Genomic DNA, 57671 nt, shown 5'->3' with positions numbered 1-57671 from the left:
CCTTCGACGATGGCGCGGATCGCCATGCGGTACAGGTTGCGATCGGCCTGGCAACGGGTGGCACGCACGGCCGGGCCCTTGGAGGCGTTCAACGTGCGCCACTGGATGCCGGCGTGGTCGGCGGCATGCGCCATCGCACCGCCCAGGGCGTCGATCTCCTTGACCAGGTGGCCCTTGCCGATGCCGCCGATGGCCGGGTTGCAGCTCATCGCGCCCACCGTTTCGATGTTGTGGGTCAGCAGCAGGGTGCGCACGCCGGTGCGGGCCGCGGCCAGCGCGGCTTCGGTGCCAGCGTGGCCACCGCCGATGACGATGACGTCGTAACGATGGAAGGACGGATTCATGGGGGCTGTTCAGCTGGGGGCGGGCGCGGCCGGGGGCGGCGCCGGGGTGGCGATTTTAGCGCCATTCGGGGCCGGGACGTCGGTACCGGCCGGCCGGCGCCGAAATCAGCCCTAAAGTTGGCAGGATTTTTGCAGATAACCCAATAGCACCCACCGTGGCTGGCGCCGTAGGCGCCCGTGACCGGAATTGGAACAGGGGCCGGTACAGGCGCACGGTGGGGGAGCAGAGGGCCGGCAGTCGGGGGACTGTCCGGCCCTGTTTTTTTGGGGTGCCGGGAAAGGCCCCGTCCACGCATGGCGTGGATCTACTGACGCTGGGGCTCTCGCCGGTTGGCGGCCCGGCAAAACAAACGGCCCCGCATTGCGGGGCCGTCTGCCTTCAGAGGTGCCGACATCCGACAGGGCCGGAACAGGGGGGATCCAGATGTTCCTGTCGGATATCGACGTAGAGCTTTTTGCGGCGGCTCGTGTCGTTTTTGTCACTTTGTGACGCGGGCCGTCACTGTTCGCGTAGATTGCGGCTTAGACCGTGTGAAATGCAAGACGGTTCAGCGCTCAACTGTGCGCTGCGTCGCACGATCCATGTTGCGCCAGGGGGAACCGTTCATTCTCGGCGCACTCGGTGCCGGGGCCGGGCGGGCCTGCGGTGCGGGCGCCGGCGGCTGCATGTTCGACTGCGGCGGGCGACGCATCGAATCCATGTTCCGCCACGGGGAACCGCCGTTGTACGACGGCCTCGGCGGCGGCGGACGGTTCTCGCCACCGTTGCCGGGCGGGCGCGGCGGCGGGCGGTGGTTGTGCGGCGGGCGGTAGATCGGGCGCGAGTAGTACGGGTTGCCATAGCCGCCGTAATAGCCGCCATAGCCACCGTAGTACGGGTAGCCGTAGTTGTAGGGATAGCCGGCCGGGTAGCGGTACTCCACCGACGGCGCGCCGTGGTAGTAGCCGCCACCGCGGCCACCGCCTACATAGTCGTAGGTGGTGCAGCCAGTCAGGCCCAACAACAGGCCACCGGCAAGCAACAGGCGCATTTTCATGGTGGGTCCCCCCAGAGGACGGATGTGCAGCCAGCTTCGTGCGCGGGCATTGAATCGGCCCTTAATTCGGCTGGCCAGGATGAATGGAGGCGTAGGCCTGCATGCTGGCATGACCTGTGCCCCGGTCGCCAGCGCGGGGGCATACGTTAATCTTGCGTCATGAGCGATTCACTGTTGCCCCGCGCCGATGATGTCCTGCTTGCTGCTGCGAGGATTGCCCCGCATGCCAGCGTGACCCCGGTGCTGCGCTCGCGCACGCTCGATGCGATGACCGGCGCACAGCTGGCGTTCAAGGCCGAGCACCTGCAGCGCGGTGGCGCATTCAAGTTCCGTGGTGCCTGCAATGCGGTGTGGTCGCTCGATGCCGATCGTGCCAGTACCGGCGTGGTGACCCATTCCTCCGGCAACCACGGTGCCGCGCTGGCCCTGGCCGCACGCACCCGGGGCATCCCCTGCCATGTGGTGGTGCCGGAAGGGGCGGTGGCCGCCAAGCTGGCCAACATCGCCCGCCACGGCGCCACCCTCTGGCGCTGCCCGCCGACCATCGCCGACCGCGAGGCCACCTGCGCCAAGGTGCAGGCCGATACCGGCGCAACCCTGGTGCATCCCTATACGAACCTGGCGGTGATGGCCGGGCAGGGCACCGCGGCCCTGGAACTGCTGCACAGCGACGGCCCGTTCGACGCGCTGGTGGTGCCGGTGGGCGGCGGTGGCCTGGCCAGCGGTACCGCGCTGGCCCTGCAGCACGCCAGTCCGCAGACCCGGCTGATCCTGGCCGAGCCGGCCGGCGCCGATGACACCGCGCGCTCGCTGGCCATCGGCGAGCGCCAGGGCGCGTTCACCCCGGACACCATCTGCGATGGCCTGCGTACCCTGATCGGCGCACCCAATTTCGAGTTGCTGCGCGCCGCCGGTGCCGAGGTGATCGTGATCGATGACGCCGCGACGCTGGCGGCGATGCGCCTGCTGTGGGACGTGCTCAAGCAGGTGGTGGAACCCTCTTCGGCCACCGTGCTGGCTGCGGTGCTGGCGCAGCCGCAGCGCTTCGCCGGCCTGCGCGTGGGCCTGGTGTTGTCCGGCGGCAACGTCGACCTGCCAGCGCTGCGCTGGGGGGCGGCGTGAGCCGCGGGCGGCACCGCGAACGCACCGGCCTGCTGGGCTGGTTGTGGCGGCTGTTCGTGCTGCTGGTGATCTGGCTGCTGGGCGTGACCGCCTGGATCGTCTGGGTGGGTGAACGCGACCAGGCCGCCAAGGCCGACGCCATCATCGTGCTGGGTGCGGCCGCCTATGACGCCAAGCCGTCACCGGTGTTCGAAGAACGCATCCGCCACGGGCTGGATCTGTATGAAGCACGCTATGCGCCGCTGCTGATCTTCACCGGTGGCTATGGCGGCACCGGTGCGCGCTTCTCCGAGTCGCAGGTGGCGCGGCGCTACGCGCTGAAGCATGGCGTGCCGGACGATGCGATCCTGATCGAAACCGCTTCGCGCAATACCGTGCAGAACCTGGTTGAAGCCAAGCGGCTGATGGACCAGCGCGGCCTGCACCGGGTGATCGTCGTCAGCGATCCGCTGCACATGGCGCGCGCGCTGCGCCTGAGCAAGGCGCTCGGCATCGATGCGCTGGCCTCGTCCACGCCCAGCACGCGCTTCCGCAGCTTCCACACCAGTTGGCGCTTCCTGGTGCAGGAAATCTATTTCTTCCACCGCGACCTGGTGCGCCCGCCGTTGAGTTCGCCGGCCAATACCTGAGGGCGGAAGCCTGCGTTGGGCGCGGCGTCGCATTGGGTAGTGCCGGCCGCTGGCCGGCAGATGCCCCCCATGGAATCGTGAGGTTGCCGGCCAGCGGCCGGCACTACCAGACGATCAGGCCTGTTTGCGGCGGATCGGAATCGCCGACACCGCCCGGAATTGGCAGGTGCCGACCCTGGTTGGCACCATCTGTCAGATCGCGATGCTGCCGGCACTGTGCCGACCAAGGTCGGCACCTACCAGAGCGATTCGCGTATGGCGTGGTATGCGGTAGTGCCGGCCGCTGGCCGGCAGATGCCCACCATGGAATCGTGAGGTTGCCGGCCAGCGGCCGGCACTACCAGACGATCAGGTCTGTTTGCGGTGGATCGGAATCGCCGACACCGCCCGGAATTGGTAGGTGCCAACCTTGGTTGGGACCATCTGTCAGATCGCGATGCTGCCTGCACTGTGCCGACCAAGGTCGGCACCTACCAGAGTGACGGCCGGCGCCTACCGGAGCGATTCGCGTATGGCGTCGCATTGGGTAGTGCCGGCCGCTGGCCGGCAGATGCCCACCATTGAATCGTGAGGTTGCCGGCCAGCGGCCGGCACTACCAGACGATCAGGTCTGCTTGCGCCGGATCGGAATCGCCGACAACGCTCGGAATTGGCAGGTGCCAACCTTGGTTGGCACCATCTGTCAGATCGCAATGCTGCCGGCACTGTGCCGACCAAGGTCGGCACCCACCAGAGCGATTCGCGTATGGCGTCGCATTGGGTAGTGCCGGCCGCTGGCCGGCAGATGCCCACCACGGAATCGTGAGGTTGCCGGCCAGCGGCCGGCACTACCAGACGATCAGGTCTGCTTGCGGCGGATTGGAATCGCCGACACCGCTCGGAATTGGCAGGTGCCAACCTTGGTTGGGACCATCTGTCAGATCGCGATGCTGCCGGCACTGTGCCGACCAAGGTCGGCACCCACCAGAGCGATTCGCGTATGGCGTCGCATTCGGTAGTGCCGGCCGCTGGCCGGCAGATGCCCACCAGGGAATCGTGAGGTTGCCGGCCAGCGGCCGGCACTACCAGATGATCAGGTCTGTTTGCGGCGGATCGGAATCGCCGACACCGGCACCGAGGCGACGTCATGCCCGCCTTCGCGGATCGGCGCGCCCGGGTCCGGTGCCCAGGCGTGGGCGTAGATCACTTCCCAGCTGCTGGGCAGCTTGCCGTCGGCACGGCGCATCGGCTCGTATGCAGCGGCGGCAGCGGCGAAACGACCACGCCCGGTCAGCGTATGGCGGCGGTCCACCCGCGCGTTGGTCGCACCCATCGCGCGCAGCTCGCGCATCAGCGAGGGCAGGTCGTCGTAGGTCAGGGTGAACAGATCGCGGTCCAGCACCGGGTCGCGGAAGCCGGCCATCATCAGCGCGTCGCCGAACTGGGCGATCTGCGCGAAGCGGCTCACGTGCGGACGATCATCGGCGGCGGCGAACGCTTCGTTGAGTTCCACCAGGGTTTCCGGGCCGAAGGTCGAGCACAGCAGCAGGCCCCCGGGCTTGAGCACGCGACGGAATCCGGCGAACACCGCCGGCAGGTCGTCCACCCACTGCAGGCACAGGTTGCTGAAGATCACATCCACGCTGTTGTCGGCCAGCGGCAGCGCGGCGGCATCGCCGCACAGGCGCTGGAACGGCTTCCACCACCCGGCTTGGCGCTTGGCCTGGTCCAGCATCGGCAGCGCCACATCCAGCGCGATCACCTGCGCCTTCGGCCAGCGCTTCTTCATCAACGCGCTGGCATGGCCGGTACCCGCGCCGATGTCCAGCACCACCTCGGGCTTGCGTGCCTCCAGGTAGTCCAGCGATTCGATCAGCCGCGACTGCACCTCGCGCTGCAGGGCGGCGGCGGCATCGTAGCTGCTGGCGGCACGCGCGAACGCGCGGCGGACGTGGCGGGCATCGAAGTGGGACGGCATTGCGAAAGTCTCTTAGAACGTACCGGGGTAGGCGCCGCCGTCGATCAGCAGGTTCTGCCCGGTGAGGTAACCGGCCTGCGCACTGCACAGGAAGGCGCAGGCGGCGCCGAACTCGTCCGGCGTGCCGAAGCGGCCGGCGGGAATCTGCTGGCGGCGGCGCTCGGCCACTTCGCCAGCATCGCCGTCCTTGCCCGCACTGTGGGCGAAGTTGGCGCGCAGGCGGTCGGTGTCGAACTGGCCGGGCAGCAGGTTGTTGATGGTGACGTTGTGGGCCACGGTGCGGCGCGACAGGCCGGCGACGAAACCGGTCAGGCCGCTGCGCGCGCCGTTGGACAGCGCCAGGATGTCGATCGGGGCCTTCACCGCCGACGAGGTGATGTTGACGATGCGGCCGAAGCCACGCTCGATCATCGCGTCGACGGTGGCGCGGATCAGCGCGATCGGCGCCAGCATGTTGGCGTCCAGCGCGGCGATCCAGTCGTCGCGCTCGAAACTGCGGAAATCACCGGGCGGCGGGCCGCCGGCGTTGTTGACCAGGATGTCCACCTGCGGGCATGCGGCCAGTGCCGCAGCACGGCCGGCCTCGGTGGTGACATCGGCGGCAACCGCGCGCACCTCGGCAGCGCCGGGCACGGCACGCAGTTCTTCAGCGGCGGCCTGCAGCGCAGCGTCACCACGGGCCACGATCACCACGTTGACGCCCTCGCGCACCAGCGCACGCGCGCAACCCAGGCCCAATCCCTTGCTGGCGCCGCAGACCAGTGCCCAGCGGCCGTTGATGCCCAGATCCATGCGTCAGTCCTGCGGAATTCGGAAGGTGCTCATTGTCCGCCATCAGCCGGCGACAGGGCGGCAACGAAGTGTTGCAGGGCGGCAGCCACTTCGTCGGCATGGCCAAGGAACGGCGCGTGGCCGCCGTGGGCGATGGTCAGCGCCTGCGCACCCGGGGCCAGTGCTGCGGCGGCCTGCATCGCCACCGGAGACACCAGCCGGTCACGCTGGCCGGCGATCCACAGGCTGGGCTTGCCCAGCGTTGGCAGTGCTCCGCGCAGGTCAGTGCTCTCCAGCAGGCGCAGGCCTTCCAGCAGGGCGCGTTCGGTGGGCGCACCGCGCTCGACCAGGCGCTGGCGCAGGGTGCGCAGCTCATCGCGGGCGTGTGCCGAGCCCATTACGTCCAGCGCGAGGAAGCGTTCCAGCGTGCCGCCGAAGTCGGTCGCCAGCTCGCGGCCGAACTGCTCGAACACCGCCGGCTCCACCGCGTGCGGCCAGTCTTCGCCTCGCACGAAGCGCGGCGTGGCGGCGATCATCGCCAGCCCGCGCACCTTTGGCAGCGTGGCCGCCGCGTGCAATGCGAACAGGCCGCCCAGTGACCAGCCGCACCACACCGCCGGCGGCGTAGCCGCGGCAATGGCACCGACCACGAACGGCAGGCGCAGCGGCGTGGTGTCCTCGCGGCTGTGCCCATGGCCGGGCAGGTCGACCAGGTGCAGGGTGAACTGGTCCGCAAGCCGCTGCACCAGCGGCGCGAACACGCCGCCCTGCAGGGCCCAACCGTGGATCAGCACCAGGTCCGGCCCACGGCCGGTGACGTCAATATGCATGGGCAACGACACGGAACTCAGGCAAAGACAGGCAGCGGCGGTGGCGCGGCTTCACGCACGGCCAGGGCCACGCGTTCACGCGCGCTGGCGATGGCCTCGACCAGGCCACGCACCTGTTCCGGGGTGTGCAGCGCGGACAGCGTCACCCGCAGGCGCGCCTTGCCTTCCGGCACGGTCGGCGGGCGGATCGCACCGACCAGCCAGCCGGCCTGTTCCAGCGCCGTGGACATGGCCACGGCGGTGTGGTCATCGCCGCACAGCAGCGGCTGGATCGGCGTGTCCGAAGCCATCAGGTCCAGCCCATGGCGGCGTGCTTCGCTGCGGAACAACGCGATCAGATCTGCCAGTTTGGAACGGCGCCAGTTGTCCCTGCGCGCCAGGCGCACCGCTTCAAGCGCAGCGGCGGCCATCGCTGGTGGCACGGCGGTGGTGTAGATGTACGGGCGTGCGGTCTCGGCCAGATGCTCGATCAGGTCGTCGCGGCCCAGCACCAGTGCACCGGAACCGCCCAGTGCCTTGCCCAGTGTGACCAGCTGCAGCGGCACATCGTCCACGCCCAGTCCGGCGGCGGCCACGGCACCACGGCCATCACCGACCACGCCTACACCGTGCGCATCATCCACATAGAACAGCGCCTGCTGCAGGCGTGCCACAAGCGACAATGCACGCAGCGGTGCGATGTCGCCATCCATGCTGAAAACACCATCGGTGGCCAGCATTGCCGCGCCATCGGGCGCATGCTTGAGCTGACGCATTGCGCCTTCCGCATCCAGGTGCGGATAACGGCGCAGGCGTGCACCGGCCAACCGGGTGGCATCGAGCAGGCTGGCGTGGTTGAGCTTGTCCTGTACGCAGACATCGTTCTCTTCGCTCAGCAGCGCCTGCTGCACCGCCAGGTTGGCGGCGAAGCCACTGCCGAACAGCAGCGCACGCGGATAGCCAAGCCATTCGGCCACTTCGCGTTCCAGCGCCTCATGCAGGGCATGATGGCCGCAGACCAGGTGCGAGGCACCGGCGCCAGCGCCTTCGCGTGCGGCGGCGTCCTGCAGCGCGTTGACCACGCTGAACTGCTGGGCCAGGCCGAGGTAGTCGTTGCTGCAGAAGCCGGTCAGCCACTGGCCGTCCACTTCCAGGCGCACGCCATCGCGACGGGTGACCGTGCGTCGCGGGCGGCGACGGCCTTGGGCATCGCGCAGGGCGCGCTGGGCGTGGAGGCGGGCGGTCAGGTCGGGGCGGGCCATGGTGGCTGAATGCGTCGACGGGGCGGCTAGGGTAGCGCGTTGCCGCGGCGCCTGCTTGCGGCCCGTCTCAGGCCGCGTGAGCGCAGCCACAGCCGGGCGTATCGGCACTGATATCGGCGTGCACGGTGCCGCCGTGGTCGTGGCCCTCGGCATCCACCTGCACCGCCATCGGCTGCAGGCCCAGCCGGGCAAACAAAGCCAGGTCGCGCTCGCTCTCCGGGTTGCCGGTGGTCAGCAGCTTGTCGCCATAGAAGATCGAATTGGCACCGGCAAGGAAACACAGCGCCTGCAGTTCGTCGCTCATGGCTTCGCGCCCGGCCGACAGCCGCACCATCGAGCGCGGCATGGCGATGCGTGCCACCGCGATCATGCGCACGAACTCGAACGGGTCCAGCTCGGCACTGCCATGCAGCGGCGTGCCCGCCACCTGCACCAGCTTGTTGATCGGCACCGAATCGGGATGTGCCGGCAGCGAGGCCAGCGCCAGCAGCAGGCGGACGCGCTGCGCGCGCGTCTCGCCCATGCCGACGATGCCACCGCAGCAGGTCTTCAGGCCGGCATCGCGCACGTGCTCCAGCGTATCCAGACGGTCCTGGTACTGGCGCGTGTGGATGATCGAATCGTAGTAGTCAGGCGCGGTGTCGAGGTTGTGGTTGTAGTAGTCCAGGCCCGCATCCTTCAGCGCACGCGCCTGCTCGCCGCTGAGCATGCCCAGCGTGGCGCAGGTCTCCAGCCCCAGTGCCTTCACCCCGGCGATCATCGCCGCCACCTTCGGGATGTCGCGGTCCTTCGGCGATCGCCACGCGGCGCCCATGCAGAAGCGCGATGCACCGGCGGCCTTGGCCTGGCGCGCCTTGGCCAGCACCGCGTCGGTCTCCATCAGCTTCTGCGCGTTCACCCCGGTGCTGTAGCGCTGCGCCTGCGGGCAGTACGCGCAGTCTTCCGGGCAGCCTCCGGTCTTCACCGACAACAGCGTGGACACCTGCACCTGCGCCGGATCGAAGTGCTCGCGATGCACCGCGGCGGCGCGGAACAGCAGCTCGGGAAACGGCAGATCGAACAGCGCCTGCAGTTCGTCGTGTTGCCAGTCGTGGCGGATGGCAGCAGCCATGGCGGGACCTTGGATACGAGTGGAGCGAGGGCGGCAGTGTGGGTGGGCGCGGGGAGGCTGTCAACCATTTGAATTTTAATTTGGTTTACGGGTCGTCGGCGCAATAGAGCATCGAGCGAAGCGCCGCATTTCACCGCATGCTGCAAGGTGTCCAGCCACAGTGCCTGCTGCACAACGTAAGTGCTGGCGCGCAGACTCTTTCCCATGTTTGATCTTTACCGCCTTCGTGGGCGCATCACCGCGCTGGTCCTCAGCGAGGCCTGGCGCCGCCGCGCCGCGCTGTGGGGCGGCGCGGTGGCCGTGGCACTGGTGGCGATCCTGTTTGCCAAGGCCAGCGATGCGGCCTTCCATCTGTTCCAGCGCATCACCTCGCACTCGCCGTGGTGGGCCCTGCTGCTCACGCCGGGCATCTTCGCGCTGCTGGCCTGGCTCACTTCCGGCGTGCTGAAGCCCACGCGGGGCAGCGGCATTCCGCAGGTCATCGCTGCGCTGGACAAGGCCGATGAGCCGTTCCGGAAAACCAACCTTTCCCCAGCGGTTTCGGCCGGCAAGCTGCTGCTGACCTCGCTGTCGCTGCTGGGGGGCGCATCGGTCGGGCGCGAGGGGCCCACCGTGCACGTAGGCGCCAGCCTGATGTACCTGTTCGGCCGCTGGTTCGGCTTCAAGGATCCCCGCGAGCTCTCGCACTTCCTGTTGGCCGGGGGCGCTGCTGGTATTGCGGCGGCGTTCAACACGCCGCTGGCCGGCATCGTCTTCGCCATCGAGGAGCTCAGCGGCCGTTTCGAACATCGCTTCTCCGGCACCCTGTTGACCGCGGTGATCGTCGGCGGCGTGGTATCGCTCGGCCTGTTGGGCAACTACACCTATTTCGGCCATGTGAGCGCGCGTCTGCCGCTCGGCCAGGGCTGGCTGGCGATCCTGCTGTGCGGCGTGGTGGCGGGCTTGCTGGGAGGCCTGTTCGCACGCGCGGTATTGGCCAGTGCGGCGGGCCGCCCGCGTTGGCTGGGCCAGCTGCGGCAGCGGCATCCGGTATTGCTGGCCGCGGGCTGCGGCCTGGTGGTGGTCGTGCTGGCCCTGGTGTCCGGCGAAGGCGCGTTCGGCACCGGTTACGAACAAGCGCGCAGCCTGGTGCAGGGCCAGGCGCTGGTCGGCCACGAGTTCGGGTTGATGAAGCTGCTGGCCAACCTGGCCTCGTACGTGGCGGGCATTCCCGGTGGCCTGTTCTCACCTGCGTTGGCGGTCGGCGCGGGACTCGGCCACAACCTGTCAGTGCTGATGCCGGGCGTGGACCCGCGCGCGTTCGTCTTGCTGGGCATGTGCGCCTACCTGACCGGTGTGACCCAGGCGCCACTGACCTCGGCGGTGATCTCGCTGGAGCTGACCGACAGCGGCGATCTGCTGCTGCCGATCCTGGCCACGGTGCTGATCGCGCGTGGTGTGTCCGGGCTGGTGTGCCGCGTGCCGATCTACCGCGGGTTGGCGGAGTTGTTGATGGTGCCGAAAACGGCTGAAGATGTGGCTGTCGAGGCGCCTGCTGTGCGAACCTCCCGCACCCGCGAAAATGGAGATGACTAGGAGCAATGCAGCCTGGAGCAGCAATTCTCCTCCCAGAGGAGGTGTTGGCGACGTTACGGTGCTACTTCGTGACCGATGATGGCTCGCTTCCGGAAGTGGAGCTCGCGTACCGTGAGGCCGCCGGAACGGCCGATGCGTTCGCCTATCTGTTTGCCTGCGGTGCCCGCGTCGCGGGTTCTGGAAGCGTGCAGCTCTGGCACCGTGCGGAAGATCTTGGTCAGCCGTTCATGGGACCGGGCGACGCGCGACGCGTTCTCCAGGACGAAGTGGAACCCTTCCATGTCGGCCTTGCAGACATTGCCTGCGGCGGCGTTCTTCTGCCAGAACTGGGTGTGCTCGTCATGCGCCATGGGTTGACGCTCGATTACCGCATGGGAGCGTCATGGGGCCAGCGGGAGGTCCAGGCCTTCCTGCTCCTTCTGCACCAGTTGCAGCGGCGGGGTGGCGTGATGACCGTTCCCTGGTGGGGTGAAGAGGGTCAGCACAGGTTCGAAACCGCGTTGGCAGCCGTTGAGATTTCTTGAGCGGGTTTGCCGCAAGGCAGGCACGCAACGGATAGACAACGATCATTGCTTCAATCAACGCGATCAATCAGCCTTCCATCTTCACTCCAGCAGTGAAGCTGATTCCGCGTTGCACCGTCTACCCGATGCCACGCGCGACGCAGAAGATGCGTCCACGCCGGGGCTGCACCCGGACCTGCATCGAGAGCGCGACCATGATCAACTGCCGTATCCGCAGCCTGGCGGCTGCCGTCCTGGCCCTGGCCAGTTCCCCCGCGCTGGCGATGTCCGGCGCGCCCCTGCTGCCCAGCGAGCGCAGCATCGGTACCCTTGAACCGGTGGCGCGTTTCGAAGGTGCCATGCCTACCAGCGTGGCGGTATCTGAAACCGGGCGGATCTTCGTCAATTTCCCGCGCTGGGGCGATGAGGTGGCCTACAGCGTGGCCGAATGGCGCGACGGCCGCGCCGTTCCCTATCCGGATGCGCGCATCAACCGCAAGGACGGCCCCGATCCGGCGGCCCATTTCATCAGCGTGCAGAGCGTGGTGGCCGATGGTCAGGGCCGGTTGTGGGTGCTGGATACCGCCGCGCCCGGGTTCTCTGCGCCACAGGCCGGCGGTGCCAAACTGGTGGCGATCGACCTGGCCACCAACACCGTGGCCAAGACGCTGGTGTTCCCGGCCAACGTCATCGACGCGCGCACCTATGTCAACGATGTGCGCTTCGATTTCCGTGTTGGCCGCGAGGGCGTGGCCTACGTCACCGACTCGTCGCTGAGCGGTATCGGCGGCATCATCGTGATCGACCTCGCCACTGGCGCCGCGTCCAAGCGCCTGGTCGGCCACGTGTCCACCTCGGCCGATGCCGCCTTCGTGCCGATCGTGGAAGGGCGGCAGATGCGGCTGCGTAACGCCGATGGTTCGTCGGCGCCGTTCACCGTGGCCGCCGATGGCATCGCCCTGTCGCCCGATGGTGGCACCCTGTTCTACACGCCCTTGTCCAGCCGTCATCTGTACAGCGTGCCGACCGCGCTGCTGCGCGACCCGAAGCTGAGTGACGCGGAACTGGCGGCGGCGGTGGTCGACCTGGGCGACAAGGGCGCCTCCGATGGCATGGAGATGGACGCCAACGGGCGGTTGTATGCCAGCGACTACGAGCACAACGCCATCCATGCCCGTGACGCGCAGGGGCGATGGGCGACGGTGGTGCACGACCCGCGCATCCTGTGGCCGGATACGCTGTCGATGGGGCCGGACGGCTATCTGTATTTCACCGCCAACCAGCTGCATCGACAGGCCGCATTCAATGGCGGCGTGGATCGCCGGCAGACGCCGTACATGGTGTATCGCACCCGGGTGGATGCGAAGCCTGCGCCAACGCGGTGAAGTGCTCCGTAAACGGGTAAAGATGCCTACAGGTCAAGGAGCGTGCGTCTGATGGCCTCGGGGCAGCGGCGCGGTCACGCTGTAGCGCATGCCGGCCCTGTTCAAGTCCACTCGCCTCCTGCAGGCGGCACTTCGCGTGCTGCTGCCACTGCGCTGCCTGGTCTGTGGTGATCCTGGCCACGATGAACTTGACCTGTGCCGCGCCTGCTTTGCCGAACTGCCCTGGGCTGGTCGTGCCTGCCTGCGCTGCGCACTCCCGCTACCCGGGAACGCCCTGATCGTCTGCGGGATCTGTCGCGAGGACGTGCCGCCGCAGGCCGCCACACATGCCAGCCTGCTGTACCTTCCACCCGTGGATCAGCTGCTGGTGCGCTACAAGTTCCATCAGGATCTGGCGGCAGGTCGACTGCTTGCGCAGCTGATGCAGCGCGCACCACCCCCCTGGTCGTGCGCGCCGCTGGTGCCGGTGCCGCTGCATGGGCGGCGCCTGCGCCAGCGCGGCTACAACCAGGCCGCCGAACTGTGCCGGTTGCTGCCGATGCCGGTCTGGCAGGGCCTCTACCGGCGCCGCCACACCGCGCCGCAGTCCGAGCGCAGCGCAGAACAGCGCAGGGACAACCTCTTTGACGCATTCGGTACGCGCTTGTCGCCGCCGACACGGCTGACCGTGGTGGACGATGTGATGACCACCGGCAGCACAGTGATGGAAATCGCCGAGACGTTGCGGCTGGCCGGTGCCAGGGACGTGCGGGTATGGGTGTGCGCACGGGTGCCGTAACGGCCGCAGCGATTGACGACGTATGACGGCTGCTGAAGGATGCCCATCCTTCAGCGTGTGATGCTCGACTGCGTCGTCGCAATGGGTACACGGATGCAAAGACCCTAAAGTTCCGCGCACTCCCGCCGATAGCGGTTGGCGGTCGAGTCGGTGCTGGCCGCATGTTCTCTCTGCACGATGTCTGTTCACAGCCCCAGGTCTGTACCAATGCTGGACAAGGAAGTCGTTGATGGGTAACAGAAAAGCAGGATGCGGCGTGCGTGCCGTTCTGGGCACCGCGGGACTGTTGTGGGTCGGCGTCGTGCATGCACAGTCGGCCAGTCCCTCGTTCGCCGAGCAGCAGGAACTGCGCGAACGCGCCGAGCGCGAGGCGCGCGAGCGTGAGCAGCGGCAGGCATTGCCGGATGTATCACGCGAACAGCCGGCCGCTGCTATCGATCTGCATTCGCTGGAACTGCCGGACGAAGAGCCGTGCTTCACCCTGCAGCAGCTGCAGCTTGACGGCGCGCATCTGGGGCCGTTCGCGTTCCTGCAGCGCTATCTCGACCGCTACCGTGGCCGCTGCGTGGGCCAGCAGGGCATCGCGCTGATCGTGCGGCGTGCCTCGGATCTGGCGCTGGCCAAGGGCTACGTGACCACCCGCATCGGCCTGCCCGAGCAGAGCCTGGGCAGCGGAACCCTGCGCCTGCAGCTGGTACCGGGCGTGATCCGGCAGATCCGCTTCAACGCTGAAGATGTGCCCGATTCGATGTGGAAGAGTGCGTTTCCCGCGCGGCCGGGGGACGTACTCAATCTGCGCGCGTTGGAACAGGGCCTGGAGCAGCTCAAGCGCGTTCCGTCGCAGGACGTGAACATGGAGCTGGTGCCGGGTGAGGCGCCCGGCGAGTCGGACGTGGTCATCAGCATCCGCCACGGCAAGCGATGGCGTGCCTCGGTGTCGCTGGATGATGCCGGCAGCCGTGCGACCGGAAAGCAGCAGGTCGGCGCGACCGCGTGGGTAGACAACCTGGCTCGCGTCAACGACCTGCTCAGCATTGGCGTCAGCAGCGACGGCAGTGCCGACAAGGGCCGGGGTACCCACGGCTTCAATGCATCGTGGTCGGTTCCGCTGGGCAACTGGCGTTTCAGCACCAGCACCTACAGCTCGCGCTACAAACAGACCATCGCCAGCAACGCCGACACGTTCGCCAGCACCGGCACCTCCAGCAACGTCGACCTGGCCGTGGAACGGCTGCTGGTGCGTGGCCAGAGCTATCGCAGCGGCATCGAGCTGCGCGTGGCGCAACGGTCGTCGCACAGCTACGTGGAAGGCGTGGAGATCGAAGGCCAGCGCCGGCGTACCACCTCGGTCGAGCTGGCGCTGCTGCACCGCCAGTACCTGGGGCGGGTCCAGGCCGATATCCGCCTGGCGCACCGCCGCGGCGTGCCGTGGCTGGGAGGCGATGATGACGCCGTGGGCCGTGATGACCTGGCGCCGACGTTCCGCTATGGGCTGACCACGCTGGATATCGGCGCCGGTGGCGCCCTGACATCCGGGCCGCGTCCGCTGGCATGGAACACCGCGCTCCGCTACCAGTGGAGCAAGGACACGCTGTACGGCTCGGAGTTCATCAGCGTCGGTGGCCGCTATACCGTCAACGGCTTCGACGGCGAGGTGCCACTTGGCGGCAGCCGTGGTGGCTACTGGCGCAACAGCATCAGCTGGATGGCACATCGCGCCATCGCGCCCTATGCGGGCATCGATATCGGCCACATCGAGCGCGACGACCGCCAGGGTATCGGCGGCGGAACCCTCAGCGGCGCCCACCTGGGTGCACGTGGCGAGCTGGGCGGACTGGCGTGGGATGGCTTCGTCGGCGTACCGATGAGCCGCCCGGCGTGGCTCAAGCATGAGGCACGCGGTCACGTGATCGGATTCCGCGCGTCCTGGCAGTTCTGATTCGACTGGAAGCACCGTCGCCGCGTGGCGACGTGATCGGGTTGTTGTGTGTGCAGTTCCCCCCTGGGTTGATGGAAGCACCTGGCATGAAGAACGTATTCCGCAGTCTGTCCCTGTCCGCTTCGGGCGCCGGTTGGGCCACGCGCCTGCGCACCGCGATGGCGAGCGCCACCCTGGCATTGGCGTTCCTGGCGCCGGGCAGCTCGTTTGCCCAGGTGCAGGTACAGGCCGGCGAGCAGGCGCGGGCCGACCAGGCGGCGAACGGCGTGCCGGTCATCCAGATCAACCGGCCCAACGCGGGCGGCGTATCGCACAACCGCTTCCAGGACTACAACGTCGGGCGCGAGGGGCAGATCCTCAACAACAGCGCGAGCACCGTGCAGACCCAACTGGGTGGCTACATCCAGGGCAACGGCAACCTGCAGCCGGGCCAGTCGGCACGATTGATCCTCAATGAGGTGACATCCACCAACGCGTCGCGCCTGCAGGGCCACATCGAGGTGGCGGGGCGCTCGGCGGCGGTGATCGTCGCCAACCCCAATGGCATCACCTGCGATGGCTGCGGCTTCATCAATACCACCCGTGGCACGCTGACCACCGGCACCCCGGTGTTCGGCAACGATGGCAGCCTGTCTGCGTTCCGGGTGTCGCGCGGAACGATCCGCCTGGAAGGCAACGGCCTGGATGCCGGCAACCTGGAAGGCGTCGACCTGCTGGCCCGCGCGGTGCAGCTCAACGCGGGCCTTTGGGCGCGCCAGGTGAACGTGGTCACCGGCGCCAACCAGATCGATGCCCAGACCCTGGCGACGCAGGCGATCACCGGAGAAGGCGAACGCCCGCAGTTCGGCCTGGATGTTGCCGCCCTCGGGGGCATGTATGCAGGCAAGATCCGGTTGGTCGGTACCGAGGCCGGCGTGGGCGTGCGCAGCACGGGCCAGATGGTGGCCGACGCAGGCGACTTCATCCTGACCCAGGCCGGCGATGTCCGTCTGAGCGGACGCACGGCGGCCGCAGGCCGCCTGCAGATCGAAACCGACGGTGACCTGAAGGCTGACGGTACCCAGTACGCGCAGGGGGATCTTCAGATCCGTGCCCGGCAGGCGTCGCTTGCTGGTTCGACGTCGGCGGGCGCTGCGATGGCCGTACGCGCCATCCAGAATCTGGACCTGGCCGGCAGCGCGCAGGCCGCACAGAAGCAGCTGGACGCCGGTGGCACGCTGACCCTGGCTGACACGGTGAAGAGCGCGGGCAGCATCGCGCTGGCTGCCGCACAGGTGCAGAACCATGCACAGGTGACCGCAGGCGCCGGGCTTGCCGTGCGCGCCGACACGCTGGCACAGGACAAGGGCGCGCGCCTGGGCGCGCAGGCGCTGGACGTGCAGGCCCGCCAGGTGGACAACGCCGGCCTGCTGCTGGGCAACCAGGGCGTACGGATGCAGGCCGCGCAGCTGCACAACGCCGGCCAGCTGTACAGCGACGCCGACGTCGAACTCGATGCGGCCAGCATCGACAACGAGGGCATCATCGGTGCCGGCGCCAACCTGCGTGCAGCGGCCGACCGCATCACCCAGCTGAAGGGTGCCGAGCTGTCTGCGGGCGGGCTGCTGAAGATCCAGGCGCGCCAGCAGCTGGACAACGCCGGACGCATCCTCTCCGAGCAGGCGCTGGAACTGTCTGCCGGCGGCGTGGACAACCAAGGCACCCTTGAGGCCCGCCAGGCCACGCTGACGGTCGACCGTCTGCGCAACAGCGGCACGCTGCAGGCGGTGGACCTGCTGGCATTGAAGTCCAAAGCACGCATCGACAATGACACCACCGGCAGCATCCAGGGGGGCAAGGGCCTGCAGGTCGACGCCGATGTGCTGGACAACGCCGGCATCATCGGCAGCGCAGCCGATGCCCGTCTGTCCGTTGCCACGCTCGACAACCGCAACCGGCTTGAAGCCGGCGGCACCCTGACCCTGCAGGGCGGCGTCCTGCACCAGCAGGCGGCCGCCACGGCGCTGGCACGCGTGCTGGCCGTGGACGTGCAGAAGGTCATCAACGACGGTCGCCTGCATGGCCAGCAGGCAATGGACCTGCGCGCCACTGAGCTGAGCAACAGTGGCGTGATCTACGGTCGTGACCGCTCACAGCTGCGCACCACCACATTGGACAATGCCGGCGTGATCGCCAGCGATGGCGCGCTTGACGTGCGCACCGACGCGCTGCACAACCGCGCCGGCGGCAACCTGTCCAGTGCGCAGTCGCTGCAGCTGGATGCGGTGACGCTGGACAACGCCGGCAACGTGTTCGCCAAGGGAGCACTGACGGCCAAGGCCGATGTGACCGACAACCGTGGCGACCTCTATGGCGCCGGCGATGTCGATGTCACCGTGCGCGATTCGCTGGACAACCAGGGCAGCCTGGTGGCCGGCCAGACGTTGCAGGTGCGGGGCCGGACCCTGCGCAGCGAGGGTGAACTGGGCAGCGAGCGCGGCAACGTGCAGCTCAGCAGTGACCAGGCCCTGGTGCTGGGCGGGCGCACGTTGGCGGCCGGCACACTGACCGCGCACGCGGGCGGCAGCCTGGAGCAGTCGGGCAAGGTCTTTGCGCAGCAGGGCGTCGTGCTGTCCGCCGATGCCGGCGTGACGCTGAAGGGAACGATCGACAGCGCCGCTGATCTGCAGGTGCGCAGCGATGGCGACCTGGACAACCAGGCGGCGTTGTTCGCCAGCGGCGCGCTGTCGCTGCAGGCCGCGCAGGCACTGCGCACTGCGGCCGACGTTCAGGCGCGCACGGTCACGCTGCAGGCCGCCCAGGCCAGCAATCGCGGGCGCGTGCTGGCCTCGGGTGACATCGAATTGCGGGCGGGGCAGATCGACAACAGCGGCGTGATCGTGGCGGGCCTGCTGGCCGACGGCAAGGTCGGCAGCACCGGCAGCGTCACCCTTGATGCGCGCCAGCAGCTGCGCAACGCCGGCCAGATCAACGCCGGCCAGCAGGTTCACCTGCTGGGCGACAGTCTGCTGCTGGAGGGTGGCCAGGTCTGGTCCGGTGGCACCCTGCTGGCGCAGGCGCGCAGCGGTGAGTGGCGCAATATCGGCGGCAGCCTGACCGCCATCGGTCTGCTCGACCTGCGTGCCACCGACCTGCTGCGCAATGCGGGCAGCCTGCAGGGCACGCGCATCGACCTGTTGGCGGCCGCGCTGGACAACAGCGCCGGCGAACTGCTGCAGACCGGCACCGATCCCTTTGAACTTAGCCTGACAGGTGCCCTGCGCAACACCGGCGGGCGCATCGCCGCCAATGCTGGCAGTGTCCACCTGAAGGCTGCGCAGCTGCTGAACCAGGGTGGCCGCATCGAGCATGCGGGCACGGGTGTGCTGAAGATCGAGACCGGCACGCTGGACAACAGCAATGCAGGCCTGATCGTCGGCAACGGCGAGGCGGACGTGGCCGTTGCCGGTCGCCTCGACAACAGCGGCGGTACGCTGACCGCGGGCACCGGTGCCCGCGTGGCTGGTACGGAGATCGTCAACACCGGTGGCCGGCTCGATGCTGGCGGCAACCTTACCGTGGACGCTGCCGGGGCATTGGACAACCGCACTGGCACCATCGTGCAGCGTGGCGCCGGCCAGCTGCAGGTGCTGGCCTCCCAGCTGGACAACAGCAATGGCCTGCTGGGGGCCGAGGGCAATGCGCGCGTGACCAGCCGCACGGGCGACCTGCGCAACGTGGATGGCAACCTGTACGCCCGCCAGGAACTCGCGCTCGACGTGGCCGGTGCGCTGGCCAACCAGCGTGGCCTGGTCCACGGCGGCACCTCGCTGGATCTGCAGATCCGCCAGGCACTGGACAACAGCCAGGGCAACATCGAAGCACAGGGCGCTGCGAACATCCGCGCTGCCTCAGTGGGCAACCGTGGCGGCCGCATCGTGGCCAACGGCGCCGGGCAGCTGACGCTGGAATCGGCCGCTGCGCTGGACAACCGTGGCGGCACCCTGGGCAGTACCGGTGGTGCGCTGACGCTGACCGCAGGCAGCGTGGACAACCGCGCCGAAGGCGGCCAGGCCAAGCTGGTGGCTGGAACCGACCTGCGCCTGCAGACCGCATCGCTGGACAACGCCGGCAGCATGGTCCACGCCGCCAACACCCTGTACCTGGAGCGCGCCGGCGCACAGGTATTCAACGTTGGTGGCCAGCTCAGCGCAGGCAACCTGCTGCGCCTGGATCTTGCCGCGCTGGACAACAGCAACGGCCGGCTGCTCAGTCGCCAGAGCCAGCTGACGCTGGGCAGCCTGGCCAATGGTGGCGGCGAAATCAGCGCCTATGAAGCACTCGGCGCACGCCTGCAGGCCTTCAGTAGCATCGGCCGCCTGTTCGGCGGCAGCGAGCTGCGCCTGACGCTGGCGGGCGATTACGTGCATGGCAACGGCCAGCGCCTGGAGAGCAACGGGCTGCTGAAGCTGGACGTGGCCGGTGCACTGGTCAACCAGGGGCGCCTGGAGAGCAAGGGCACGCTTGAAGTCTCGGCGGTGCGGATCGAGAACACCGCTGGTGGGCAGTTCAACGCCACGGCAGGCAATGGCAGTGGTCGTGTCGCGCTGAGTACGGCCGGCGATTTCAGCAATGCCGGTCGCGTGGATGGCGATACGGTGGAGGTGTCGGCTGCCAACATCACCAACACCGGCACCGTGATGGGCAACGCGCTGGAACTGCGCGCCTCGCGCATCACCAACGGCCGCGACCTGGGCAACACGCTGGTCGCACGCGATTACAACGAAGGGCTGATGGCGGCCACCGGCCGCATCAACCTGTATGCCAACTACATCGACAACCTCGACGGCGAGCTCTTCAGCCTGGGCGACATCCGCCTGCAGGGCTGGAACGGCGGCAACGCCCAGCAGATCCGCAACCGTTCCGGGCGCATCCAGGCCGAGAACGACCTGATCCTGGCTGCACTGGGCGTGGCCAACGAGCGTCGTGTGCTGGTCACCCAGCACAAGGTCTACAGCGGCAACGAAGGCGCTGCCGACCCGGACAGCGGGACGTTCAGGGTCGACGGCATCGACGGCCCGGCACCGCCGGGCAAGCTGTGCCCGGGCGACTGTGCCGTGCTGGAAGTCTGGACCGAGCACAAGGACCTGGTGCTGGAAGGCACCACCGTCATCGCCGCCAGCGCGGCATCGCAGCTGATTTCCGGTCGCGACATGCAGATGTCCGGCGGCTCGGTCGACAACCGGAACTCGGCCATCGCCGCCGGTCGCAACCTCTCGATCAACGGCCGCGGCTCATCCAACAGCGAAGACCCCAATGACTGGGCCGGCGTGGTCAACAACGAAGCGCTGGCCGGCTACAAGGTGGTCCAGCGCACGTCGACCATCGAATACACCTACCGCCCTTGCCCCAGCCGCTGCGACTTCGAGATCTATGGCGGCAGCCGCGCGCTGGGCACCAGCACGGTCACCAAGCAGGTCACGCTGGCCGGCGGCAATGCCAGCATCACCGCCGGCCGCAAGGTGCAGATCGAAGCGCGCGAGGTCAACAACGCCGTGGTCACCGCGCACAGCGGTGGCACACCGCTGGACGTTGCCGGTTGGCAGGGCAACAACGCCTACGCACCCGAACTGGGCCAGCAGCAGGGCGCCGGCGCGGTCGGCGGCAATGCTGGCGCACCGGGTGCACAGCAGGGCGTGGCCACCGGGCCTGCCAGCGCGCAGGCGCAGGGTGCGGGCACGGCCGGTGATACCGGCTCCCCGGGCCCTGGCCGTGTCACCACGATGCCGCCGCCGCAGGTGGTGGGCAGCCCGCAGAATCCGCTGCCGGGCCTGTCGCTGCCCAGTGGTGGCCTGTACACGGTCAATCCGGGCAACCAGCGCTGGCTGGTGGAAACCGATCCGCGCTTCGCCAACTTCGGGCAGTGGATCGGCTCGGACTACATGTTCCAGCGCCTGAACCTGGACCCCGACAAGCAACTGCGTCGGATGGGTGACGACTTCTACGAGCAGCGCCTGGTGATGGAACAGATCACCGGCCTGACCGGGCGTCGCTACCTGGATGCCGACCAGGGCGATGGCATGGGCCAGTATCGCGCCATGATGGATGCCGGCGTGACCGAAGCCGCGCGCCAGCAGCTGAGCGTGGGCGTGGCGCTGTCGGCCGAACAGGTGGCCGCGCTCAACGAAGACATCGTGTGGATGGTCGCCCAGGAAGTGGACGGCCAGAAGGTGCTGGTGCCGGTGGTGTACCTGTCCCAGGCCACCGCCAACCGCCTGCAGCTGGGGGGCGCCGCCATCGCTGGCGAGTCGGTGGAGATCCGCGCCGGCAATGTGTCCAACCAGGGCATGATCCGCGCCGATGATCGATTGACCATCGATACCGGCAGCCTGCTCAACGATCGCGGTGGCATTTCCGCGGGCGGCAATGCCCGCATCACCGCCGTGGAGGACATCCTCAACAACAGCGGCCTGATCCAGGGCGGCAACGTGGCCCTGGTGGCCGGCCGTGACCTGAAGAGTGTCAGCGGCATCGACGTGGCCAGCATCCGCAGCGGCGGCAGCCTGGCGCTGGAAGCCGGACGTGACCTGGCACTGGTCGGTTCGCAGACCCGTGCCCGCGGCAACGCGGCGCTGGAGGCCGGCCGCGACCTCAATCTCACCACGCAGATGCAGGGTGATGGCAGCCTGCGTCGCACCACGCTGGACGTGGGCGGCGGCCTGTCGCTGGACGCCGGCCACGATCTGAACCTGACGGCAGTGACCGCCAAGGCCGGCGGCAGCGTCCATGCCACGGCCGGCAACGACATCAACCTCAACGCACTGACCACCACCGAACAGGGCGGCTGGGGCAGCAACCGCTACGTGCGCGAAACCCTCAACGCCAGCGGCATCGAGGCCGGTGGCTCGCTGGGCATGCAGGCCGGGCAGGACGTGAACCTGCAGGCCGCGCAGCTGAAGGCCGGCGACGGCCTGGCCGTGGTGGCCGGGCGCGATCTCAACCTGCAGGCCGAAACCACCACCAACACCAGCCAGCAGCAGAGCCGTGGCAAGCGCTTCTCGCAGACCACGCAGAGCATGGACGAGACCGTGCACGGCACTTCGCTGCAGGCCGGCGGTGACATCGCGCTGGTGGCCGGGCGCGATGCCAACCTCACTGCCACGCAGGTCGGCAGCACCGACGGCGGCATCAGCATTGCCGCTACGCGCGACGTGAACCTGCTGGCGGCGCAGGAGGACCACAGCTGGGAGCAGGAAACCACGCGCAGGAAGAAGGGCCTGCTGTCGAGCAAGACCACCACCACTTACGACGCGACCCGGGACAGCCTGGTGGTGGGCACCACGCTCAGCGGCGAGACGGTGACCATCGGCGCCGGACGTGACGTCGTCGCGCAGGCGGCGCAGGTGGCTGCCACCGGTGATGTGGTGGTGGCCGCCACCCGCGACCTCACCATCGGCACGGCCACCTCCACGCACAGCGAAGAGCATGACAAGACCGTCAAGCGCTCGGGCGTGTTCGGCGGTGGTGGCTTCAACCTGACCATCGGCCAGAGCAAGCTGGAAAAGGGCCTGGAGATCGAGCAGAGCGCGCCACAGGGCAGCCTGATCGGCTCAACCGATGGCCGGGTCAACCTGAGCGCCGGCAACACGCTGCACATCACCGGTTCGGACGTGCTGTCGAAGACCGGTACGCAGCTGGTGGGCGGGCAGGTGGTGATCGACGCGGCACAGGGCACCACTGACGTACACCAGAGCACCAAGCAGAAGAGTGCCGGTATCAACGTCGGCCTGACGGGCGGTGTGGTGGATGCCGCCCTGGCCGCCTACGGTGCGGCCAAGGCGGCCGGCAATGCGCAGGATGACCGCCTGAAGGCGCTGTACGCGGTGCAGGCGGCCAATGCCGCCGCTGGCGTCGGCGGCGCCATGCAGCAAGGCGCTTCCGGCGCCACCGACGGCGTGAGCCTGCGCATCGGCATCGGCGCCTCCAGCTCCAGTGCCAGCCAGACCAGCCACGACCAGTCGGCGGTGGGCAGTACCATCCGCAGCCAGGGCGACGTCAGCATCGTGGCCACCGCCGGTGACCTGAGCATCATCGGCAGCCAGGTGAAGGGTGACAACGTGGCGCTGGCCGCGCGGGACAACATCACCCTGCGCAGCGAAGCGGAAGACCACACGCAGTCGTCGAAGAACAAGAGCGGCAGCGGTGAGATCGGTTTCAGCATCGGCGCGCAGACCGGTTGGTACGTGTCGGCCAGCACCGCCAAGGGCAAGGGCAGCGGCAACGGCACCACGCACGTCGAAACCGTGGTGGACGCCGACCGCAACCTGACCGTGATCAGTGGCAAGGACACCACGCTGCAGGGTGCCCAGCTGAGTGGCGACAAGGTGGTGGCCAGCATCGGCGGCAACCTGTCCATCATCAGCGAGCAGGACACCGACGACTACGCCAGCAAGCAGACCCAGGCTGGCGGCACCTTCGTGTATGGCAGCGGCGGCACCGTCAACATCGGCCAGCAGAAGGTCGAGAGCCACCTGCGCAGCGTGCAGGAACAGAGCGGCATCGTTGCCGGCAGTGGTGGCTTCAACATCACTGTAGGCGGCAACACACACCTGGAAGGCGGCGTGATCGGCAGTACTGCCGATGCCTCGAAGAACCGCCTGGATACCGGCAGCCTGACCGTTGTCGACATCGAGAACGAATCCCGCGCCAAGACCAGTGGCGGTGGCATCGGCACCGGGATGAGCAGCGGTGGTGGCATCAGCAACCCGCTGGGGAGCGCGGCCGGCGCGGGGCTGAGCCTGCTGGGCGGCACCAAGAAGAACGACAGCAGCACCACGCGCTCGGACATCGCCGCCGGCACCGTGGTGGTGCGCGATGGCAATGAGAGCGCTTTGGCAGGTCTTGATCGGACCGCGACCGGCTTTGATACCGACAGCGCACTGTCGGCCGTTGACCTGCGCAAGATGCAGGAGCGTGCCGAGGTGATGCAGCTGGGTGGGCAGCTGCTGTTCAAGGGCGTGGGCGACCTGGGCGGCTACCTGAGCCAGAAGGCGGAGACCGAAGAAGGCAAGGCGTTCTGGGCCGACGGCGGCAATGGCCGCGCGCTGCTGCACGGCATGGCCGGTGCAGCGATGGCCGCATTGGGTGGTGCGGATGCGCTGAACGGCGCGGTGAGTGCTGCTGGTGCGGAGAAGGCCAAGATCGCGATCTCGGAATTCCTCGAGAGCAACAAGGGCAACCTGAGCTGGGAGGACTACCAGTCGCTGATGGAAGTTGGCAGCGCGATGGTGGGCGGGGCTCTGGGTGGAAGCACGGGCGCCAACATTGCCGTGACCGGGGATCGGTTCAATCGGCAGCTGCATCCGGATGAGGTGAAGTGGATCCGCTTCCATGCAGAGGAATTCGCCCGCGAGCAGAAGATCTCGAAGGAAGAGGCCTATCGCATCCTTCTTGTGGAAGCGGCTGCGTACGTTGACTCGAAAATACAGTCCGACCTGAGTGGAGTAGAAAACAACACTGACGCAATTGATTTCCTGCGCAAGAACCAGAACAAGTACGACTGGGGTACCGCGTTCGACAGCAGCGATCGGGACAACTTCTCTAAGTTCAGCGAAGAGCTTGGGCGCGAAACCGGCTATTTCAAAGACGTCTACACTGCCATCTCGGGAACTGCTTACGCCGCCGGATCAACCAAGGACTGGCGCTTTGAGTTCCAGGAGCCACTGCGCTACTACGGCGACGCCTCGCGCTCTCAGAAGGGCGTTGCCATGGTCCAGGCTGGCGCAGCTGCTCTTGGCATCGGTGCGGCGGCGGCTGTTGAGTTCGGTGGCTGGTGCATCCTCAATCCGTACAGTTGCACCAAGGCCATCAGCGGAGCCGCCGATGCGGTGATGGGTGACTACGTGGGTGGTCATTCGCTTGCACCTGTGCTGCCGGCCCTGGTGGCGGCAAAGGCTGCTACCACTGCGGAAGACACGCTTCGATTGTCGAGCAGCGCGGCAGGTGCTGAGATCGCAGGGAATGCTGCAAAGAAGGGGGGGCTGCAATCCGAGCAGATCCTGAAGTCTGTGCAGAACTCATCGACAGAAACGGCAGGCCAGGCTGCAAATAGGGCTCTGACTGCTGGGCGTGAGCTGACACCTTTGTTCAAAGATGTTGAAACAGGTCTAAACTCGATAAATCCTGTCCGCTCCAATAATCGAGGTAGAATTTTGGAGCTTGGTTTGGATCCGGATAAGGGGAAAATTGCAGTGCATGAAGGTCAGGCGGCCGTCCAGTTAGAGAATTCCTTGGGAGGGACTCTGAAGAGGACAGACCCGGTGCAGGGCAGTAAAAATCCCGACTTCGTATTTGTCAGTGGGCCCTATGCGGGGAAGACCGTGGATTTCATGTGGACAGACGGTGCAAAGTCTACTCAAATAAATAAATTCTTCTCCAATAATTCAGCGCAGAATCAGCGGCAGCTGATAGATCATGTAAACAAGGCGGATATGGTTCCTCTGGATTACAGGAATCTTGCTCCTGAAAATCAGGCTTTGGTAAACTCTTGGATAAAAATGCTCACTCCGGAGCAGCAGGGTAAAATTATTATTTTGAGGTAAATTATGGCGATGTACATTTCTATTGGCGACGGGAACGGGCCGCCAGGTGCTGGCTGGTCCACTTCGGGTGGGGTGTTCGATTGCATTGTAGAGTCGACAAGGATGCTCTTTCGGCCCGACGAACAGTGCTGCCTAAGCGATATCTATGCCCCGCTGGATGAGCAGGGACAGAATTTCATTGTTCTCGACTACGTCGATGAGAGCTGCTTTAATTTGTTCTATTCGCGGTGCAGGCGGGCTATGGAAGAGTTTCCTTCCTCGGAGCGAGCGAAGATCGTTCCCGAGAGTCATATCCCAGGAATCATATGGAATTGGTCCGAAGTTCTAAGAATCATGCGGGAAGATCCTCGTTATCGGGAGTCCGCGTAAAAGACAGATGGATGTTCGAGGTGGGTTGATTGCTGCTGCTGGCACATACGGCAGGTATGTGAAACCGGATGGCACTTCATCAGTTCAGATGATTCTGGTGGCCCTGAGCGAATACAGCTGCGCGGAACCAGCAGTCGGTCGTCGAAGAACAAGAGCGGCAGCGGCGAGATCGGCTTCAGCATCTGCGGCAACCTGTCCATCATCAGTGAGCAGGACACCGACGACTACGCCAGCAAGCAGACGCAGGTCGGTGGCACCTTAGTGGCGTAGTTGCTGCAGCGGCGGCTTCAACATCACCGTGGGCGGCAACACGCACCTGGAAGGCGGCGTGATCGGCAGTACTGCCGATGCCTCGAAGAACCGCCTGGATACCGGCAGCCTGACCGTTGTCGACATCGAGAACGAATCCCGCGCCAAGACCAGTGGCGGTGGCATCAGCAACCCGCTGGGCAGCATGGCCGGCGCAGGACTGAGCCTGCTGGGCGGTACCAAGAAGAACGACAGCACCACCACCCACTCGGATATCGCCGCTGGCACGGTGGTGGTGCGCGATGGCAATGAAAGCGCCCTGGCCGGTCTTGATCGGACCGCGACCGGCTTTGATACCGATAGTGCACTGTCGGCCGTTGACCTGCGCAAGATGCAGGAGCGCGCCGAGGTGATGCAGCTGGGCGGGCAGCTGCTGTTCAAGGGCGTGGGTGACTTGGGCGGCTACCTGAGCCAGAAGGCGGAGACCGAGAAGGCAGGGCGTCCTGGGCCGACGGCGGCAACGGCCGCGCGCTGCTGCGCGACATGTTCAATAGTGACGTGGACCCGTCTGAGCTCCTAGCTGGGGTTCATAGTGGAAAGTGCCCTGTCGTCGGGAATGGTTCACGAGGGAACCCAATTGTGGAATTTGGTCGGCCGATAAGCGTTGATGGAACAACCGGACAGGCCGTAACAAGGGGGCAGATACACTATAGTAAAAATGGTGCTCATATTGTTCCGGATGCGAGGAAGTAAGCGGTATGTTTTTGAATAGGTTGCCGGATTGGCTAGTGGTGTGCTTCAGGGTGGCGCTCCTCGGTGAGATATATCAGGAGATCCGAGCCATAGCTGTAGGGTACGACGAGAAGGGGAGGGTTTTGATTCGTTATTATCTTGAGCGTGACCCGACTGATCTTGATTGGGAAAGCGTAGAGGTCGTGGCGACAAATGTTGATGCAGCAAGTTCGGAGGTTGGTATTTCAAGAATCGACGTTGAATGCCTGTATGTTTCAGGCCCTCTGAGGGGCTTGCCATCACTTAGTGGTTTTGTATATGCACGCCGAGAGTTTAATTGGGGATAGGGCTCGAAGGGTCTAAAGGATGGTTCTGTGTGCAAGATTTCCATGATTCTGTGCATGATCAGCGGCGGCTGATAGATTATTTTGCAAGGTCATCGCAGGGCAATGCGAGGCTGGAAACGTTTATATGTTATATGCAATGCTGATGGCAAAATATCCTCGAGAACTTCCAAGAATAAACGTGGCGGTGGTCTGTGAGTTACGTTGAAAGACAGGTCGAGATAATTGATTCTCTATATAGGGCGATGGATGCAAGTGCTGAGAATGGTTACACGGATGCTGCGTGTAGATTTCGCTATCTTCCAGAGGAGGATGGATCTCTTGGCATTGATTCCTCATTTTTTTACACGATCGGTGGCGTTTCCGTATCTGCATTGTTGAATGATTATGGTGATAAGGGTTGTGCTGATTTGGTTTGCGATCTCCATGATGTAATGAAGGAGCATACGGGAGGGGATTGGAGGGAATTTGATATTGTGATTAATTCCGATAAGACTGTAACTACGCAGTTTATATATTCTTAGTGATTTTGTTCATGCCATTAGTCTAAAATTCCCAGGATCCTTTGACTCGATGAGGAATTCTTGAAAACCAAGGTGGCAGACGCTGAAGTGAAAAATTTGGCGTAATGGCGGAGCTAGTGCTTTCGGTTGAGGGCTAGTCCGTCCTATCGGCATTGGCGCCTCCAGTTCCAGTGCCAGCCAGACCAGCCACGACCAGTCGGCGGTGGGCAGCACCATCCGCAGCCAGGGCGACGTCAGCATCGTGGCCACCGCCGGTGACCTGAACATCATCGGCAGCCAGGTGAAGGGTGACAACGTGGCGCTGGCCGCGCGGGACAACATCACCCTGCGCAGCGAAGCGGAAGACCGCACGCAGTCGTCGAAGAACAAGAGCGGCAGCGGTGAGATCGGTTTCAGCATCGGCGCGCAGACCGGTTGGTACGTGTCGGCCAGCACCGCCAAGGGCAAGGGCAGCGGCAACGGCACCACGCACGTCGAAACCGTGGTGGACGCCGACCGCAACCTGACCGTCATCAGCGGCAAGGACACCACGCTGCAGGGGGCCCAGCTGAGCGGCGACAAGGTGGTGGCCAGCATCGGCGGCAACCTGTCCATCATCAGCGAGCAGGACACCGACGACTACGCCAGCAAGCAGACCCAGGCTGGCGGCACCTTCGTGTACGGCAGCGGCGGCAGCGTCAACATCGGCCAGCAGAAGGTCGAGAGCCACCTGCGCAGCGTGCAGGAACAGAGCGGCATCGTTGCCGGCAACGGTGGCTTCGACATCACCGTGGGTGGCAACACGCACCTGGAAGGCGGCGTGATCGGCAGTACTGCCGATGCGTCGAAGAACCGCCTGGATACCGGCAGCCTGACCGTTGTCGACATCGAGAACGAATCCCGCGCCAAGACCAGTGGCGGTGGCATCGGCACCGGGATGAGCAGCGGTGGTGGCATCAGCAACCCGCTGGGGAGCGCGGCCGGCGCGGGGCTGAGCCTGCTGGGCGGCACCAAGAAGAACGACAGCAGCACCACGCGCTCGGACATCGCCGCCGGCACCGTGGTGGTGCGCGATGGCAATGAGAGCGCTTTGGCAGGTCTTGATCGGACCGCGACCGGCTTTGATACCGACAGCGCACTGTCGGCCGTTGACCTGCGCAAGATGCAGGAGCGTGCCGAGGTGATGCAGCTGGGTGGGCAGCTGCTGTTCAAGGGCGTGGGCGACCTGGGCGGCTACCTGAGCCAGAAGGCGGAGACCGAAGAAGGCAAGGCGTTCTGGGCCGACGGCGGCAATGGCCGCGCGCTGCTGCACGGCATGGCCGGTGCAGCGATGGCCGCATTGGGTGGTGCGGATGCGCTGAACGGCGCGGTGAGTGCTGCTGGTGCGGAGAAGGCCAAGATCGCGATCTCGGAATTCCTCGAGAACAACAAGGGCAGCCTGAGCTGGGAGGACTACCAGTCGCTGATGGAAGTCGGCAGCGCGATGGTGGGTGGGGCCCTGGGTGGCAGCACGGGCGCCAACATTGCGGTGACCGGGGATCGGTTCAATCGGCAGCTGCATCCGGATGAGGTGAAGTGGATCAACATGAATGCTGCCGCGTTCGCCGCCCAGGAAGGCATCAGCGAAGCAGAGGCGGTACGCAGGCTGACCACGGAAGGTGCTGCGCTTGTTGATGCAAAGGTCGCCCGATTGGTGGGCATCGAGAACGTTGATTTGGAAGCCACTGACTTCCTGAGCAGGATGGGCGGGGCATACGGGTTCGGCGCGACGGAGGCGGAATACAAAAACTTCAACCTCTATGGCAACGATCTGCTCAACGACGATGCACTGTACAGGCAGGTCATCGGATCCCTGCTGTCCTCCGGCGTATCCAAGGACGACATGCAGCTCAAATTCTATGATCTGAACAACCTGCGCGGAACGAAGATCCGGGGAGGTGACGGCTGGACGATGATGGGGACCTTCAGTGGCGACATTGGCGCCGCTGGTACCGTGATCGCCAGCGTAGCCAAGGGCGACGGCAACGGTGCTGCCATCGGCGCAGCGTCGTTCCTGATCCCGGTGCGGTTGCCTGGAGCGAAGATCGTTGGTGAAGTGGGCGCGGAGATCGCCGGGGCCGCGACCAAGCAGGGTGTGCTCAAATCTGAGGAGATCCTGAAGTCGGTGCAGAATGCAGCGGCTGAGACGACTGAGCGAGCAGTTAAGAGTAGTCCGAGCTGGAAGGGATCTGGCCCGGTAGATGGTGTTCTAGCCTTGGAGCCGGGCTCTGTATCGTCTACAGCAATCCAAAACTATTTCCCTGGCACAAGAAGTAAGGCGATCGAGTTTGTTTTCGATCCGAAAACAAACAAATTTGCAGTGGGTACGCCTAAGGCGAATCTGGGCGGCTCCCCTCATGAGCAGCTGGGCGCTAGTATTGGTGGGAACCCCCAGGAACTAGTAGGGGGCATGTTCTCCAGGGGGAAGAATGGCGAGATAATAACCAACGAGCATAGCGGGCACTACTGGATGAACTGGAGTCCGGAGGTTCGCGCTCAGTTTGAACAGGCAATGAAAAATTATGGGATTGAGATTAAGCATGGTGCTGGAATGTAATTTATGAATATTCCGCCGGAGAGAAAATTCCTGGGTAACGGTCTCGTCATTTTTAGTGACGGGATGGGGGTGTGGCGACTTGAGGGGCCATCAGTATCATTTTCCCTTGAGGGAAAGGAGGCGCTCAGGCGTGCGATTACTCTTCTTGAGTTTCCATTTGAAAATGTAATTTCGGATTTGGGTCGGAATTTCCCATATCCTATTTTGGTTCAAATTGGCTTGAATCATGACTCTGACTACTGGATAGGGTTGGCGCTTTCTTGGGTTCCATTCTTGGCTAAGCAAGACGTTGAACTAATTATCGATGACTTGAATTCTGTTGCCTTCGACAAAAAAGTTTCACAGAAAAATAGGGTCATGGCTAAGAGGGAAATAACAAGGGTGAGAAACATGTAGAAGCTAGGGATCCTCTGAACAATTCCGCCCCTGGTCTGGCGCGATCACTTTTGCGGCCCGCTGCGCATCTGACGGGACGGAAAATCAATGACGTACAGCGCAGCGACACCCGTCCATCAGCTTTCAATGGCCCGTCTCGGGATTTGTTCAGGGCATCCCTAGCGGCCGCGGCAGCGTCAACATCGACCAGCAGAAGGTCGAGAGCCACCTGCGCAGCGTGCAGGAACAGAGCGGCATCGTTGCCGGCAGTGGTGGCTTCAACATCACCGTAGGCGGCAATACGCACCTGGAAGGCGGTGTGATCGGCAGCACCGCCGATGCCTCGAAGAACCGCCTGGATACCGGCAGCCTGACCGTTGTCGACATCGAGAACGAATCCCGCGCCAAGACCAGTGGCGGTGGCATCGGCAAGATGGTCGGATGGTATATATTCAAGAGAGTACAGGTACCGTTGTCTTTAGAAATCCAAACGGTGGAGAAGGAATCGCGTTCCAGCCTGAGAACTGGAAAGGCTATATCTCCACTCTCCCGACTCAATCAGTTCCATACTGAGAGTTCAATGAAATTAGATAGAATTAACGATGCGGACCTTATTCTGCACCTAAACTCCCGAGAGCTCGAGCTGGTTCTATCATGCATTCGAGAGTCATTTGCAACATTGAATGGGAAGGAGTATGAGCTGAGGGTTGGAGTTCCAATTGATGAGGCTGTAAAGATGGCCGTTGAGCTAAAGGATATTATGGAGCGTGAGGGGTTGGGTGGGTAATTGAGATAATTTGGTCCTTCGGGTCATGCGGTGAATGTAGCGGTGCAGGACACACCGGGGGCGACCCGCAGAGCAGACTTGCATCGCAGGACTGAGCTGGCCTGGACAGTGCGAAGAGGAATGACAGCAGCACCACCAGTACTCACATTGCCGCCGGCCGGGTGGTTGCGGAGTCCAAATGAAGGTCGAAGCAGGCCTTGATCTAACGACCGCGGTACTTGACGCTCATATCCCTGGGCACATCGATCCAAGACTAAGCCGATCCAGAACCACCGTGATCCCCCTCTTCATCACAACGGGCTACGATGAACCCGATTCCGGATCGATGGAGTAGCCATGAATTCCCCCTTGTCTCCCCTGTTGTCGGCAATCGGCCGTAGCTGGTGGATCCTCCTGCTGTATGGCCTGGTCGCTCTCGGCTTCGGCATCATCGCCATCGGCTGGCCACTGTCCGCAGCCATGGCACTGGCCTGGACGCTGGGCGTGATGGCCATCATCGAGGGTGTCATCAGCTTGTTCGCCCTGATCAGTGGCGGTAGCGGCGCTTCGCGCGGCTGGCTTGCGCTGTATGTCATTGCTTCGTTGGGCTTCGGCATCCTGGCGGTGATCAATCCGCTGGCAACGGCCAGCGTGCTGGTGCTGTTCCTGGCGGCGTGGCTGCTGGTGGCCGGCATCTATCGCATCGTGTTCGCGATCCGCGTGCGCAAGCAGATCCAGGGCGAATGGTTGCTGATCCTCAGCGGCGTGCTGGCCGTGGTGCTGGGCCTGTTGTTTGCGGCCAACCCGTATGCCGGCGTGGCGGTCACCACGCTGTGGATCGGTATCGGCAGCCTGCTGTACGGCCTGCTGCAGGTGCTGGTGGCATTCAAGCTGCGGAAGCTGAAGTGAGAACGGCGCTTCCGATGTTGGTGGGCGTGGCCTTGACCCTGGCCGGCTGCATGCCGGGCGCCACGCCCGCAGTGCAGACAGTCGAGCGCCATGCACCGCGCCCCGGTGTGGATGTGCGCCTGAGCGCGGTCGATGCGGATGGCAAGGGCACGCAAGCGCAGTGGCAGGGCGAGACCCTGGCGCTGCGCGAGCCGCCGATTGCCGACAGTGCAGATATCGCCGATGTGCGCTATGTGCTGGACGCGGGCCAGGAGCCCGGCCTGCAGATCCGGTATCGGCCAGAAGCACGCCAACGCATCCACGATGGCACGGCAGCACTGGTGGGCCAGCGAGCAGCGATCAGTGTGGATGGCCGCGTGCTGATGGTGGCGACGGTGAAAGGCCCGTTCGGTGAATCGATGATGCTGAGCGGGCTGCCGAGCATTGCCGAGGCACAGGAGATTGCCAGGCACATCACCGGGAAATGATGGGAGGCGGTAGAGTCGACTGTTAGTCGACTCACGCGCGTAGCGCGGCGTTCCTGGTGTTGGAGCGAAGAGCAGTCGACCAACAGTCGACTCTACCCGATCTGCGTGCCACACCCATCGGCGTGCCGTAGCGTCATCGGCGTGCCATACCCCGTTGGCATGTCATGGGGTATGGCCGACGCTAGGTGCAGGCGCTGTCAGCCCCGCTTTCCCGCGAACCGTGCCTCGATCTCCTCCAGCGACTTGCCCTTGGTCTCCGGCAGCCAGAACGCGGCTACCAGGAAGAACACGAAGGTGCACGCCGCCCAGAACACGAACATGCTGGCGTAGCCGTAGTGGCCCACCGTGGGCAGGAAGATGGCGGCGATGGTGGTGGACACGAACTGGTTGATCAGCAGCGCGATGCTCATGCCATTGGAACGGATGCGGTTCGGCATCAGCTCCGACAGTGCCAGCCACACGCACACGCCGGGGCCGACCGCGAAGAACGCGACGAACACCAGGATGCAGGCGGCCACGGCCCAGCCGTGTGCCGGTGGCGGCACCGGGCCGATGCGCGCCTGTTCGATGCGCAGCGGCGCCTGCGCGGCACTGGCCGGGTCGGCGAACGGGTTCAGATGCAGCTTGCGGAAGAACGCACCAATCACACTGTCGGGCTGCACGGTGCCGGCGCGCTCGATGCGCAGCTCGCGATCGGTCAGGTTGTCGCTGCGCAGGGCGCGCACGTTGGTAAAGTCACCATACGCGTACGACACGGTCAGCTGCATCGGTCGGCCCTGGCTGTCGATGCCATTGCTCAGGCGCTGCCACTGCGCGTCATCCAGAACCAGTTGCAGGCCATCGCCGCTGACCGCCGCCTGCAGCTGCGGTTGCACATCGGCGCGGCCACGCTCGGCCTGGAAGAACAGCGCGGCCGCGGCCAGCAGGGCCACGCAGATGCCACCACTGCCGAGCATCAGCAGGAACTTGCGGCCCTTGCGGTCGACCAGCAGCAACGCGACCACGGTCATCACCGCATTGAGCAGCTTGATCGCCACGTCGGCGCCGTTGGCCACTGAACCGGACAGGCCGGCCTGGTTGAGGATGTTGACCGCGTAGGCCAGCACCGAATTGATGCCGGTAGCCTGGGTGCAGGCCAGCACCACGCAGGCGAGCAGGAACGGCACCACGTAGCGGCGGCTGAGCAGTGGATCGCGCTTGCCGTCGCTGCTGCTCGATTCCGGCGCCTGGATCTGGGCCAGCGTGGGCTCGACATCTGCGGCGGGCAGGACGCGCTGGAGGCTGCGGCGGGCTTCATCGATGCGGCCGCGGCGTACCAGCCAGCGTGGCGATTCGGACAGCCAGAAGATGCCGGCGCAGAACAGCAGGCCTGGCGCCAGGCAGGTCCAGAAGATGGTGCGCCAGGCGTGGTCCTTCACCGTGAACAGTTCCTGCGCCTGCTGCGCGACCGGCAGCGAACGCACGGCTTCGGCGGCGGCATCCACGGCGTGAGCGTGGTACAGGCCGATCAGGGCTGCCAGCACCAGGCCAACGGTCAGCAGCAGCTGGAACATCGCCGCACCGCGCCCACGTCGCTCGGGGCTGAGCACTTCGGCCAGGTACAGTGGAATCACTACGCCGATCAAACCGCCACTGATGCCCTGCAGCAGGCGTCCCAGCAGCAGCGGCGTGTAGCCGGAGGCCAGTGCCATGATCGGAATCGAGGCAGTGAACAGCAGGCCGGCCAGCAGCATCGCGCCGCGGCGGCCGATCAGGTCGGCAACCATGCCGGCGAACAGCGAGGACAGCACGCTGCCCAGCAGCACCGCTGCCACCACGAAGCCGAGCTGCTGGCTGCTGAGCTGCCAGGCGTGGCTGGCAGTTGCTTCGAGATAGGGCAGGGCGCCGGCGATGATGCCGATGTCGATGCCGTACAGCAGGCCACCCAGGCCGCCGATGAAGAGCAGGTAGCGTACGGGCCAGCGCGGAGCGGTGCGTGCAGTCATCGGCATATCCCAGAAGGTGTTTCGGTGCGGATTGCTTTCTGTAGAGTCGAGCCATGCTCGACTGACCGCGCATGGCGCGGCAGAGCAGTCGAGCATGGCTCGACTCTACAAAGGCGCGGTGCGTCAGGCTGGTGTTGCGTTCAAATCCGCCACGCGCCCACCCACCACCACCTGCTGCAGGCGCAGTTCGGCGTCCAGCACCACCAGGTCGGCGCGGGCGTCGGGCGCGATGCGGCCGCGATCGCCCAGGCCCAGGTAGTCGGCCGGGAAGGTGGAGACACGTTGCGAGGCATCGGCCAGCTCCAGGCCCACCTGCACCAGGTTGCGCAGCGCCTGGTCCATGGTCAGCGCGCTGCCGGCCAGTGAACCGGTAGCCAGGCGCACGCAGCCGCCGCACTTGTGCACGCGCTGCTCGCCCAGCGCGTACTCGCCGTCGGGCATGCCGGTGGCGGCAGTCGCGTCGGTCACTGCGTACAGGCGCGGGATCGCGCGCGCGGCCAGGCGGATCACGCCGGGATGGATGTGCTGCAGGTCGGGAATGATCTCGGCGTACTGCGCATGCGCGAGTGCTGCCGCCGCGATGCCCGGGCGATAGTGATCGACGCCGGTCATGCCGTTGAACAGATGGGTGAAGCCGGAGGCACCGGCCTGCAGCGCAGCAACACCTTCTTCGTAGGTACCGGCGCTGTGGCCGAGCTGCACGCGGATGCCCATTGCCGAAAGCGCGGGAATCAGCGCGGTGTGCTCGCCGATCTCCGGCGCCAGCGTCATCACCCGGATCGGCGCCAGCGCGTGCAGCTGCTGTACCAGCGCCAGCGTCGCCTCGATGGTGCGGTTGGGCTGCGCGCCCAGCCGCTGCGGGCTGATGAACGGCCCTTCCAGATGTACGCCGACGATGCTGGCGGCGTCTGCATCGGGTGCGGCCATGGTGGCGGCCACGCCGTGCAGCGCGTGCTCGATCTCATCCAGGCCGGCGGTCATGGTGGTCGCCAGCAGCGTGGTGGTACCGAAGCGCAGATGGGTGCGGGCGATGGTGCGCGCCACGTCGCCGCCCTGCATCAGGTCCACCCCTGCAGCGCCGTGCACATGCAGGTCGATGAAGCCGGGCAGGATCACCGGCAGCTGCAGATCGTCAGCGCCGCTGTGGTCGTCCACCTGCAGCTGGCGCACGTGGGAATCGAAGTGGACGTGGCCACGCCGCCAACCCAGCGGGGTGAGGATGCGGCCATGCAGGGAACGGGTGTCGCTCATGCGGTGGGCTCGGCGATGATCACCTCGATGCCCAGCCGCTGCAGTCCCTCGCGGGTTGCGTCGTCGATGCCGGCATCGGTGATGATGGTGTGGATCTGATCCAGCAGGGCGATGCGGTGCAGGCTGACGCGCCCGAACTTGGAGGCGTCGGTCAGCACCACGATACGGCGTGCACGCTCGACCATGCGATGGTTGAGGCGGGCTTCGGCTTCGTCATGGGTGGTCAACCCGAACTGCAGGTCCAGGCCATCCACGCCCAGGAACAGCGTGTCGAAGCTGTAGGAGTTGAGGCTGGCTTCGGCCTGGCTGCCCTGCAGCGACAGCGACTGCTGGCGCAGCAGGCCGCCGGTCAGCAGCACGTTGATGCCGGCCGCGTTGGCCAGTTCCCAGGCGATGTTCAGCCCGTTGGTCATCACCGTCACGTCGCGCTGCGTGCGCAGGTGGCGGGCCAGGGTCATCGTGGTCGAGCCGGAGTCGATGATGATGTTGTCACCAGGCCGTACCAGGCGCGCGGCACACGCGCCGATCGATTCCTTCAGCGGCAGGTTCAGTGCGTCCTTTTCGTGGATGTCCTGTTCCTGCGGCGGCGTGCGCACCAGCGTGGCGCCACCGTGGGTACGGTTGGCCAGGCCCTGCGATTCGAAATGGGTCAGGTCGGCACGGATGGTCACCGCCGACACGCCGAAGCGCTCGACCAGATCGGCCACCTGCACCGAGCCGTGCTCGATCAGCAGCTGCAGGATCTGTTGCCGGCGGGAGCGGGTGTTGCGCATGGCCATTCTCGGTGTCGCGGGGAAAGGTAGAGATTAGCCGTTCGCAGCAACGGCGGCAGCCGAACCTGCGTGGTGAGTGCGGGTTCCGGCCTGGTTGGCGCTGCAGGCACGGGCGTACTCACCCAGGCACAGGCCGATACGGTGCTGCACCAGTGCGGTGGGGGTGTTGGCCAGGGTGCCTTCGCGCACGGCGCGGTACTGTTCCGGCAGGTACTGGCTGAGCAGCACCAGCGGCGGCGCGTGCTGTTCCAGGTTGGCGAACAGGGTCTGCACCGCCTGTACCAGCGCCGGCTCGCCCCAGTAGTAGCGGCAGCGGTCGCTGAAGGAGTAACTGCGCAGCAGGCGCAGCGCTGCCTCATCGCCCTGGTAGTAGGACTGCCAGTACTTCGGCTGCGCCACCATCACCTCGTCCAGTACCTGCGGCAGGCGCGAGCATTGTGCGGCCGGCAGCAGTTCGGCCTCGATCGCGGCCAGCGCGAACAGCGCTTCGCGGTAGGCGAAGGTCGCCGCCGGGCCGACCTTGAGGATGGCGAAGTGGTCGCGCACCAGCGCGTGCAGGCCGCTTTCGCGCTGGTAGTCGGTGGAGTGCGCCTCGAACACGATGCGTGGCTGCTGTTCCAGGAAGTCGGCCAGCGTGCTGGCGGCGGCCGGGTCGTACTCGTGCACGCTGCTGTGGTCGAAGTCGACGCCAGGCTGCACCACCATCGCGATCACGCGCTGCCACGCATCACGCAGCTGCGGCGTGTCGAACGCCTGCTGGTGGATGGCCAGGGTCTGCGCGGCGGCGGCCGGCGTGGTCACCTGCAGGCCCTCGGCAAGCGAGGCTTCTCCACCGGGAATCGGCACCTCGGTACCGATCACGTAGACCGGCGGCGGCAGGCCGTGTTCGGCGGCGGTGCGTTCGGCGATCTCGGCCAGCTCGGCCGAGCGTGCGGCAACGATGGCATCGGGCAGCGGCACCGGGTCATCGGCGCAGGACATGCTGCAGTCGAGATGGATCTTGTGGAAACCGGCGGCGACGTAGGCTTCGATCAGCACGCGCGCGTGGGTCATCGCTTCGGCGGCCGGGCGCTTCTGCCAGGCATTCGGGCCGAGGTGGTCACCGCCCAGGATCAGCCGCTCGCGCGGGAAGCCTTCCTCATCGGCCAGCGTGCCGACGTAATCGCGGTACTGCGGCGGGGTCATGCCGGTGTAGCCGCCGAACTGGTCGACCTGGTTGGAGGTCGCCTCGATCAGCAGCACGGTGCCATGCGCCAGCGCCACGCGCATGGCCGCGCGCAGCACCTGCTCGTTGCTGCAGCAGACGCTGTACAGGCCGACGTTGGCACCGGCGCGGTGGGAGGCAAGCAGGGTCTGCAACGGGGACATGGTCAGGCTCCGGACATCAGGAAAACGAGGGTTGGCAGGCGAGCAGGGCGGCACCACGTGCGCCACCGGCATCGCCGAAGCGCGGCGGCACGATCGGCGGTACCTGCACGCCGTTGAACAGATGGGCAGCGATGGCCGACGGCAGCTGCTGGTACAGCGGCGCGTACTGCGAGAGACCACCGCCGAGCACGATCACGTGCGGGTCCAGCGCCAGCACCAGCGCGGCCAGGCTGTGGCCAAGCAGATCGCGGTGGATGTCCAACGCCTTGCGCGCACGTGCATCGCCGGCTTCGGCCAGGGCGATCACGGCGCTGGCGTCGGCGGCGCTGCCACCGAGGTGCCGCTCGATCATCGCCACACCGCTGCCGGACACATAGCGCTCCACGCAGCCCTGCAGGCCGCAGCCGCAGTCCAGCAGCGGCAGGCCGTGGCGCTGCAGCAGGTGGCCGGGCACGCTCCAGTGGCCCCATTCGCCGGCCAGGCCGTTGAAGCCGGACAGCAGCCGGCCGTGCAGGCAGAAGCCGCCGCCGGCACCAGTGCCGAGGATGGCGCCGAACATGCTGGGGTAGCCGTCAGCCGCGCCGCCGTGCGCTTCAGACAGGGCAAAGCACTGCAGATCGTTGCCGAAGTGGAGCGGGCGCTGCAGGCGTGCCTGCAGATCCTGCGCCACGCATTGGCCGGTCAGTGCAGGCACGTTCGCGCTGAGCTGGCGGCCGCTGCGGCGGTCACGCACGCCGGGCAGGGCGATGCCGATGGCCGCATCGCTGCGGCCGAGGGCGGCGTCCGCCTCGGCCACCAGCGCCACCACCGCCTGCAGGAAGCCGTCGTAGTCACCCTGTGGGGTGGCCACGCGGCGGCGCCAGGTGACCTGCATCGCCGCATCGCACGCCACCAGCTCGATCTTGGTGCCGCCGATGTCGATGCCGTAGCAGGCGTGGGCGATCAGCTCAGCCATGGTGGATGGTGACGCCCTTGACGACGCGGTTGACGGTGCCATCCGGGAACGGGTTGTCCGGGGTCAGGCCAAGCGCGGCCGAGCGCTGCAGCGCGAACAGCTGCGCGAAGCCCAGCCACACCGGCGCCAGCCACGGGTCGTCCAGTGCCGGCACGGTGAGGGTGTATTCGTCATCGGCGCCGATGTCCGAATGCGGGCCGATCGCCAGCACCTGGCCGGCCACGCCGTCGCGGCGCAGTTCTTCCAGCAGGTCCTGTTCGTAGCGGCGCGCCAGCGGCTGCACGCTGCGCAGCACCACCACCAGGGTGTTGCCATCCAGCGTCGACTTCGGCCCATGACGGAAGCCCAGCGGGGTGTTGGCCAGCGCCAGCACGCGGCCGGCGGTCAGTTCCAGCACCTTCAGCGCGCACTCGCGTGCCAGCGCTTCCAGCGGGCCGCTGCCGAGGTAGATGATGCGGTTGAACGGGCGCTGCGCCAGCGCCGCCACCGGTGCGTCCCACTGCGCCTGGCCTTCGCGGGCCAGCGCGGCGATCTGCTTCAGGCGCGCCACGCGCGCATCCCACGGCGAACGATCGAACACGGTCAGCGCGGCCAACAGCATGCAGGTCAGGCTGCTGGTCATGGCGAAGGCGCGGTCGCAGCTGGCCGACGGCATCAGCAGGGTGCAGGTATCGGCACGGCCGGCCCCACGGCGGGCCAGTTCGCCATCGGCGTTGCAGGTGATGTCGAGGAAGCGCGCGTCATCCACGTCGCTGCGCACGCGGTCAACCGCCGCCACGCTTTCCGGGCTGGAACCGCTGCGGCCGAACGAGACCAGCAGGGTCGGGCGGTCGCGCTGCAGGTACAGCGCCGGGTGGGTCAGCAGGCTGGTGGTGTGCACCACGCGCACATCGGCTGGCCACTGCGCGTTGATCGCGTCGGCCACCATTTCGGCGATGAAGCCGGAGCTGCCGGCGCCGGTGAACAGCACGCGCTGGTTGGGATCGTTGAGGCTGTCGCCGAGGAAGGCCTGCAGGCGGTCGCGGGCACGCGACAGGTCCTGTGCGAGGGCTTCCCACAGCGCAGGCTGCTGGGCGATTTCGGTAGCGGTATCGGCTCCGCCAAGGCGCTGCCAGGCGGACACATCGGAAAGCAGGGTGACGTCCATTCGCAGGTTCCAGTTGGGCCAGCGCACCATCTGTGTTTTCTTTCGAAATGTCAAATAGCGAAAGTAAAAAGAAAGAAAATGTGACGCCGACTTCGCTCTGCCCAGAGCACGTGGGAAAACGCAAGAATCCGCCGGATGCCGTATCGCACAATGCTTAACAGGCGTGTGCAAGCGATTACACAAAGTATTGCGGCGCACCAACTTTCGTTTCAATGGAATATATCTTCCTTTTTCTTTTCAATTTGTTGACATCTTTCGAATCGCTGCCCTAGAGTCGGCCCAATCGCTTTCGAAACGCCCGGTGAACGGGTTGGGAGTCCGCGTGGAAAACTGCGTTCGTCGCTCGCCGCTGATGCTGGCCCTGTTGCCGGCATTGATGCTGGCGTCCATGCCGGCCCAGGCCGAGCCGGTCGGCAACCTGCGTTCGGTTGCCGCCAGCGCCAGCGGCGACGGCGTGCAGGGCTGGGACCTGCAGACCGACAAGGGCGCGCGCATCCGCATCGAACTGCCGGCCACCGACATCATCCGCGTGCAGGCCGGCCGCAACGGCACGCTGACCGGTGCCGGCGACAAGGCCGCACCGATCGTGCTGCCGCAGCCCAAGGCGAACGTGAAGGCGCAGCTGGAAGAAGACGCACAGGAAATCCGCGTGCGCACCGATGCACTGGTCCTGCATGTACAGCGGCAGCCGCTGCGCATGCGCCTGGAACGCCTGGACAACGGCCAGCCCACCGCGCTGTGGCAGGAACTGCAGCCGCTGGACCTGGATGCCACGCAGAGCGTGCAGGTGCTGTCCTCGCAGGCCGATGAGGGCTACTTCGGTGGCGGCCAGCAGAACGGCCGTTACCAGTTCAAGGGCCGCGAGCTGGACGTGTCCTACTCCGGCGGCTGGGAAGAGGGCGACCGCCCCAGCCCTGCACCGATGCTGCTGAGCAGCCGTGGCTGGGGCATGCTGCGCAACACCTGGAGCGATGGCAGCTACGATCTGCGCGAGGCCGACCAGGCCACGCTGCTGCACCGCGAAGACCGCTTCGATGCCTATTACTTCGTCGGCGCCGACCTGCCGAAACTGATCGAGCGCTACACCCAGCTGACCGGCCGCCCGAACATGGTCGCGCGCTGGGCGCTGTCCTACGGCGATGCCGATTGCTACAACGACGGTGACAATGCCAAGAAGCCCGGCACCGTGCCCGAAGGCTGGAGTGACGGCCCGACCGGCACCACGCCGGATGTGATCGACTCGGTGGCCAAGCAGTACCGCGCCCACGACATGCCCGGTGGCTGGATCCTGCCCAACGATGGCTACGGCTGCGGTTACAAGAAGCTGCCGGAAACCGTGCAGGGCTTGGCCAAGTACGGCTTCCGCACCGGTCTGTGGACCGAGAACGGCGTCGACAAGATCGCCTGGGAAGTGGGCAAGGCCGGCAGCCGCGTGCAGAAGCTGGACGTGGCCTGGACCGGCAAGGGCTACCAGTTCGCGATGGACGCCAACCGTCAGGCGTTCAACGGCATCCTCGACAATTCCGATTCGCGCCCGTTCCTGTGGACGGTGATGGGCTGGGCCGGCATCCAGCGCTACGCCGTAGCGTGGACCGGCGACCAGAGCAGCAGCTGGGATTACATCCGCTGGCACGTGCCAACCCTGGTCGGTTCGGGCCTGTCCGGCATGGCCTACGCCAGTGGCGATGTGGATGCGATCTTCGGCGGCAGCGCCGAAACCTTCACCCGCGACCTGCAGTGGAAAGCCTTCACCCCGGTGCTGATGGGCATGAGCGGCTGGTCGTCGAACGCACGCAAGCACCCGTGGTGGTACGACGAGCCCTATCGCAGCATCAACCGCGATTACCTGAAGTTGAAGATGCGCCTGACCCCGTACATGTACGGGCTGGTGCACGAGGCTGCGCAGACCGGTGCACCGCCGGTGCGCGGCCTGATGTGGGACAACCCGCGCGACCCGCATGCGCAGGATGAAACCTACAAGTACCAGTTCCTGCTTGGCCGCGACCTGCTGGTGGCGCCGGTGTACCGCAGCCAGGCCGCCAGCCGTGGCTGGCGCCGCGACATCCACCTGCCGGCCGGCGGCTGGATCGACTACTGGGATGGCCGCCGCGTGCAGGCCGGCGCCGACGGCCGCCAGCTCGACCGCCAGGTGGACCTGGCCACGTTGCCGGTGTTCGTGCGTGCCGGTGCGATCCTGCCGATGTACCCGTCGATGCTGTTCGACGGCGAGAAGCCGCTGGATGAAGTGACGTTCGACCTGTACCCGCAGGGCGAGTCGCAGTACACGCTGTATGAAGACGATGGCAACACGCGCCGCTACCAGCAGGGTGAGTCGAGCACGCAGGTAATCCGCGTGCAGGCGCCGGCGCAGGGCAGTGGCCCGGTGCAGGTGCAGATCGATCCGGTGCAGGGCCAGTACAACGGCCAGCTGGCGCAGCGTCGTTATGGCCTGCGCGTGCTCAGCCTCCAGGCGCCGCGTGCGGTGCAGGCCGGTGGCCGCGCGTTGCCGGCGCTGGCCGATGCGGCGGCGTTCAACGGTGCGGCTGAGGGCTGGTACTTCGATGCCAAGGAGCGCCGTGGCACGCTGCACGTGCGTACCGCTACCCAGGACATCCGCCAGCCGCTGCAACTGCAGCTGGACTTCGCGGTGGTCGCTGCGGCCGCCGACGATGCCTATCCGGCTGCGCCGGTGCTGGGCCGCGAACTGCCGGCCGACAGCCTGCTGGTGGTCAACCGCCCGGCCGAAGAGCCTGGCCATGCGCTGGAAAATGCCTTCGACGACGATCCGGCCACCTGGTTCCGCAGTGTGCGCAACCAGGCCGTGCGCACCGGTGCGCATGAGTGGGTGATCGGCTTCGGCGAGCGCAGGATGATCGACGGCATCGACATCGCGCCGCGCAACGACAAGAACTGGAAGCACGGCCAGGTGCGCGACTACGAGGTGTACCTGGGCGACAGCAATGGCGAGTGGGGCGAGCCGATCGCACGTGGCCGCCTGCAGTTGAAGGAGGGCGTGCAGCGCATCGCGTTCCCGGCCCATGCCGGGCGCCTGCTGCGCTTCCGCGTGCTGAGCGTGCAGAACCCCGAAGGCGACGGCGCCAGCAGCACCGACCCGATGGTCACCGCCGCACAGGGCAGCGCCCGCGCATTCGATGCACTGCAGCCACGCGACGTCGGCCCGATCGCCTTGTCTACCTTCCACATCCTCGAACACCAGGAACCGGAGCGACCGGCCCGGCAGCGCTATCTCTCCGAGCTACCGGTGCCGGCCGCGCTGGCCAGCCAGGTGCGCACCGACCAGTCCTTCCGTGGCGACGCCGGCATGCGCATGAACGGCCTGCAGTTCCGCCGTGGCCTGGGCGTCGGCGCCAACAGCCGCATCGACCTGCGCCTGCAGGGCGGCTGGCACCTGCTGCGTGCCGACCTCGGCATCGACGACGCCTGCCGCACCGCCGGTGGCCTGCAGTTCCAGGTCTGGGGTGACAACCGCCTGTTGTATGACAGCGGCCTGGTGAAGGCACCCGGCGTGGTCAAGCCGGAGCTGGACATCCGAGGCCTTTCCACCCTGAGCCTGCGCACGCTGGGTGCGCAGGGCAGTCAACCCGCCCAGGTCTGCGCCAACTGGGCCAATGCCGTACTGATCGGCCAGGAGGGCGACTCCGCCAGCATCGTCGCCCCATGACCCCCTCGTAACACCGCTCCTCCCCCCGCCCATTCCGACTACGGCCCTCGTGGCCGTGGCCCGGGAGCGTTTTGCCCGCCGAACGCCCACGCGCTCACTTATTGCGCTGCACCCCTGCCAGGAGAGAACCCCGATGTTGCCCGCCCGCCACCACCGCCCCCCCTGTCGTTCGATCGCTCCGCTGTCGCTGGCCATCGCCGGCGTGCTGCTGTCGGTCGCCGTTCCTGCCTTCGCCCAGGAGAGCAAGGACAAGGCCACCGACCTGGCCCGCATCGAGGTCACCGGCTCCAACATCCGCCGCACCGACGTGGAAACCGCCTCGCCGGTGCAGGTGATCAGCAAGCAGGACATCCAGAACATGGGTGCGCGCACGCTGCTGCAGGTGCTCGACAACCTGCCGGCCGCCCGCCCGGCGCAGCAGGACGCGCGTTCGCTGTTCACCGGTTCCGATGGTGCCTCGCAGGCCAATCTGCGTGGCCTCGGTGCCCAGGGCACGCTGGTGCTGCTGAACGGTCGCCGCCTGTCGTACTACGGTGCACCGGCCGGCTTCCAGACCCAGTTCGTCAACATCGATGCGATTCCGGCCGCGGCCATCGAGCGCATGGAAGTGCTGACCGACGGCGCCTCGGCGGTGTACGGCACCGACGCGGTGGCCGGCGTGATCAACGTGATCACCAAGCGCAACTTCCAGGGGGCCGAGGTCAGCTTCACCAACGACACCTCTTCGCGCATCGACTCCTACGGCGAACGCCAGGCCAGCATCACCGCCGGCTTCGGTGACCTGGCCGAGAACCGCTTCAACATCTACGGCGCGGTGAACATGTACCGCCGCGACGCGATCCCGCTGAGCGATTTCTACGACAAGCGGCCCGACCAGTACTACGTCAACAATCCGAACTACCTCAACAACCTGCGCCTGGGCGTGGGCAGCAAGCCGGGTGAATTCAATCCGGGCACTTACTTCGCCTTCGATCCGGTCACCGGCCGCCGCGTGCAGGAAGCTGCACCGGGTTGCAGGAACGTGCTGACCAGTGAAGCGGCCGGTCCGCGTTGCGTCTGGGAAACCTGGATGAACAACGAGATCGACGCCGGTGCCAAGTCCGAGCGCAACACCGCCTACCTCAACGGCACCTTCCTGGTCGGTGACAGCACCGAGATCTTCGCCGAGGCGACCTACACCGACATCGACCTGCGCGCCAACGGCGGCACGCCGCGCACCTACGGCACCACCACCGGCAACCCGACCAGCTGGTTCTCGCGCAATACCGGCAACACCGTCAACCAGTTCCTGTACCCGTTCCTGGGCCCGAACAACGAGTACAACCACGCCAGCCCGCAGATGAAGGCGATGATGGGCGGTGTGGTCGGCCTGAATTACCTGCTGCAGGATGCCGGCCCGAACTATTTCGGCCAGCGCAATACCGACAAGAGCTACCGCGTGCTGGCCGGTGCGCGTGGCAACCGGGGCGACTGGAACTGGGAAACCGCGTTCGCCAGCGCCGGCACCCACTCCACCACCTACCAGACGATCAACGTCAACACCAAGGGCTTCGAGAAGGCCTTCGGCCCGTACACGATCGATCCGGGCACCGGCCGAGTGATCATCTCCGACCATCCGGCGTACAAGTTCGGCGAGATCAGCGAAGCCAACGCCGCGCTGATCCGTGAAGCGTTCCCGACCTTCGACATCCAGTCGTGGACCCGCCTGCACACCCTCGACGGCAAGATCGAAGGCCCGCTGTTCCAGCTGCCGGCCGGTGAGATGCGTGCGGCATTCGGCTTCAACGCCAGCCGCGAAACCTTCTACACTCCTGGCAACGCCGACGCCGCCAACGGTCTGATCACCCAGCAGGGCGGTTCCTGGTTCGACGGCAAGCGCAACACCTACGCGCTGTTCGCCGAAACCGTGGCGCCGATCACCGACAAGCTGGAACTGGATGCGGCGGTGCGCGTGGACAAGTACCCGAACTTCAGTGCCAACGTGGCACCGAAGATCGGCTTCAAGTACCAGGCGTTCGACCAGCTGATGCTGCGCGGTACCTACTCCACCGGCTTCCGTGCACCGAGCCTGGCCGAGTCCGGCAATGGCGGCGTGTTCGCCCAGCTGGGCGGCTTCCGCGACGAGCTGCGCTGCAACGAGACCAACGCCATCGCCAACCTGTTGCTGAAGTCGCAGCGGCCGGGTGATGTCGACCTGGGCAAGAACATGCTGAATGTCGACTGCAGCCGCACCGTTGCGCGCATGACCCAGCCGAACAAGGACCTGAAGCCGGAGAAGGCGAAGATCGCCACCCTCGGCTTCGTCTACGAGCCGGCGAGCTGGCTGTCGGTGTCGGCCGACTACTGGTTCATCTACCGCAACAACGAAATCGTCGCGCCGGACTATCGCCGCATGGAAGACATCATCTCGATGTCGCGCTCGCCGATCACCGACAGCGACCGCGCCAACCTGGCGCAGCTGGCGGCCATGTGTGCCGACCCGGCCAGTGGCGTGAGCTGCCCGTCGGTGCTGCCGGGCTATTCGGCCGGCAACGTGGCCAGCGTGGTGGGCCAGTACAAGAATCGGGGCAAGACCCTGATCGACGGCTTCGACATCGATGCGCGCAGCCGCTTCTCGCTGGGCGACTGGGGCAACCTGAACATCGGCCTGGCCGCCACCATCGCCAACCGCAACCGCTTCTACATGGATGCGGAGAACGGCTGGTACTACGGCGACGTGGTCGGCTACTACAACAACCCGCGCCTGCGTGCCACGCTCAATGCCGACTGGACCTACAAGCAGGTGACCACCAGCATGTTCGTCAACTACGTGGGCGGCACCAAGTGGGCCACCGACCAGGTTGATGAGGTGAGCAACAACAAGGAAACCTGCACCGGCGGCTACCTGGCCCTGCAGAAGAGCAAGTGCGATGGTGCGCCGTCGTGGTGGACTGCCAACATGAGCGTCACCTGGCGCCCGGATGACGCGTGGAACCTGAGCTTCACCGTCAAGAACCTGTTCAACCGCCTGCCGTTCTACGATCCGAACAGCTTCCTGGGTGACTCCAGTGACTACGCCACCATCTTCGGTCGTGGTTACAGTGTGACCATCGGCTACCGTTTCAAGTAATTCCGTTTGCGTGACCCGGCGGGCCGGCTACGGCCGGCTCGCTGCCAAGAGGAGAGATGTTTGCCATGAAGCGTAGGGAATTCATCGCGGCCAGTGCCGCTGTCGCCGCCAGCAGCCTGCTGCCGCAGACCCCGGCGTGGGCACGCGGGCGCAAAGTGCGCCTGGCCATGATCGGTACCGGCATGCGTGGCCTTGTGCTGCTGAAGGAGCTGGTGCGCCGCGACGACGTCGAAGTGGTTGCCGTCTGCGATATCGAGCCGATCATGCTCGGACGCGCCGTGGAGATGGTGACCAAGGCCGGCAAGCCCGCGCCGAAGACCTACGGCCAGGACCGCGATACCAACGCCTGGAAGCGCCTGCTGGAACAGAAGGGCATCGATGGCGTGATCATCGCCACGCCATGGGAGTACCACGCACCGATGGCGATCGCCGCCATGCAGGCCGGCGTGGCCGTGGGCTGCGAAGTGGTGGCCGGCATCACCCTGCAGGACCACTGGGACGTGCTGAAGACCCAGCTGAGCACCGGTACCCCTTACATGCTGTTGGAGAACGTCTGCTACCGCCGCGACGTGATGGCCGCGCTGCAGATGGTGCGCCAGGGCCTGTTCGGCGAGCTGGTGCACCTGCAGGCCGGCTACCAGCATGACCTGCGCGGGGTGAAGTTCAATTGCGGCGACCCGAACCAGCCCTACGACAGCGGCGTGGAGTTCGGCCCCAAGGGTTGGAGCGAAGCCCGCTGGCGCACCGAGCATTCTGTGCAGCGCAACGGCGAGCTGTACCCCAGCCACGGCATCGGCCCGTGCGCGATGTACACCGGCATCAACCGTGGCAACCGCTTCACCCATATCAATGCCTTCGCGACCAAGGCGCGTGGCCTGCACGAGTACACCGTTGCCAAGAGTGGTGGCACCACCCACCCCAGCACCAAGGTGAAGTTCAAGCTGGGCGACATCGTCACCACCACGCTGGCCTGCGAGAACGGTGAGACCATCCTGCTGCAGCACGACACTTCGCTGCCGCGCCCGTACTCGATGGGCTTCCGCGTGCAGGGCACCAAGGGCCTGTGGATGGACGTGAACCATTCGATCCACATCGAAGGCCGCAGCCCGCCGCACCAGTGGGAAGAGTTCAAGAAGTACCAGGACGAGTACGAGCATCCGCTGTGGAAACAGAATGCCGACACCGCCGCGAGTGCAGGGCATGGTGGTATGGACTGGTTCGTCATCCATGCTTTTGTTGAAGCGCTGAAGGCCAAGGCGCCGATGCCGATCGACATCTACGACGCAGTGACCTGGAGCGCGATCACCCCGCTGAGCGAGCAGTCGATCGCCAACAGCTTCCAGACGCTGGAGTTCCCGGACTTCACCGCTGGCGCGTGGAAGCAGCGCAAGCCGATCTTTGCGTTTGATGGGAAGTACTGAGATTTACCCCTTCCATGCGGTGACGGAAACGCCGGGCGATGCCCGGCGTTTCTGTTTCTGGGGCATTCGCCTTGTAGAGCCGAGCCCACGCTTGGCTGCATTTCCGACACGCCCCCCCCCGCATCAGAAAGTTCTGAAATTCGACTCATTCCACAGTTTTTGACTTGGATGTGTAAACCACATCGGAGATAACGTCCCCATGCGGCCACGCCGCATTCCGGACCAGGGACGATCCGAAGCATGACGTGAAGAGGCTGCTGCCCCACGTTCTCGTTCCCGCCGGCGCTGTGTCCGTCCAGGAAGGAGAACAGGGATGTTGAAGGCAAACTCTGGCACTTCGCTCATCAGTCTGGCGCTGTTCGTGCTGGCGTGCTCGACGTCCAGCGTGCAGGCGCAGGAGATCGAGAAGAAATGGGAAAGCTACTTCTCGATGGGAGAGCCCCGTTCCACAGAGGCGGCTGTCCAGAAAGACATACGGGCCTTCTTCGCCGAGTATGAGGTCGATAAGCCTTTCGTTTGGGAGGTCAAGCGCCAGAGGGCCCTTCCTAACAAGACGATCTATGACTATCGCGTCAAGCCCGAGAAGATCGTCACCACGGATTGGGTGTATGAGAAGAACCATCAGAAGTACGCCACGGAGGATGCCGTCCGCAGCATGTTCCTGTCGAAGAATGCGAGCGATCCGCGGTGCGCTGCCACCGTCATGACTGAGGAAGCCTGGGAGGAGGTTGGCGGGCTTGGAGTGGGAGATGACGGCAGCGTCATCAACGAAACCAAGCGCTATAAATTCGTCAAGAACAGCTATTATGAGGGGACCAAGGCCTGCTCGGAGCTGGTCTTTCGGGAATACGCCGATCGGAGTAGAACCGCAAAATGCATGAATCGCCCCATGATGATGTGGGACGATAACCTGGGCATGTGCGCCTTGGCCCAGCAGGACGAGCCAAACATGGCAATGCTGCTGGCGTACTGGACTTCTCCTCTGCCGCCGCAGGAGTGCAAAGTCGGTAATCCGTGCGACCCCACCACCGGCGACAAGTCTCAGCCGGAAGCGGACCTTGATCTCGGGTGGGTCCGCTTCGATCGCCAGTATCATTCCTTGACCGGCACCAGCGGCGGAGCCATGGGCCAAGGATGGACGCACTCCCACAACATTGGCCTGACGCTCGGCGTTGACGACACGGACTTTCCACCGAGTTCGGAAGTCCAGGTGGGTTTGATTGACGCTGAGGGTGGCCAGCTCGCCTTCAAGAAGGTGGGAGCGGTGTATGAGGCAATGGATGGCAGTGGGGACCGCGTGGCTCAACAGGGGAGCCTATGGTTGTTGTCGCGGGCTCAGGAGCGCATTCAGTTCGATGCCGGCGGCCTGATGCAGCGCCGCGATTTCGAAGACGGAACCTCGCTAACCTATGCACACGACAGCCGTGGCCGCCTGCTCAGCATCACCCATTCAACCGGCCGGCGCGTGGACGTCCAGTATCTCGCGCCGGGTGACGATTCGCTGATCTCGGCCCTGGTGATCGCCGGCCAGCCCGTGGTGAGCTACGCCTATTCCCCGGCCGGGGAATTGATCAGTGCGACCTACGCAGACGGTGCCAGCCGCACGTATCACTATGAGGACGCCCGCTTCCCGGGCTACCTGACCGGCATTACCGCCGAGGGCAACCAGCGCTACAGCTGGTACGGCTACGACGCCAAGGGGCGGGTCACCTGCAGCCGTCATTCCGGCGATTGCAGTCAGGCCGACGTGGGCGTTGACGGCGTGCGCCTGGAGTACACGTCGGCAGGTACCACCATCGTCACCGATGCATTGGGCAAGCAGAGTACCTACGCATTGACCGCCAGCGGCGCCAGTGGCCTTCCGCGCAAGGTCAACGGCGTCACCGAGAGCAACGGCAGCATCAGTCGCACCTATCTGCCCGAGGGCACTGATTTCCGGCGCCGGCTGCAGTCGGTGACCGATCGCCGAGGCGTTGTCACCCAGTATGCCTATTCCGAGGCCAGCGATGCTGCCACAGGCGCCATCAGCGTGACCACCACCACCGAAGCGGCCGGTACTCCGGACCAGCGCGTCAGCGAAATGCGCGTGGCCATGGACAGCAATCGGTTGGTGCAGCAGACCGTCGGTAACCGTGAGATCCGCATCGTGCGCAATGCACGCCTCCAGCCGACCACCATCGCCGTGCGCGACATGGTGACCGGTGACACCCGCGTCACCACGCAGACCTACTGTGAGGCAGAGGGCCCGGAGTGCCCGCTGATGGGACTGCTGCGTAGCGTGGATGGCCCGCGTAGTGATATGGCGGATGTCTCCACCTATGCCTACTACACCGCGGATGACGCGGGATGCGCGGCCAATGGTGCCTGCAGCTATCGCAAGGGCGACCTGCGCAGCGTGACCAATGCGCTGGGCCAGACGGTCGAGACCTTGGCCTACGACGCGTTCGGGCGGCCGTTGTCGGTCAAGGACGCCAACGGCGTGGTGACTGATTACACCTACCATCCCCGCGGCTGGCCGACCTCGATCACCGTGCGCGGTGCCACCACAGCCGAGGACCGGGCTACCCAGATCAGCTACTGGCCGACCGGCCAAGTGCAGCAGGTCACCGAGCCCGACGGCAGCAGCGTCACCTACGTCTACGACGCCGCGCAGCGGCTGACGGACATCGCCGACAGCGCTGGCAACACCATCCACTACACGCTGGACAATGCCGGCAATCGCCTCAAGGAAGACACGCTCGATGCAGGCGGGACGCTGCGCCGTACCCTGGCACGGACGTTCAACACGCTCGGCCAGCTGACCGCACTGAAGGACGCGAGCAATCACGCCACCGGCTTTGCCTACGATGCCAACGGCAACCCGCAGACCGTGACCGACGCCCTGCAGCGCGTGACCAGCCAGCAGTACGATCCGCTCAACCGACTGGCGCAGACCCTGCAGGATGTCGGCGGCGTGGCGGCGGAGATCCGCAGCCAGTACAACGCGCTGGACCAGGTCACCCAGGTCACCGACCCGAAAGGCCTGCATACGACCTATGCCTACAACGGGTTCGGTGACCTGACTGGGCAGGTCAGCCCGGACAGTGGCGCCAGCAGCTTCACCGTGGACGCCGCCGGCAACCGCGAGACGGCCACCGATGCGCGCGGCGTCACCGCCACCTATCACTACGATGCGCTCAACCGCCTGATCGGCATCGCCTATCCGGACCCCAATCTGGACGTGGGCTACAGCTATGACGTGGCGCCGGCCGCCTGTGCCGCCGACGAGCGCTTCGCCAAGGGCCGCCTGGGGCAGGTGCTGCACGCCAATGGCAGCACCCAGTACTGCCATGACCGTTTCGGCCAGGTCACCCGCAAGGTGCAGACCGTCAATGGTGTGGCCACCACCCTGCGCTATGCCTACAGCAAGTCGGGTCGCTTGACCGCGTTGACCTACCCCGACGGCAGCGTGGCCGACTACGTGCGCGATACCCAGGGCCGCATCAGCCAGATCGGCCTCACCCGCCCCGGCCAGGCGCGCCAGATCGTGGTGAACAACGTGACCTATGCGGCCTTCGGCCCGGCGACCGGCTGGACCTACGGCAACGGCCGCCAGCTGCAGCGTCCGTTGGATCTGGATTACCGCCCGCAGGCGGTACATGACTCGGCCGCAGGTGGCCTGTCGCTGGGCTATGGCTACGACCCGGTCGGTTCGATCACCGAGCTGAAGAACGGCGCAGGTCCGACGGTGCTGGCCAAGTACGCCTACGACACGCTGGGCCGCCTGACCCAGACCCAAGACGGCGCGACCGGCACGCCGATTGAAACCTATGCGTATGACGCCACCGGCAATCGCACCGCGCTGACCACCTCGGCAGGCACCGCCAGCTACACCTACCCCGCAACCAGCCATCGCCTGAGTGCGGTGGATGGCGAAGCGCGCAACCATGATGCAGCGGGCAACACCACCAGCATCGGCAGCAAGACCTTCACCTACAGCGATGCCAACCGCCTGAACGCGGTGAAGCAGGGCGATGCCGTGCTGGAAAGCTACGGTTACAACCATCGCGGCGAGCGCGTGCTGCGTACTCCAGCCGGTGGCGCAGCTCAGATCACGCTGTACGATGAGGCCGGGCAGTGGCTGGGCAACTACTCGGCCACGGGGCAGGCGCAACAGCAGGCCATCTGGCTGGATAACTACCCGGTGGCGCTGATCAACGTGCCGGCTACCGGCGTGCCGGAACTGGCCTACGTGCAGCCGGATCATCTGGGCACACCGCGCGTGGTGATTGATCCGGTGAGTGATGTCGCGATCTGGGAGTGGAACAACAGGAGCGAGGTGTTCGGCAACCAGATTCCGAGTGCCGATCCCGATGGCGATGGTGTGGCGTTCGAGCTGGCGTTGCGCTTCCCCGGCCAGCAGGCGACGGATTCGAGTGGGTTGTTCTACAACTACCAGCGCGAGTACGACCCGGCGGTGGGGCGGTATTCGCAGAGTGATCCAATTGGGTTGGATGGGGGAATCTCAACCTTCAGTTACGCGGATCTCACTCCACAGGCTAAGGCGGACCCGCTCGGATTGGCGACATGGACTGGAACCATGACGTTTGCGGGCACTGGCGTAGGGATTGTAGGTGGTGTGGGTGGTGCAAGACTGACCCTTACGTCCGAATGTCTCAATGGCCGTCAGGCGTCCGTCGAACTCGGCTTTGCTGGGGTTGGCGTCGGCACTGGATCTCCCATCTCCGTCACCGTCTCTAATGTCACTCTCACTGGAGGCAACCTGATGTATGTCGATCCAAGCGAATTGCTCGGAGCTTCTTCCATTCTTTCGTTGGGAGCAGCGGCCGGTGGGGGGGCTCTCTGTCAACCCTGAGGATTGGCGATGTATCTTCATTTGGAATTGGGGGGCAGGGGGGGTGGGATGCCTCGGCGAGCTACCTGATTGGGCGAAGCAGATTAATGGGGAATGGAGTTACCTGGAGCGACTGCGAATGTCATTAGAATCAGTTTTTGAAGCCCTTTGCATGCTCGCTATCGCAACGTTGTTGATAGCTTTCGTTTCGCGAATTTTTCTGGTTTGGGAGTTAAGGAGAAATTCCCCTGAACTGTGGGACACCCTTGGCAGACCTGCGATCCTGGAGCGAGATCATTTCTTAACCAAGTATCCGATCTGCGGATGGAAGCGGGTTCATAACGGCGCATCAGGAGTGCGCAAGTTGTTCCTCTTGGTGTTCTGGTTCTCGTTCCTTGTGTATCTCATATCGCTGATTCCCCTGATCGTGATCTGGATTATGCGCTGATCCTCTTCCGTTGGTCTGAAGCCATTGCGCTATGCTCTGTCCCGCGGGCCAATTACGATTGCGACACGCTGGGCCGCCTGACCCAGACCCAGGACGGCGCGACTGGCACGCCGATCGAAACCTACGCGTATGACGCCACCGGTAATCGCGCTTCGCTGACCACGTCGGCAGGCACCGCCAGCTACACCTATCCCGCAAGCAGCCATCGCCTGACTGCGGTGGATGGCGAAGCGCGCAACCATGATGCAGCGGGCAACACCACCAGCATCGGCAGCAAGGCGTTCACCTACAGCGATGCCAACCGCATGAACGCGGTGAAGCAGGGCGATGCCGTGCTGGAAAGCTACGGTTACAACCATCGCGGCGAGCGCGTGCTGCGGACCCCTGCCGGTGGTGCGGCTCAGATCACCCTGGATGACGAGGCGGGGCAATGGCTGGGCAACTACTCGGCCACGGGCCAGGCGCAGTTGCAGGCCATCTGGTTGGACAACTATCCGGTGGCGCTGATCAATGTGCCGAGTACCGGCGTGCCGGAACTTGCCTACGTCCAACCAGATCATCTGGGCACGCCGCGCGTGGTGATCGATCCGGTACGGGACGTCGCGATCTGGGAGTGGAGCAACAAGAGTGAGGTGTTCGGTAACCAGATTCCGAGTGCTGATCCGGATGGCGATGGTGTGGCGTTCGAGCTGGCGCTGCGATTTCCGGGCCAGCAGGCCACGGATGCGAGTGGGTTGTTCTACAACTACCAGCGGGAGTATGACCCGGCAGCGGGCGCTATTCGCAGAGTGATCCGATGGGATTCGACGGGGGGGTATCTACCTTCTCCTATGTATCAGCTGATCCAGTGGAGGCGGTTGATCCGCTCGGACTGCTGGCCAATTGCACTTGCGTGGACGGTGGAGTTCATATCGACATCCCTATTCGCTTCAGTGCTGAGGGAGCTACTCCTGAGACTTTGAGTAAAATGATAAATGCAATTGAATCGACCTGGTCTGCGCCCGGATTTACAGTGACTGTTAGCCAGCCGGAGAAAGGTCGGTTAAACCGTGTTGAGGTTCCGCTGGGGAGGGGGGCGACCGCAACTGGAGGCAGTGTCGGTAAATGGTATGCAGGAAACACTGAGTGGACGGCTGCGCACGAAGCAGGGCATTTGATGAAATTCAAGTACGATGGTCGTTTTGATATGTACGATGTGGTGTCGCAGGCGCCATCTCGTTCTACCAAGCCCGTTCCGGGGTGGGAGGGAAACATCATGGCAGAGCATCTTGGCGTTCCAGACGATAGGGTTCGGGACGCTATCAAGAAGCGGTTGGGGTGCAAATGATGGTGAGTCTACGCGTGGCTGCGCTCCTTCTTCCATTGCTCGGAGGCTGTGGCACTAGCCAGATCAAACACATTGAATGGAACTCAGATTGGGTGGATGTTTCATCGGATGAGATCATTCCTGGGAACTCGACGACACTTCGAAGTGACCGCTTGGCCACCTTGAATCCGCGGAGCGAAAAATCGATTGCTCAGTGGATGCTCGATCAGAACTTGAGCATCATCCAAGCATCGGATGCTGCTGAGAAATTCGCGCCACTACAGTTGAATGGGTTAGTGCCGGCAGAGGGGGAGACTGTTTATCTCGTCAGAGCGGCCTCGGGTGCAGGAGGCGGGAGTTTTGTCGGCTACATAAATGACAATGGAATTCTCATCTAGTACGGGGTAATGGGAAGTTGTGGGGAGCAAGTGTATCGAGTGGTTGCTGTGAGCCTGAGTAAGAGGCCTGCCAAGGTCTTCGGAGGGTGCTCAGGAGCGCTTTGAAGATTCTTATGTGTGTGGGTCTGAGGTGGGAATAGGGAAGTGGGAATTTCATTTGCGAGCGCTCTGTAGGTGTGTTTGCGGGCGGGGGCATAGATTGCAGCTGTTGAGCGGCTTGGCGACACCGTGGTCTTCATTGAGGCCTCTGTCGGCGCAGAAGATTGCACTTCTAGTAGAGGGCGCTTGGGAAGGCCGGTTGATTCCTGTCAAATCATGATTCTTGAGCAGAGTTTCCCGGGACGACCGAGCTATCGATCACAGGCGTAACAGTAGACCGCTAGGCCAGATGGGGACGGGCTGTTCTTTTTCATGCGAATCCATGGTGGGTGCGGAGCGATTGGCCGTTGTGGCGCATTGATCGATTGAGGGCATCACCCCACGTCGCACGCACCGCTTGGCTTGAGCTGGGGCAGGTTTCGGGGCAGGTAGGCCGGCAGGGAGCTGACGCAGGGATGGATTACAGGACGGATCACCATCGGGCCAACGCAATGGGCTCTACCGTGCGTGCAGCTCGATGAACATCATGGATCCTGTACTCAGCGAACTGCTTTCCCGGTTCGGTGTCGACAGTGACTCGGGCAGGCAGGTACTCTCGAGCGCTGCGCGATGGGCTGCGTGAGTAGGCCGCCAAGCAGGAGGCAAGGTGCATGAGCTCCCGCGCTCCTCCACAACAGAACGCGATCGGCCTGCACGCCTCGGAGAGGTACAAGATGAAAGCGAGGCAGATTCTTCGGTACGGGCTGGCCTACGCGGTGTCGTGTGGAGCACTCTGGCTGTTCCTGCACTTTGTGGGCAGGGCGCTTTACGCCTTCGACTCACATCAGGTTTTCTTCTGGCTGTATGCCGTCAGCCTTCTGTTGCTGGGAATGGGCGCACGGGTTCCCGCCGCTGGCCGCCTGACGTTCAGGCGGCTTGCCAAGGGGGCTGGCTTGGGGCTGCTCGCGGGCCTTCTGGCCCAGGTCGTGGTACTTGTACTGGAAGCCTACAGATTCAGCGGATTCAGGCCATCGCTGCTCTGGCAGGTACCGGTTTCGCTGACGGTGATCAGCGTCGTGCTGCTCACGCCGCTCTGGGGCGTAGTGCTGGTTGCCCTCACCGCCGCATTCCGCCGCGACAACCACCCACATCAGGCCTCGAACCCATGAAGCGCCTGACTGCCTTTTGCCTCGCGGCCGCACTGACATCCTGTGCGGCGTATCCGAACCGCACGACGAAGTGTCAGCCGGTCCAATTCACTTACATCGGCACCGAGAGCATCGACGGGCTGACCTATGGGCGCTTCCAGGTCAGCCACAACGCTGGTCAGCCGCTTCAGCTGTGGGTGGATGAGAGACGCAGGTTGAACTCAAGGACCGCTCGCGCAGAGATGAGGTGCACAGGCGAAGATGCCTGGCGGCCTTACAACGTGATCCTTGAGGAAATCACACCGGGAGCGATCGGGGTGTCGATCGGGCAGGATGAACAGCAGAGCGTTCTGTTCGATGGTGATGGCCTGTTCCTGCCCGGCGCATCCAGCGCGGGCGCGAATTACTCCATCGTGGTACAGGACGCTGCCGGTTGCGAACATCGCTCGGCAACGTTCATTCCCTGACATTCCTGGCGGCGAGCCGGATTCCTTGCGACTTCGCAGCATCGCCCGGTTGGGACGCTGCGTACAGGCAATGAAGAAAAAATGGCGCGCCCGGAGGGATTCGAACCCCCGACCAATGGCTTCGGAAGCCACTACTCTATCCGGCTGAGCTACGGGCGCGTTGTAGAACTGCCGCGCCGTCGGCCAGTG

38 protein-coding genes, 1 tRNA gene and 2 pseudogenes (1 of these 41 cut by a window edge) are annotated in these 57671 nt (G+C 65.2%); 27 read left to right on the top strand and 14 right to left on the bottom strand.

Features of this window, described 5'->3' with window-relative positions:
* A protein-coding gene (gene mnmG / locus CKW06_RS22315) for a tRNA uridine-5-carboxymethylaminomethyl(34) synthesis enzyme MnmG (protein WP_024958771.1) crosses the window boundary here: on the bottom strand, nucleotides 1-344 show its 5' portion. Its footprint begins 1546 nt before the window's first position; the window shows 344 of its 1890 coding nt (coding positions 1-344); its start codon is at nucleotides 342-344; its stop codon lies beyond the left edge, outside the window.
* A 548-nt stretch (nucleotides 345-892) separates the two neighbouring features.
* Nucleotides 893-1381 (bottom strand): hypothetical protein, encoded by a 489-nt coding sequence (locus CKW06_RS22305; protein WP_024958802.1) that lies wholly within the window; start codon nucleotides 1379-1381, stop codon nucleotides 893-895.
* A 159-nt stretch (nucleotides 1382-1540) separates the two neighbouring features.
* Between CKW06_RS22305 and CKW06_RS22300 the strand changes: the two genes are divergently transcribed.
* Complete coding sequence (locus CKW06_RS22300; RefSeq protein WP_024958801.1) at nucleotides 1541-2503, top strand: pyridoxal-phosphate dependent enzyme; 963 nt, start codon at nucleotides 1541-1543, stop codon at nucleotides 2501-2503.
* Nucleotides 2488-3132 (top strand): YdcF family protein, encoded by a 645-nt coding sequence (locus tag CKW06_RS22295; protein ID WP_024958800.1) that lies wholly within the window; start codon nucleotides 2488-2490, stop codon nucleotides 3130-3132. The genes CKW06_RS22300 and CKW06_RS22295 overlap by 16 nt, the downstream gene beginning before the upstream one ends.
* A gap of 1072 nt (nucleotides 3133-4204) precedes the next feature.
* Here CKW06_RS22295 and bioC read toward each other — a convergent pair.
* From bioC to bioB, 5 genes are all read right to left on the bottom strand, one after another.
* Nucleotides 4205-5089, bottom strand: coding sequence for a malonyl-ACP O-methyltransferase BioC (bioC, locus tag CKW06_RS22290; RefSeq protein WP_005414800.1), 885 nt, complete (start codon nucleotides 5087-5089; stop codon nucleotides 4205-4207).
* Nucleotides 5090-5101: 12 nt separating this feature from the next.
* Entirely contained in the window at nucleotides 5102-5881 is a 780-nt protein-coding gene (locus CKW06_RS22285; protein WP_024958356.1) for an SDR family oxidoreductase, read from the bottom strand.
* Between the two features lie 29 nt (nucleotides 5882-5910).
* Nucleotides 5911-6690, bottom strand: a complete 780-nt coding sequence (gene bioH / locus CKW06_RS22280; RefSeq protein ID WP_024958355.1) for a pimeloyl-ACP methyl ester esterase BioH — start codon at nucleotides 6688-6690, stop codon at nucleotides 5911-5913.
* Nucleotides 6691-6707: 17 nt separating this feature from the next.
* Nucleotides 6708-7931 carry an 8-amino-7-oxononanoate synthase gene (bioF, locus tag CKW06_RS22275; protein ID WP_024958354.1) on the bottom strand — a complete coding sequence of 408 codons (1224 nt, stop codon included), beginning with the start codon at nucleotides 7929-7931 and terminating at the stop codon, nucleotides 6708-6710.
* A gap of 67 nt (nucleotides 7932-7998) precedes the next feature.
* Entirely contained in the window at nucleotides 7999-9042 is a 1044-nt protein-coding gene (gene bioB, locus CKW06_RS22270; protein ID WP_024958353.1) for a biotin synthase BioB, read from the bottom strand.
* A gap of 204 nt (nucleotides 9043-9246) precedes the next feature.
* On the opposite strand from bioB, the gene CKW06_RS22265 reads away from it, so the two are divergent.
* The 15 genes and pseudogenes from CKW06_RS22265 (at nucleotide 9247) to CKW06_RS22200 (ending at nucleotide 33112) form a co-directional block, all read left to right on the top strand.
* The gene (locus tag CKW06_RS22265; RefSeq protein WP_024958352.1) at nucleotides 9247-10617 is read left to right on the top strand and encodes a chloride channel protein; all 1371 of its coding nucleotides are present in this window, start codon (nucleotides 9247-9249) and stop codon (nucleotides 10615-10617) included.
* 68 nt (nucleotides 10618-10685) lie between these two features.
* A complete protein-coding gene (locus CKW06_RS23690; protein WP_032964538.1) occupies nucleotides 10686-11141 on the top strand; it encodes a hypothetical protein in 456 nt (151 codons plus the stop codon).
* 194 nt (nucleotides 11142-11335) lie between these two features.
* Nucleotides 11336-12505: an L-dopachrome tautomerase-related protein gene (locus CKW06_RS22255; RefSeq protein ID WP_024958350.1), complete on the top strand. Its 1170-nt coding sequence runs from the start codon at nucleotides 11336-11338 to the stop codon at nucleotides 12503-12505.
* A gap of 88 nt (nucleotides 12506-12593) precedes the next feature.
* A complete protein-coding gene (locus tag CKW06_RS22250; RefSeq protein WP_024958349.1) occupies nucleotides 12594-13283 on the top strand; it encodes a ComF family protein in 690 nt (229 codons plus the stop codon).
* 256 nt (nucleotides 13284-13539) lie between these two features.
* Complete coding sequence (locus tag CKW06_RS22245; RefSeq protein WP_032964534.1) at nucleotides 13540-15222, top strand: ShlB/FhaC/HecB family hemolysin secretion/activation protein; 1683 nt, start codon at nucleotides 13540-13542, stop codon at nucleotides 15220-15222.
* Between the two features lie 86 nt (nucleotides 15223-15308).
* Nucleotides 15309-25802: a hemagglutinin repeat-containing protein gene (locus CKW06_RS22240; protein WP_051924762.1), complete on the top strand. Its 10494-nt coding sequence runs from the start codon at nucleotides 15309-15311 to the stop codon at nucleotides 25800-25802.
* 697 nt (nucleotides 25803-26499) lie between these two features.
* Nucleotides 26500-27000 (top strand): hypothetical protein, encoded by a 501-nt coding sequence (locus CKW06_RS22230; RefSeq protein WP_144244689.1) that lies wholly within the window; start codon nucleotides 26500-26502, stop codon nucleotides 26998-27000.
* Nucleotides 26964-27173, top strand: a complete 210-nt coding sequence (locus CKW06_RS24275) for a polymorphic toxin type 50 domain-containing protein (RefSeq protein WP_077684484.1) — start codon at nucleotides 26964-26966, stop codon at nucleotides 27171-27173. Before CKW06_RS22230 ends, CKW06_RS24275 begins: the two co-directional genes overlap by 37 nt.
* 5 nt (nucleotides 27174-27178) lie before the next feature.
* Nucleotides 27179-27499: a MafI2 family immunity protein gene (locus tag CKW06_RS24290; protein ID WP_076738603.1), complete on the top strand. Its 321-nt coding sequence runs from the start codon at nucleotides 27179-27181 to the stop codon at nucleotides 27497-27499.
* A 191-nt stretch (nucleotides 27500-27690) separates the two neighbouring features.
* Nucleotides 27691-28020 (top strand): hypothetical protein, encoded by a 330-nt coding sequence (locus tag CKW06_RS23685; protein WP_138927665.1) that lies wholly within the window; start codon nucleotides 27691-27693, stop codon nucleotides 28018-28020.
* Between the two features lie 202 nt (nucleotides 28021-28222).
* The gene (locus tag CKW06_RS22215; protein ID WP_051924764.1) at nucleotides 28223-30595 is read left to right on the top strand and encodes a hemagglutinin repeat-containing protein; all 2373 of its coding nucleotides are present in this window, start codon (nucleotides 28223-28225) and stop codon (nucleotides 30593-30595) included.
* A 3-nt stretch (nucleotides 30596-30598) separates the two neighbouring features.
* The gene (locus tag CKW06_RS23680; protein ID WP_143568608.1) at nucleotides 30599-30991 is read left to right on the top strand and encodes a hypothetical protein; all 393 of its coding nucleotides are present in this window, start codon (nucleotides 30599-30601) and stop codon (nucleotides 30989-30991) included.
* A 160-nt stretch (nucleotides 30992-31151) separates the two neighbouring features.
* Nucleotides 31152-31400, top strand: a pseudogene (locus CKW06_RS24270) (hypothetical protein); the annotation flags it as partial.
* A gap of 693 nt (nucleotides 31401-32093) precedes the next feature.
* On the top strand, nucleotides 32094-32645 hold the full coding sequence (locus CKW06_RS22205; RefSeq protein ID WP_005411507.1) for an HdeD family acid-resistance protein: 552 nt from the start codon (nucleotides 32094-32096) through the stop codon (nucleotides 32643-32645).
* The gene (locus CKW06_RS22200; RefSeq protein ID WP_024958687.1) at nucleotides 32642-33112 is read left to right on the top strand and encodes a SecDF P1 head subdomain-containing protein; all 471 of its coding nucleotides are present in this window, start codon (nucleotides 32642-32644) and stop codon (nucleotides 33110-33112) included. Before CKW06_RS22205 ends, CKW06_RS22200 begins: the two co-directional genes overlap by 4 nt.
* A gap of 197 nt (nucleotides 33113-33309) precedes the next feature.
* Here CKW06_RS22200 and CKW06_RS22195 read toward each other — a convergent pair whose 3' ends face one another.
* From CKW06_RS22195 to CKW06_RS22170, 6 genes are all read right to left on the bottom strand, one after another.
* Nucleotides 33310-35097 (bottom strand): MFS transporter, encoded by a 1788-nt coding sequence (locus CKW06_RS22195; RefSeq protein ID WP_024958686.1) that lies wholly within the window; start codon nucleotides 35095-35097, stop codon nucleotides 33310-33312.
* A 123-nt stretch (nucleotides 35098-35220) separates the two neighbouring features.
* Entirely contained in the window at nucleotides 35221-36348 is a 1128-nt protein-coding gene (gene nagA / locus CKW06_RS22190; RefSeq protein ID WP_024958685.1) for an N-acetylglucosamine-6-phosphate deacetylase, read from the bottom strand.
* Nucleotides 36345-37121, bottom strand: coding sequence for a DeoR family transcriptional regulator (locus CKW06_RS22185; RefSeq protein WP_005414783.1), 777 nt, complete (start codon nucleotides 37119-37121; stop codon nucleotides 36345-36347). The genes nagA and CKW06_RS22185 overlap by 4 nt, the downstream gene beginning before the upstream one ends.
* Nucleotides 37122-37154: 33 nt before the next feature.
* Complete coding sequence (locus CKW06_RS22180; RefSeq protein ID WP_024958684.1) at nucleotides 37155-38489, bottom strand: D-tagatose-bisphosphate aldolase, class II, non-catalytic subunit; 1335 nt, start codon at nucleotides 38487-38489, stop codon at nucleotides 37155-37157.
* A 16-nt stretch (nucleotides 38490-38505) separates the two neighbouring features.
* The gene (locus CKW06_RS22175; protein WP_024958683.1) at nucleotides 38506-39444 is read right to left on the bottom strand and encodes an ROK family protein; all 939 of its coding nucleotides are present in this window, start codon (nucleotides 39442-39444) and stop codon (nucleotides 38506-38508) included.
* Nucleotides 39437-40591, bottom strand: coding sequence for an SIS domain-containing protein (locus CKW06_RS22170; RefSeq protein ID WP_005411499.1), 1155 nt, complete (start codon nucleotides 40589-40591; stop codon nucleotides 39437-39439). Before CKW06_RS22170 ends, CKW06_RS22175 begins: the two co-directional genes overlap by 8 nt.
* Before the next feature lie 322 nt (nucleotides 40592-40913).
* On the opposite strand from CKW06_RS22170, the gene CKW06_RS22165 reads away from it, so the two are divergent.
* The 10 genes and pseudogenes from CKW06_RS22165 (at nucleotide 40914) to CKW06_RS22130 (ending at nucleotide 57482) form a co-directional block, all read left to right on the top strand.
* Nucleotides 40914-44273, top strand: a complete 3360-nt coding sequence (locus tag CKW06_RS22165; protein WP_024958682.1) for a TIM-barrel domain-containing protein — start codon at nucleotides 40914-40916, stop codon at nucleotides 44271-44273.
* Nucleotides 44274-44406: 133 nt separating this feature from the next.
* Nucleotides 44407-47382, top strand: a complete 2976-nt coding sequence (locus CKW06_RS22160) for a TonB-dependent receptor (RefSeq protein ID WP_005414779.1) — start codon at nucleotides 44407-44409, stop codon at nucleotides 47380-47382.
* 65 nt (nucleotides 47383-47447) lie between these two features.
* Complete coding sequence (locus CKW06_RS22155) at nucleotides 47448-48803, top strand: Gfo/Idh/MocA family protein (protein WP_024958784.1); 1356 nt, start codon at nucleotides 47448-47450, stop codon at nucleotides 48801-48803.
* A gap of 313 nt (nucleotides 48804-49116) precedes the next feature.
* Complete coding sequence (locus tag CKW06_RS22150) at nucleotides 49117-53658, top strand: RHS repeat-associated core domain-containing protein (protein WP_095052071.1); 4542 nt, start codon at nucleotides 49117-49119, stop codon at nucleotides 53656-53658.
* A 151-nt stretch (nucleotides 53659-53809) separates the two neighbouring features.
* Complete coding sequence (locus tag CKW06_RS23675; protein ID WP_049418016.1) at nucleotides 53810-54085, top strand: hypothetical protein; 276 nt, start codon at nucleotides 53810-53812, stop codon at nucleotides 54083-54085.
* A gap of 47 nt (nucleotides 54086-54132) precedes the next feature.
* Nucleotides 54133-54959: pseudogene (locus CKW06_RS24055) on the top strand (RHS repeat-associated core domain-containing protein); the annotation flags it as partial.
* A 282-nt stretch (nucleotides 54960-55241) separates the two neighbouring features.
* Nucleotides 55242-55412, top strand: coding sequence for a hypothetical protein (locus CKW06_RS24050; protein ID WP_154329644.1), 171 nt, complete (start codon nucleotides 55242-55244; stop codon nucleotides 55410-55412).
* A 14-nt stretch (nucleotides 55413-55426) separates the two neighbouring features.
* On the top strand, nucleotides 55427-55789 hold the full coding sequence (locus CKW06_RS22140) for a hypothetical protein (RefSeq protein WP_231910835.1): 363 nt from the start codon (nucleotides 55427-55429) through the stop codon (nucleotides 55787-55789).
* Nucleotides 55790-56538: 749 nt separating this feature from the next.
* Nucleotides 56539-57036: a hypothetical protein gene (locus CKW06_RS22135; protein WP_224481903.1), complete on the top strand. Its 498-nt coding sequence runs from the start codon at nucleotides 56539-56541 to the stop codon at nucleotides 57034-57036.
* Nucleotides 57033-57482 carry a hypothetical protein gene (locus CKW06_RS22130; RefSeq protein ID WP_024958001.1) on the top strand — a complete coding sequence of 150 codons (450 nt, stop codon included), beginning with the start codon at nucleotides 57033-57035 and terminating at the stop codon, nucleotides 57480-57482. The genes CKW06_RS22135 and CKW06_RS22130 overlap by 4 nt, the downstream gene beginning before the upstream one ends.
* Before the next feature lie 82 nt (nucleotides 57483-57564).
* Here CKW06_RS22130 and CKW06_RS22125 read toward each other — a convergent pair.
* A tRNA-Arg gene (locus CKW06_RS22125) sits at nucleotides 57565-57641 on the bottom strand.
* Nucleotides 57642-57671: the final 30 nt, after the last annotated feature.

It is taken from the genome of Stenotrophomonas maltophilia (assembly GCF_900186865.1).
GTDB lineage: Bacteria > Pseudomonadota > Gammaproteobacteria > Xanthomonadales > Xanthomonadaceae > Stenotrophomonas > Stenotrophomonas maltophilia.
Note: the sequence above shows the minus strand (reverse complement) of the source record. Positions and strands in the feature narration are given on the sequence as shown.

Bases quoted from the DNA above. Each gene is read 5' to 3' on its own strand.
- CKW06_RS22240 (WP_051924762.1), top strand. From the start codon at position 15,309: ATGAAGAACGTATTCCGCAGTCTGTCCCTGTCCGCTTCGGGCGCCGGT.
- CKW06_RS24290 (WP_076738603.1), top strand. From the start codon at position 27,179: ATGTTTTTGAATAGGTTGCCGGATTGGCTAGTGGTGTGCTTCAGGGTG.
- CKW06_RS22205 (WP_005411507.1), top strand. From the start codon at position 32,094: ATGAATTCCCCCTTGTCTCCCCTGTTGTCGGCAATCGGCCGTAGCTGG.
- CKW06_RS22130 (WP_024958001.1), top strand. From the start codon at position 57,033: ATGAAGCGCCTGACTGCCTTTTGCCTCGCGGCCGCACTGACATCCTGT.
- bioH (WP_024958355.1), bottom strand. From the start codon at position 6,690: ATGCATATTGACGTCACCGGCCGTGGGCCGGACCTGGTGCTGATCCAC.
- CKW06_RS22150 (WP_095052071.1), top strand. From the start codon at position 49,117: ATGTTGAAGGCAAACTCTGGCACTTCGCTCATCAGTCTGGCGCTGTTC.
- nagA (WP_024958685.1), bottom strand. From the start codon at position 36,348: ATGAGCGACACCCGTTCCCTGCATGGCCGCATCCTCACCCCGCTGGGT.
- CKW06_RS22175 (WP_024958683.1), bottom strand. From the start codon at position 39,444: ATGGCTGAGCTGATCGCCCACGCCTGCTACGGCATCGACATCGGCGGC.
- bioB (WP_024958353.1), bottom strand. From the start codon at position 9,042: ATGGCTGCTGCCATCCGCCACGACTGGCAACACGACGAACTGCAGGCG.
- bioC (WP_005414800.1), bottom strand. From the start codon at position 5,089: ATGCCGTCCCACTTCGATGCCCGCCACGTCCGCCGCGCGTTCGCGCGT.
- CKW06_RS22265 (WP_024958352.1), top strand. From the start codon at position 9,247: ATGTTTGATCTTTACCGCCTTCGTGGGCGCATCACCGCGCTGGTCCTC.
- CKW06_RS22170 (WP_005411499.1), bottom strand. From the start codon at position 40,591: ATGGACGTCACCCTGCTTTCCGATGTGTCCGCCTGGCAGCGCCTTGGC.
- bioF (WP_024958354.1), bottom strand. From the start codon at position 7,931: ATGGCCCGCCCCGACCTGACCGCCCGCCTCCACGCCCAGCGCGCCCTG.
- CKW06_RS24275 (WP_077684484.1), top strand. From the start codon at position 26,964: ATGTTCAATAGTGACGTGGACCCGTCTGAGCTCCTAGCTGGGGTTCAT.
- CKW06_RS23675 (WP_049418016.1), top strand. From the start codon at position 53,810: ATGCTCGCTATCGCAACGTTGTTGATAGCTTTCGTTTCGCGAATTTTT.
- CKW06_RS22255 (WP_024958350.1), top strand. From the start codon at position 11,336: ATGATCAACTGCCGTATCCGCAGCCTGGCGGCTGCCGTCCTGGCCCTG.
- CKW06_RS22300 (WP_024958801.1), top strand. From the start codon at position 1,541: ATGAGCGATTCACTGTTGCCCCGCGCCGATGATGTCCTGCTTGCTGCT.
- CKW06_RS24050 (WP_154329644.1), top strand. From the start codon at position 55,242: ATGAAATTCAAGTACGATGGTCGTTTTGATATGTACGATGTGGTGTCG.
- CKW06_RS22185 (WP_005414783.1), bottom strand. From the start codon at position 37,121: ATGCGCAACACCCGCTCCCGCCGGCAACAGATCCTGCAGCTGCTGATC.
- CKW06_RS22305 (WP_024958802.1), bottom strand. From the start codon at position 1,381: ATGAAAATGCGCCTGTTGCTTGCCGGTGGCCTGTTGTTGGGCCTGACT.
- CKW06_RS22195 (WP_024958686.1), bottom strand. From the start codon at position 35,097: ATGACTGCACGCACCGCTCCGCGCTGGCCCGTACGCTACCTGCTCTTC.
- CKW06_RS23680 (WP_143568608.1), top strand. From the start codon at position 30,599: ATGAATATTCCGCCGGAGAGAAAATTCCTGGGTAACGGTCTCGTCATT.
- CKW06_RS22155 (WP_024958784.1), top strand. From the start codon at position 47,448: ATGAAGCGTAGGGAATTCATCGCGGCCAGTGCCGCTGTCGCCGCCAGC.
- CKW06_RS22250 (WP_024958349.1), top strand. From the start codon at position 12,594: ATGCCGGCCCTGTTCAAGTCCACTCGCCTCCTGCAGGCGGCACTTCGC.
- CKW06_RS22160 (WP_005414779.1), top strand. From the start codon at position 44,407: ATGTTGCCCGCCCGCCACCACCGCCCCCCCTGTCGTTCGATCGCTCCG.
- CKW06_RS22135 (WP_224481903.1), top strand. From the start codon at position 56,539: ATGAGCTCCCGCGCTCCTCCACAACAGAACGCGATCGGCCTGCACGCC.
- CKW06_RS22285 (WP_024958356.1), bottom strand. From the start codon at position 5,881: ATGGATCTGGGCATCAACGGCCGCTGGGCACTGGTCTGCGGCGCCAGC.
- CKW06_RS22180 (WP_024958684.1), bottom strand. From the start codon at position 38,489: ATGTCCCCGTTGCAGACCCTGCTTGCCTCCCACCGCGCCGGTGCCAAC.